Below are 57,671 nucleotides of genomic sequence, written 5' to 3'. Positions count from 1 at the left end.
GGCGCGGCGATCGTGCTCGACCTGCCCGTGCCCGCCCCCGTGCGCGCGGCGGCGTACCGGTTGCTCGCCGAGCTGCCCGGCATCGCCTCGCTGGGCCGGGTCACCGACGCTCTGGGCCGCAGCGGCATCGCCGTGGCGTACACCCGCCGCGGCGACGGCGGCGCCGAGGGCCAGCAGCGCCTCATCGTCGACCCCGCGACCGGCAACGCCCTGGCCCAGGAGTCCTGGACGGCCGGCGCGCGGCTGAGCTACACCGCCGTGGTGAAGGCGCAGTGGTCCGACGCCACCCCGCCGAACGCCGCCGACGTGCACTGACGCTCCGAGCCGGCGCGGGCGAGCCACGGGGCCGCCCGCGCCGTCAGGCGTGCAGGCTCTTGACGAAGCGGCCCATGCGCTCCAGGGCCTCGTCGAGCAGGGGCAGGGCCGTGGCGTAGCTGCAGCGGATGTGGCCCTCGCCCGACCGGCCGAAGACGTTGCCGGGGACGACCGCCACGCGTTCGGTCTCCAGGAGGCGTTCGGCGAAGGTCTCCGAGTCCAGGCCGGTGGCGCGGATCGACGGGAAGGCGTAGAACGCGCCCTGGGGCTCCTCGCAGGTCAGGCCGATCTCGTTGAGGCCCTTCACGAACAGGCGGCGCCGGCGGTCGTAGTCGGCGACCATCTCCACCACCTGCGGCTCGCCGGCGCGCAGGCCCTCCAGGGCGGCGGCCTGCGACATGTGCGGGGCGCACAGCATCGTGTACTGGTGGATGCGGCCCGCCAGCTCCAGCACCGGGGCCGGGGCGCACACGTATCCGACCCGCCAGCCCGTCATCGCGTGGGCCTTCGAGAAGCCGCCCAGCACGACCGTGCGATCGCGGGCGCCCGGCAGGGACGCCACGCAGGTGTGCGGGGCGTCGTAGCTCAAGCGCTCGTAGATCTCGTCCGAGACCAGGTAGAGATCGTGGCGTACGGCCAGATCCGCCAGCGCGGCGAGCACCTCCCGCGGCTGGATGGCGCCGGTCGGGTTGGACGGCGAGGAGACCAGGATCGCCTTCGTGCGCGGGGTGATCGCGCGCTCGATCTCGTCGACCAGGATGTGGAAGCTCGCGTCGGACGGTACGTACACGGGAGTGCCGCCGGCGAAGGTCACGCACGGGCCGTAGGCCACGTAGCACGGCTCGGGGATGATCACCTCGTCGCCGGGCGCGAGCAGGGTGCGCATGACCAGGTCGAGGCCCTGCGAGACGCCCGAGGTGATCAGGCACTCGGCGGTGGCGTCGAAGCTCACGGCATGCCGCCGCGCAAGGTCTTCGACGATCGCCTGGCGCAGCTCCAGGAGCCCGGCGTTGGAGGTGTACGTCGTGTACCCCTGCTCGAGCGCGTAGATGCCCGCCTCGCGCACGTGCCACGGGGTGACGTAGTCGGGCTCGCCCACGCCCAGGGAGATCACGTTGTCCATGGTGGCGGCGATCTCGAAGAACCGGCGGATGCCGGAGGGCGGGCAGGCGGCGACGATCGGGTTGAGCGGCTTCACGGCGTGACCGGGAGGCGTCGGTCGACCTCGGCGGTCGCGTAGAGCTCGTCGTCGTCCTTGTACGTCTTCATCACGAAGTGCGTGGCCGTGGCCGTCACGCGCTCGATCGTGGAGAGCTTCTGCGCGACGAAGTCGGCGATGTCGTGCATGCTGCGGCCGGTCACGACGCAGCGCACGTCCTGGGCGCCGGAGACCAGATACACCGAGCGCACCTCGGGGAAGCGCGCGATCCGCAACGCCACGTCGTCGAAGCCCAGGCCGCGGGCCGGCATCACGGCCACGTCGATGAACGCGGTGATCAGCTGCTCGCCGGTCAGCTCGCGCAGCCGGTCGGCGTCGACGACGGCCTTGTAGCGGCGGATGATGCCCTGCTGCTCCCAGGTGGCGATCTGCGCCCTGACCTCGTCTGCGGGGATCCCGGTCAGCGCCGAGATCCGTTCCGGCGTCGCGTGCGCGTCCGCGCGGAGGATCTCCATGATCTCCAACACCCGGCAATCTTACTGTCCGTGGTGCTGCGCGCTCCAGCTACTATTCGGTGAATGGACCCAGTCTCGGTCACCGAGGTGGCGTCGATCGTCGGCGGAACCGTGCACTTCCCGCGGGAGGGGCGCGAGGTCGGCAGCATCGCCATCCATTCGGACCGGTTGCAGGCCGACAGTCTCTTCTTCGCTCTCCAGGGTGCTGCCGACGGTCACAGGTTCGTGGCGCGGGCGCTGGCCAACGGCGCGATCGCCGCGGTCGTCGCCGAGGACCGGCTCGCCGACCTGCCCGCCGACGCCGGGCCGCTCATCGCCGTCGCCGACCCGCTCGCCGCGCTGCAGGAGATGGCGGTGTGGTGGCGCCGGAAGCTGACCGCCACGACGTTCGTCGCGGTCATCGGCAGCAACGGCAAGACCCTGACCAAGGACGCGCTCGTCGGGCTGCTCGCCGGGCACCGCACCACGTACGGCAGCCCCGGCAGCTACAACAGCCAGCTCGGCGTCGCGCTGTCGGTGCTGCAGTGCCCGGCCGACGTGCCCATCGCGGTGATCGAGGCCGCCGCCACCGAGCCGGGCGAGATGGCGCGGCTGGCCCGCATCGTGGCCCCCGACGCCGTCGTGTTCACCAACCTCGGCTCACGCAGCGTACAGAGCTTCGGCAGCCGCGACGAGCACGCCCGCGAGCTGCTGAGCATGGCGGCCGGCCTGCCGGACGACGGCTGGCTGCTCATGGGGGAGACGGATCCCGCGGTACACCGGCTGGCCGCCGCGATCACGCGGGCGCGCGTGCTGCCGACCGGCGACGCCGCCCTGCCCCGGCTGGCCCGCCTGCGCCACGTGGAGCGCTCGTCGCTGGTCCGCGCGACGCTGCCCGGCGGCACCGACGAGGACCTGCTCGTCGCCACCCCGTCGCCGGAGGTGCTCAGCGACCTGGAGCTCGCGATGGGCGCGGCCACCCTGCTCGGGATCGGCCCCACCGACCTGCTCGCCGCGGTCGCCGACTACACGCCGCCGTCGACGCGGATGCAGATGTGGCGCCGCCCCGACGGCGCGACCGTCGTCGGCGAGCTGGCCAACACCGACCCGCTCGCGCTCAGCAGCGCGCTACGCACCGCGCGCTCGCTGATGGGCGCCCACGGCCGCACACTGATGATCATCGGCGATCCGCTGGCCGGTCTCACCGCCGAGGCCGCCGAGGCCATGGCGCGCTGCCTCCAGGCCGAGAACGTCCGCCTGGTCTGCGGCCTGGCCGACGACGCGCACGGCCTGATCGAGGACGCGCTGCGCGGCACCGGCGTGCCCGTGCACCGCTTCCCCGACGAGGACCGGATGCGCGCGTTCGTGGCCACCGAGCTGCGCCCGGACGACGTGGCCCTGGTGCACGTACCGCGGGACACCATGGTCACCGACTCCTGGATGCACCTGGTGGAGACGGCCGCGGCGACCCGCCTCTACGTGGACCTCGCCGCCGTCAAGAGCAACGTCGCCGCCTTCCGCAAGCTCGTCGGCCCGCACACGAAGCTCATGGGCGTGGTCAAGGCCGAGGCGTACGGCACGAACCCGGTCACGGTCGCGCACACGCTGCGCGAGGCCGGCGTCGACTGGCTCGGCGTGGCGACCGCGGACGAGGGCATCGCGCTGCGCCGCGCCGGGGTGCAGATGCCGATCCTCGTGTTCCTCGCCGTCCCCGGCGACCTGGGGCGGCTCGTGCGGCACCGGCTCACGCCGTCGCTGTACTCGGTCGAGATGTACGACGCCGCCTGCCGCGCCGCCGAGGTCAGCGGCCGCCGCCTGGACGTGCACGTCGAGGTGGACTCCGGCATGCACCGCAGCGGCTTCTACCCGGAAGCGGCGATCGAACTGCTGGGCAAGCTGCGCGGCAACGAGCACCTGCGGCTGGCCGGCCTGATGAGCCACCTGGGCTGCCCCGACGACCCGGCCGAGGACGACCTGACGCGCGAGCAGCTCAAGCGCTTCGGCGCGGTGTGCTCGGCCGCCGCCGACATGGGTTTCGAGGATGTCGTACGCCACACGGCCGCCACGGCCGCGACGATCCGCTTCCCCGAGGCGCGCTACGACATGGTCCGCATCGGCCTGGGCCTCTACGGGCTGCACGTGTCGACCGCCACCAGCGGCCTCATGACGCTGACCCCCGGCGTCGGCCTGGTCAGCCGCATCATCGAGATCCACGACATGGCACCGGGCGAGCGCGTCGGTTACGGCGGCCTGTTCCGGGCCCAGTCCCCGGACACCCGCATCGCGCTCATCGCGGCCGGCTACTACGACGCGGTGCCGCGCGCCTTCCGCAAGGTCGGCTTCGTCCTCGTCAACGGCCACCGCTGCGAGATGGCCGGCACCATCTCGATGGACTCGATGGCCATCGACATCACCGGCCACCCGGACGCGGAGGTAGGCTCGGACGTGTTGATCTTCGGCCAGTACGCCGGCTTCTCCACCCCGATCGAACAGGCCGCAGCCGCGATGGACACCGTCTCGCACGAGCTGCTGACCCAGGTCGGCCCCCGCGTCCAGCGCATCTTCACCCAGCACTGAGCGGTGTCATGACCGGCGCTGGGCCGATCGGGCCTCCTGCAGGCCGCGGGCGGCCAGGCGGTCGGCGCGCTCGTTCTCCGGGTGGCCGTTGTGGCCCTTCACCCAGTGCCACTCGACCTGGTGGCGGGCGACGAGCGCGTCGAGCTCCTGCCAGAGGTCGACGTTCTTCACCGGCTGGCGGTCGGCGGTCTGCCAGCCGTTGCGCTTCCAGCGCGGTACCCAGGCGGTGATGCCGTTGCGGACGTAGGAGCTGTCCGTGTACAGGTGCACGGCCACCGGCCGGGTGAGGCTCTCCAGCGCACGGATCGGCGCGGTCAGCTCCATGCGGTTGTTGGTCGTGGGCGTGGCCTCGCCGCCGCACAGCTCCTTCTCCACGCTGCCGTAGCGCAGGACGGCGCCCCAGCCCCCGGGACCGGGGTTTCCGCTGCAGGCGCCGTCCGTGTAGATCTCGACGTGGTTGGTCACGCCACCTATTAGACCGTGTGCCACTTCTGGTTCGCGCCGCCGGAGCAGTCCCAGATCTGCAGCACCGCGGCGTTGTCCGGATTCCAGTCCTTGATGTCGACGCACTTGTTCGCCTGGGGGTTGACCAGGTCGCCGGCCGCGCTCAGCACGAACTGCTGGGCGGGGTTGCCGCTGCAGTTGGCGATCTGGATCGCCGCGCCGTTGGCGGGAGAGCGCTCTCAGCGAGCATTGGCAACCGTCCGCGCGCGCCCGTCAACGGAACCGGACAAAACCCAACGTTCTGTTAAGGGCGTGTTGAGTTTCGAGGTAGCAAACCGTACGTACGTCTTGCTATGGTCTCCGCATGCGCCTGCCCACCGGACCGCTGCGGCTGCTCGTGCTGGCCACGCTCGTCAATACGCTCGGCAACGGGCTGTGGATGGCGTCCAGCGCGCTGTTCCTGACCCGGTCGGCCGGGCTGTCGATCGGCCAGACCGGCGTCGCGCTCACCGTGACGGCGCTGGTCTGCATGGTGGCGAGCGCCCCGATGGGCTACCTCGCGGACCGCGGCGGCGCCCGGGGCGTCCTCGTGGCGGGGCTGATCGCCCTGGCCGCCGGGACGGCGGCGCTGGCCCTGGTCGGCTCGGTCTGGACGTTCCTGCTGGTGGCGGTCCCGATGGCGATCGCCGACGCGGCCCAGCGGGCGGCCAAGGGCGCGGTGATCGCCGGCGCCGTCCCGGCCGACAAGCGCGTGCACACCCGCGCATACCTGCGCTCGGTGACCAACGTCGGTATCGCCGCCGGCGCCGCCCTGGCCGGCGTGGGCCTGGCACTGGACACCCGCGCGGCCTACCTGGCCCTGATCTTCGGCAACGCGATCACCTACCTGGCCGCCGCGGCGATGCTCAGCCGCCTGGCCCCGGTTCCGCGCTCCCCGAAGCGCGCGGACGGCCCGAGGCTCATCGCGCTGCGCGACCGCCCGTTCCTGGCCTTCGTGGCCCTCGACGGCCTGCTGTCGACCCACTTCGGCCTGTTCGAGGTGGCGCTGCCGCTGTGGATCGCGCACCGCACCGACGCGCCGCGCTGGCTGATCGCGGTGCTGTTCCTGACCAACACCACGGTGGTGGTCCTCTTCCAGGTCCGTGCGGCGCGCGGCACCGACGAGCCGCGCGGGGCCGCCCGGGCCGCCCGCCGCGCCGGCCTGGCGCTGTTCGCCGCCTGTGCCCTCTACGCACTGTCCGGCTCCGCCCACCACGGCGTGACCATAGCCCTTCTCGTCGCGGGCGCGCTGACCCATGTGGGCGCCGAACTGTGGCACTCCGCGTCGGGCTGGGGCATCTCGTTCGGCCTGGCCCCGCCGGACGCGCACGGCCAGTACCAGGGCGCGTACGCCATCGGTATGCAGCTGGGCCAGATGCTCGCGCCGTTCGTGGTCACCACGCTGGCCGTCGGCTGGGGCGGGCCGGGGTGGATCGTGCTCGGCGCCGCGTTCGCCCTGGCCGGGGCCGCGATGCCCGCGGTGGTCGGGTGGGCGCTGCGGCACCGGCCGTTCGTCACCGGTCCGGACCACGCGGCGACGGAGCCCGCCACCGCGTGAGTCCGGCGTGAGTCCGGGCGCTCAGTCGGTCGTGGGCGGGGCGGGCAGCGGGCGCAGGGCGCCGGACACCACCGACGCCAGCGCCACCAGCACGGCCACGACGGCCAAGGCGCGGACGACCGTGAGGTGGTCGCCCAGGAAGCCGATCAGCGGCGGGCCGCCGAGGAACGCGCAGTAGCCGATCGAGGCCACCACGCTGACCCGCGGGGCGGCGTACGCGGGGTCGTCCGAGGCGGCGCTCATGCCCACCGGGAAGCCCAGCGACGCGCCGAGGCCCCACAGCAGCGCGCCGGCGAAGGCGACCGAGGTGACCGGGCCGAAGACGAACAGGAGCAGGCCGGCGACGGTGACCACGGCCAGGGCGCGGACCACCGGGACGCGGCCGTAGCGGTCCAGGAGGAACGGCCCGAACCAGCGGCCCGTGGTCATCGCGGCCAGGAACACCGCGAACGCCAGGGTGCCCACCGCGGCGGGGGCCCGGTAGCCGTCGATGACCGCGATGCCGATCCAGTCGACGCCGGTACCCTCGGCGAACGCGAAGGCCAGCACGAAGACGCCGACCAGCAGGGTGCGCGGCTCGCGCCAGAACCGCAGCGTGTGACTCAGGCCGCCGCCCGACGGCTCCTCGGTGGCGCCGTCGGGGACGAAGTTGCGGACCGCGTACACGGTGCCGCCGCCGACGAGCAGGGCCATGACGCTCAGGTGGAGGGTCACGGGGACGTGCGCGGCGACCATCATCGCGCCGAGGAGGGCGCCCCCGACGGTACCGACGCTGAACCCGGCGTGGAAGCGGGACATGATCGATCGGCCCAGGCCGCGCTCGACCACCGCGCCCTGGACATTCATGGCCACGTCCCAGGCGCCGTTGGCGAAGCCGAACGCGAACAGGCACACCACGACCGGGGCGACGCCGAGGTGGTAGCCGGCGGCGGTGCCGGACAGTGCGAGCGTCAGCAGGGCGGCCATCGCGGTCACGGTGCGACGCGAGCCGAAGCGGGCCACGATGTGGCCGGAGGCGACCAGCGAGACGATCGAACCGCCGGCGATGGCCAGCAGCACGAGCCCGAGCTTGGACGGGGCGAGGTGCAGCGCGTCGCGGATCTGCGGGATGCGGCTCGCCCAGCTGGACATGGCGACGCCGGCCCAGATGAAGGCGGCGTAGGTGGCCCGCGTGGCGCGGCGCAGGTCGACGGTGGCGGGGGCGGTGACGGTCATGATGTGCGGGGTCCGATCGTTCGGTCGACGATCGCCCGGATGTCCTGGCGGGACACCGGGCCAGTTGACAGGGTCTTGTGCATGACCAGGCCCTCGATCAGGGCGTCGACGCCCCGGGCCGTGGTCGGGTCGACGAACCGCTCGAGCACGGAGCGGCTGGTGCGCATCCAGGCCTCGGTGATCTCGCGCAGCGCGGGCTCGCGCAGCGCCGCCAGGTACAGCTCGTACGCGATCGCCCAGTCGCCGGCGTTCGCGCCGGCGTCGCCGTCGATGAGGTCGGTGACCGCTTCGACGAGCTCCTCGCGGGTCTCGACGCCGCGGAAGTGCGCCTCGTAGATCACCGACATGCGCTGCGCGTGGCGCCGGAACGCCTGGGCGCGCAGGTCCTCGAGGCTGCTGAAGTGATACGTCAGGGAGCCCAGCGGCACGTCCGCGGCGACGGCGATCAGCCGGTGCGTGGTGCCGGCGACCCCGTGCTCGGCGATGACCTCGATGGCCGCGTCGATGATGCGGTCCTTGCGGTCGGGGTCGTGCCGGCGGGTCGACATCAGAGCTCGCGGATGATCCGGGCGGGGTTGCCGGCCGCGACCACGTTGGCGGGCAGATCCTTGACGACCACCGATCCCGCGCCGACGACGGTGTTCTCCCCGATCGTGACGCCCGGGCAGACGATGACCCCGCCGCCGAGCCAGACGTTGTCGCCGATCGTGATCGGGGAGCCGCCCTCCCATTTGTCGCGCCGCGCTTGCGGGTCGATCGGATGCCAGGCGGTCAGCAGCTGCACGTTCGTGGCGATCTGCACGTCGTCGCCGATCGTCACGCGGGCGACGTCGAGGCAGACGAACCCGAAGTTCACGAAGCTGCGCGCGCCGAAGAAGGTCTGGTACCCGTAGTCGAACTGGATCGGCGTGCGGATATCGGTGTCCTCGCCGATCGCGCCGAGGAGCTCGGCGAGCAGCTCGCGCCTGGTCCCGCCGTCGGAGGCGGGCAGGGCGTTGACGCGGCGCGTCAGGTCCTGGGCGCGCAGGTAGTCACGCCAGAGCTCCTCGTTGCCGATGTACAGCTCGCCGTCGAGCATGCGCTGCCGCATGGACTTCTCGGGTCCGGTCATGCGTACAAACGTACATTGGATGTGTACGTCTGTACACAGTCGCTTCCTCCTATGCCGAAGTTATGCCGTGTTATGCCAAGGCGCCCGCCGGGATCACGTGGGTGGCGCCCAGGCCCAGCCGCTGCACGACCAGCGTGGCGATCTCGGGAGTGAGGCGCCTGCCACCCGGCCACGCCGGCGATAACCCGATGCGCGTCGGGCCGCGAACCGGCACCATGCGGACCGTGTGGCCGTCGCCGTTCTTCGCCGCGCTGCGGGACGCCCGTCGCGTGCTCGTCGCCGGCGCCGGGGGCGGCTTCGACGTCTTCGCCGGGCTGCCGCTCGCACTGTGGTTACAGGGTGCCGGTGTCGAGGTACACCTGGGAAATCTGTCGATCGCGCACCTCTACGGCCTCGACGAGGACGCGTGGTTCGCCCCGGGCATCGCCGCGATCGGGCCGGACACGATGGTCTACCAGGACTACTGCCCCGAGCGGGCGCTGGCGCGCTGGCTGGCGCGGCACGGCCGGCCCGCCACCGTGTTCGCGTTTCCGCGCACGGGCGTGCGGCCGCTGCGGGCTGCGTACCGGGCGCTGGCGAAGCGCCTCGAGCTCGACGCGATCGTCCTGGTGGACGGCGGCACCGACATCCTTCTGCGCGGCGACGAGGCCGGGCTCGGCACGCCGGTCGAGGACGCCACGAGCCTCGCCGCGGTGCTCGGCACGCCGGTGCCGACCAGGCTGGTGGCGAGCATCGGGTTCGGCGTCGACGCGTACCACGGCGTCAACCACGTGCAGGTGTTGGAGAACATCGCCGCGCTCGACCGCGATGGAGCGTTCCTGGGCGCGTTCACCGTCCCGAGCGGCAGCCGCGAGGCCGCGCTCTACCGCGACGCGGTCGCCTTCGCGCACGCCCAGATGCCCGGGGACGTCAGCATCGTCAACGGCCAGATCGCCGCCGCGATGACGGGCGCGGCCGGCGACGTGCGGTTGACCGAGCGCACCGCCAACGGCGAGCTGTTCGTCAACCCGCTGATGGCCATGTACTTCACGTTCGACCTACCCGGCCTGGCCCGGCATTCGCTGTACCTGGACCGGATCCGCGGCACCGAGGACATGCTGGAGGTGGCCGCGGCGATCGAGCGGTTTCGCGACGGGATCACCCCGCGCCCCCGCCGGGCGTTTCCGCACTGAGCGACGCCGCCTTGCGCCTTATCGAACCGTCTCGATGAGGTCCGTCAGCTCGCGCATCAGGTGCTCGGCCCGGGCCGTGCCGAACGCGGCCTCCACGGCGCGGTTGTGCGCGGTGGCCGCGTGGTCGAGGCGGTCCAGCAGCGTGGTGCCGGCCTCGGAGAGGTACACCGCGACCCGCCGCCGATCGTTCGGGTCCTGACGACGGTAGACGAGCGCGCCGTCCACGAGCCGGTCGACCGCCTTCGTCAGGGTCGGGTGCGGCATGAGCGCGGCCTCGGCCAGGTCGCCCATCGAGTGCCCGCGGCCGTCGGAGAGCGCCTGCAGGATGCGCCATTGCTCGACCGAGACGCCCTCGGCCTGCAGCCCCGCCGACAGCCCGCGGTTCAACGCCCGCTCGGCCTCGCTCAGCACGTAGCCGAGATGGGCCCGCAGCCCGACCGCATCCACCATCGTCCCCCTTTGCGCAGCCCCGCCTAGGAAAGATACTCGGCGGCGTGGATGAGGTCCGAGTCGTCTCCGATCCGCTCGAGGCCCGGCTGCTGCCGGCCGAGCCGGGCCGCGCGGTGCGGGTCGCGCTGGCCGTGCCGACGTCGGGCACGCTGGGCATGATGGCGCCGGCCGTGCTCAACTGCGCGCGGCTCGCCGTGGCCGAGCTCAACACGGCCGGCGGCCTCCTGGGCCTGCCCATCGAGCTGGTACTGCTGGATGCCGGCCGCGACCCGCGGACCGTCGCCGCCGACCTCGCCGACCTGGTCCGCGCCGGTGCGGTCGCCGCGGTCGTCGGCGCGCACGCCAGCGACGTGCGGGTCGCCGCCGTCCGCGCGCTGGGCGGCCGCGTCCCGTACGTCTTCACACCGCCGTACGAGGGCGGCGAGTCGGCGCCGGGCGTGTACCTGCTCGGCGAGACCCCGGCCCGCCAGCTGCGCCCCGCCCTGGACTGGCTGGTCCGGCACCGCCGCGCGCGGCGCTGGGCGCTGATCGGCAACGACTACGTCTGGCCGCGCATGCTGCACCACGCCGCGGTCGCGTACCTCCGCGACGCACACGCCCAGGTCGTCGCCGCCCGCTACGTCCCCGTCGGTGCCCCCGACCCGGCCCCGCTGCTCGACCTCGTCGCCCGGCGGCGCGCCGACGCGGTGCTGCTCACGCTGGTCGGCAGCGACCTGGCCGCCTTCAACCGCGCCTTCGCCGAGTCCCGCCTCGCCGCCCGCGTGCCTCGCCTGTGCGCCGCCCTGGAGGAGAACGGCCTGCTCGCGACCGGCGGCGACGCGTCCGGCGAGCTCTACGCCACGATGGGCTACTTCGGCGCCGTGGCCACCGACGCGGGCCTGAGCTTCGTGGAGCGGTACACCCACCGTTACGGCTGGCAGGCCCCCGTCCTCAACGGCCACGCCGAGGCCAGCTACGACGGCGTGCGCCTGCTGGCCGCCCTGGCCACCCGGGCCGGCAGCCTGCACCCGGCGGCCATCGACGCCACGGCCGACGGCACCACGATCACCGGCGGCCGCGGCCCGGTGACCATGACCGCCCGCCACGTGGACCAGCCGGTCTACCTGGCCAGGGCGGACGGCCTGGACTTCGACGTCCTCGACTCCTTCTGACCTCGGACGCTGGCTGCTACCCCCAGAAGTCCGGCTGCTCACCGCGGACTCCGGTCGCTGACCGCGGAACTCGGGCCGTGAATCCCGGAATTCCCGACGGCTGACCGCGGAAATGCCGGCGGGCGAGGGCCGCCCACCGTCCCCGGGAGGTCGCCCGGCCCGCCGGTGACGCCGGCCTCGCGATCGGCGGCCGCGACGGCGAGCGGCGCGTCGGCCCGCGTGGGCGGTCGGTCGGCGGGGCGGGCGTTCCCCGTCCGCCGCCGGGCACGCGAGGCGCCGTCGACGGACGGGGAAGCGCGGGTTTGAAGTCGGGCCTGCGTCGCGGCGGAGGCTCGACCGGTTACGAGGTGAGGGAGGGGATCATGAGGCGACCGACAGGTAGTAGTACGCGCGGTCGGTCGGGGTGCCGTCCGCGAGGTGACCCGTCACAACGAGGACGTGGGTGCCCGGCGTCTGCGGGGTCCAGGACACCGTGGCGCGGCCCTCGGCATCGGCCTGGACCGTGGCCGGGGTGGCGTCGTCGATGAAGTATTCGAACGACGTGATCCCGGCCGTGCCGCCGCTGAACGTGAAGTGGCCCTCCACGCCGACGCCGCCCGCCGGGACGAGATTGCCCGGGTACTCCGCCGAGAAGATCTCTGGCGCCGTGCCCACCAGGAACGCGTACGCCGTCGCCGTCGAGAGCGCGCCGGACGCCGTACGGCCCTGCACCGTGAGGGTGTTGGCGCCGCTGCGGTCCAGCGTGACCCGCGTGTAGGTGTAGCCGCTCGGCTCCGCCGGGACCGACTGCTCCGGGCCCTCGTTGAGCCGGTAGCGGTACTCGACCACCTCCGGCTGCCAAGCCGTGGCGAACCCGAACGCGGCCTGAGCCCCGGCGCCGCCGATCGGCCAGTACGGGTTGTAGCCGCTGACGACCTGCACCGAGGTGTCGCGCACGTAGAACTGCACCCGGCGGACCGGCGACGGGGCGTCGGCCGAGTCGTAGCCGACGACCGTCGCGGTGACGAAACCGTGGCTCGGCGGCGTGTAGGTCACCGTCGCCGTGCCGTCCGCGCCGGCCGCGACGGATTGGTCCTCGGCTCCGGGCAGGCTGTACGCGAACCAGGCCGTGTTCGGCAGCACCGAGCGGAACGTCAGCGTCATCGGCTGTCCCGCCGCGCCCTGCGCCGGATCCGTCGTGACGACCGGCCCGGTGTACGGCGAGAACGTGAACAGCTCCGTCGGCGACCGCTTCCCGTCGGCCAGCACGGCCTCGAAGAGCAGCTCCGTATTGCCGGTGTGTGTTGGCGTCACCGTGATCGGCGTGTAGGGGTAGCCGACGTCGCCCTCGGGCACCACGACCTCGGCCCCGCCGTCGAAGCGGTACGCGAACCCGGTGACGTTGGACAGCTCGCTCGACAGCTGGATTTCCAGCGGCACGCCCACCCCGTCGACGCGGTCGGGCAGGGACAGGCTCGGCGCGCTCGCCCGCGGTGTGGGGTTGAGCACCCGGAAGCTGTAGGTGGTCAGGTTGGAGCGGCTGTTGTCGGCCCTGACCGCCGTGACGTTCAGGAAGAAGTAGCCAGTCGACTGCGCCGTCCACGGCAGCACCGCCGAGCCGTCCGCCCCGGCGGCGACCTGCCCGCAGGAGCTGCTTAGGCAGTAGTCGTAGCGGGTGACCCCCGTGCTGCGCGGCTTGAACGTGAACGAGCCGGCGGCGCCGAGGAGCGCGTCGACGAACGGCCCGAACTCCGCCGAGTCGACCGCGGGCGCGTCGGACGCGTACACCCGCACGGACTCGCGGCCGAGGAGCTTGTCCCCGGCGTAGCTGCTGACCGTCACGGTGACGTTGCCGACCTGGGTGAAGGTGATCTCGACGCTTGCCTTGCCGTCGACCGCCGGCAGCCGAGTCTCGGCGCCGTCGCCGACCTGGTAGCCGAAGCCGGTCGTGCTCGCCGTTGTGGCGGTCAGGTCGAGGCGGCTCGGCAGCCCGATGCCGCCCATAGCGACCCTCGCCGTCGGCGCCGTCGGGGCCACCGAGAACCAGTAGTCCATCTGCGGGCCCGCGTTGCCGGCCCTGTCGACCGGCTGGACGCTCAGCAGCTGGCGGCCGCTGTGCGCCGGCGTGTATTCGAGGACGGCCGAGCCGCCGGGGCGGTTGGCCTTGAGGTCGCCGCGCTGTCCGCTTTGGTCGTGCCAGCTGAAGGTGGCGACGTCCGTGTCGCCGTCGGCGTCGAAGCGGAACCGGGCCTTGACGCCGGGGCCGCCGCCCTGGACCTCGCCCTCCGGGTAGACCTTCGAGGTCACCAGCGGCGCCTTCGCCGGCGACACCCGGTCGACGAGCACGTAGCAGGTCTTGCTCCAGGCGCCGGTGTCGTAGGCGTCCTTGGCCTGCGCGTGCCAGGCGAGCACGGCGCCCTCGGCGTACTTCGTCGCGTCGAGATAGATCTGGTACCACTGGTACACCGTCCGCTGATCGGGGTGGTCAACCGGCCACACCTCGTAGCTGACGGTCGTCCAGTCCTGGTCGGCGTCGACGACGTCCACCCGGGGCTGGAAGATGTAGCCAACCGGCGTCGGCCGCGCATGCGTGCCGCAGGGCCGGTCGCCCGGTGAGACGCGGGGGTTGCCGGTCTCCGGCGGGTGGTTGCCGGTGACGTCGAGCCGCGGCTGCCGCACCGTGCGGCCGGCGTGCGGGTCGCTTTCCTGCGCGGCGGTGATCCGCAGCTCGATGGTCAGCGTCTTGTCGTGGCGCGCCACGGCGGCGGCGAGGGCCCCGACCGGGTCGATGCCGAAGGCGCCGGGGCAGCCGAAGAGGCCGGGAGCCCCAGCGGTGACCTGGCCCAGCCGCTCGAGCTCGGCCGGCGGGTTTTTCCAGGTCGTGGCGTCCTTGACCGGCGCGGTGCGCCACAGCTCGACGGTCGCCGCCGTGTCGCAGTTCTTGACCAGATCCTCGAGGACGCTGAGGTGGGCGTTGTGCACGACCTGGCCCTTGAGCGGGGTCAGGTCATAGGTGAAGTACGAGCGGTAGGTGTGGGCGGTGCCGTCGGCGTCGGCGATGGTGCCGGCCCTGGGCGCGGTCTCCGGGTTGACGAACTTCGTCCTGGGACTGTGCGAGTCCAGATACGCCCAGCTGGTCTGTGGCAGGACGGTCGCCTGGCTCATCGTGGCGTGTGCGGGCGGTCCGGAGACGGCCAGCACCGCCGCGGTGACGAGGACCGCCGACAGGGCGGCCGCGGTGCGCTTCATGATGATTCGTTCCTCCCCGTGGCCGATCGATCGATGGGGGCGACCGGCGCGAGCGTCATCGTAGGGAGGGGGTACGACAAAAATCGGAGCGGCAAGTATTTCTAGATTTAAGTATTGAGCTAAGTGGTGACCTCTTCGCGCTCGGCGACGGCCACGCCCGCCAGGGTCACGGCGAGGTCAGCGGCGTCGCGGTGGAGGCCGCGATGCACACCACGCTGGTGGTGGAGCTGCTCAAGGGCGTACCGACGCCGGCGCCGCGGCTGGAGTCCGACGAGTTCCTGATGAGCACCGGCTCGGCCCGGCCGCTGGAGGACGCCTTCCGCATCAGCCAGCACGACCTCGTCACCTGGGTCGCCGGGCTGACCGGGCTGGACGAGCTTGACGCCTACCAACTGGTGAGTCAGGCGGGTGAGGCGCCGGTCGGCAACGTCTGCGACACCAATTACACGATGGTGGCCAAGATGGCCAAGCGTTATCTGCGGGGCGCCGAGGCGTACGACGGTGTTCACCGCAGGTTGCGCGGGATGGCGGCGGCGCCCTGCGATACGCGCAAGAATTGGCGCCATGAAGTTGGGTCTGCACTACTGGAACTTCGCCAAGCCGGCCGAGCCGGTGGCGATCGCCCCGACCCTGCGCGAGACGGCCCTGATCGCCGAGCAGTCGGGGGTCGCCGCGTTCTCGGTCATGGATCACTACTTCCAGATGGAGGCGTCCGCACCGGCCGAGGAGCCGATGCTGGAGGGGTACACCACGCTCGGGTACGTCGCGGCGATCACGTCGCAGATGCAGCTGGGCCTGCTGGTTACCGGGGTGATGTACCGCCACCCGGGCCTGCTGGCCAAGATCGTCACCACGCTCGACGTGCTCTCCGGCGGGCGCGCCCGGCTGGGCATCGGCGCCTCGTGGTACGAGCGGGAGCAGCGGGGCCTCGGCGTGCCGGTCGTGCCGGTCGCCGAGCGATTCGAGCGGCTCGAGGAGACGCTGCAGATCTGCCTGCAGATGTGGAGCGGCACGGTCGCGGAGTACAACGGCACGTATTACCAACTGACCGAGACGCTGAACTCGCCACCCGCGATCAGCCGCCCGCACCCGATGATCATGATTGGCGGCGGCGGAGAGAAGAAGACGCTGCGCCTGGTGGCCAAGTACGGCGACGCCTGCAACCTCTTCGCCAGCTCACCCGAGGACGTGGCGCGCAAGCTCGACATCCTGCGCGCGCACTGCGACGCCGAGGGTCGCGACTACGACTCGATCGTCAAGACCGTGGTCGCCCTGCGTCCCGTGCTGGACGACGTCGACGGCTGGCTCGCCTACGTCGACGAGCTCGCGGCGCTCGGGATCACCGAGGTCCAGACCATGCCGGACCGCAACCCGGTCGAATTCGCCACCGAGCTGGCCGAGCGGGTGCTGCCCCGGCTCGCGGTCATCTGAGCCGACCGGCGTGCGCGGTTCGCCAGGTGGGGTGGTCATCGCGGCGTACGGGACGGAGGCCCACGCGGCCGTGCTCAGGCTCGTCGACGGAGTGGAGAGCGTTCACCCCGAAGGGAGCGCGGTCGCGCTCGGGTCGATCGCCGGGGTTTGGGTCACGGTCGTGGGGCCGGCGCCGGGGGCGGTCGAGGGGCTGATCGAGCGGTACGGTGCGCGGCTGCTGCTGTCGTTCGGGCTCATCGCGGTCGTGCCGCCGGTGCGGGCCCGGGACGTCGTGGTGCCGCGGCGGATCGTCGACGCCGGGGTGCGGGCCGCGGCCTGGGCGGCGGGGGAGGACGAGTGGATTCCGGAGGACTACGCGCCGGTCGCGCACCTGCTGGACGAGCGGGGTGGCGACCCGCGAGTGCTCGAGATCCGGGGCGCAGCCGGCAGCGATCGAGTGGTCAGGGCCGACGCGGCGGGGGCGGCGGCGCTGTTCGGCCGAGCGGTGCTTGCCCAGCTGTACGGACAGCGCTGGTTCGGCTGAGAAGTCCAAATCGTTACCCCGGATAAGTCCGAATGATCCGAACCTCGGTACATTGTTCGGTTTTGGGCGGTGGACTGGGACGATGAGAGTTCTGGTCGCGGGCGGCGCGGGTTCATCGGCGGGAATCTGTGCCGGGAGCTCGCGGCGCACCCGCGCGTTGCGGAGGTCGTCGTGCTCGACGATCTCACCACGGGTGCCGAACGAAATCTTGAGGGCGTGGACGCCCGACAAGAGCAACGGCGGCGACCTGCGCGAGTCGCCAGCCCGCGCGGTCGAGCCGCACGCGCTGCCGCGGGACATCGGCGCCCTCGGCGGGGTGACCCTGGTCGACCTGACCGCCGTCGAGGTGATGGCGGCCGACGCGGCCGTACTGCTGACCGATCACGACGACTTTGACTATGCGCTCGTGGAGGAGCACGCACAGTACACTTCTCGTCACCCGCGACCGCTGTCGAGGGCGAGTTGTCGAACGCCTTTAGCGGCCCGGGGCCCGGCACTCAGGTAGGTCCGATAGCCTGCCGCGGTGCTTGTAGCGCCGACTCGCCTCTTGCTGATCCGTGCCGGGCTCGTGTTCGGCGGCGCGTCGGTGCTGCTGGTCGAGCTGCTCTCGGCGATCGGCCTGCTCAACCGCGTCACGATCGCGATCGCCTGGGCCGCCGCGGCGATCGCGGGCGGATATTTCGGACGTAAGCGACTCGTCGGCATATTTCCGAAAATTCGCGACGGCTGGCGCGAGGCCGTCCGGGTCGAGCGCGCGATCGCGGCCCTGCTCGGCGCGCTGTTCCTCGCCGACCTCGTCATCGCCCTGATAGCGCCGCCCAACAACTTCGACTCGCAGACGTACCACCTGCCCAAGATCGAGCACTGGGCGGCGCATGGCAGCGTGGACTTCTACCCGACCATCATCGACCGGCAGCTGGCCATGGCGCCGGGCGCGGAGTACATCCTGCTGCACCTGCGCCTGCTCACCGGCGGCGACGCGCTCTACAACCTCGTCCAGCTCGCGGCCGGCGTCGGCGCCGCGCTCATCGCCTCCCGGATCGCCGCCCAGCTCGGCGGCGCCCGGCGCGCCCAGCTGATCGCGGCGCTGATCTTCGGTACGACCCCCATGGTCCTTCTGGAGGCGACGAGCACCCAGACCGACCTCGTGGTCGCGCTGTGGGTCGGCAGCGTCGCCACCCTCGTCCTCGACGAACTGCGCCGGCGCACCCCCTGGCCCGCGGTGCTGCTGCTGGGCACCGCCGCCGGGCTGACCCTGCTGACCAAGGCGACCGGCCTGCTCGCGGCGGGCCCGCTGCTCGTGGTGTGGTTCGGCGCCCAGGCGCGGCAGCGCCCGATCTGGCGCGCCGTCGCTGTCGCGTCGGCAAAGGCCGCGGTGATCGCCGGGATGATGGCGCTGATATCCGGTCCGTACCTCTGGCGCGTGCAGACCACGTACGAGAACCCGCTCGGCCCGGGCCACCTGCGCGGCTCCATCTCCATGCAGCGCCACGACCCGGCCTCGGTGCTGATCAACGCGCTGCGCATCGGCGAGACCGCGCTGCAGACCCCGGCCGGCCCGGTCGGCGCCGGCGCGATCAGGGGCCTGGCCCACGCCATCGGCGTCGACCCGGACGCGCGCGACATCACGTACTGGGGCGCGACCTACCCGTACGAGTCCTGGCCGCCGGACGAGGACCGCGTTTCCCTGCCGGTGCAGGGCGCGCTGATCCTCATCGGCGCCGCCGTCCTGCTGTGGCGCCGCTCGCCGGCCCGCCTCTACGCCGCGGTGTTCTGGATCGCCGTGCTGGCGTACGTGACCACGGTCAAGTGGCAGCCCTGGGGCAACCGGCTCATCGTGTTCCTCGTCCTGCTGGGCACCCCGCTCGCCGCCCTCTGGGTGGACGCCCTGATCACCGCGCGCCGCCGCGCGATCGCCGGCGTGACCGCGCTCGCCCTCGCCGGCGGCGCGGTGGCCGGCGTGTTCGCCGTCTCGTACGGCTGGCCCCGCCGCCTGGTCGGCCACGGCTCGGTGTTCACCACGAGCACGCTGGACGAGCGCTTCATCCGCCGCCCGGAGTGGGGCACGGACTACGAGTGGGCCGCCGACGCGGTGCGGTCCTCGGGCGCGAAGCGGGTCGGGCTGCTGCAGGGCTACAACACGTGGGAGTACCCGTGGTGGATCCTGCTGCGGGGCAGCGAGCTGGTGTCGCTGCAGTCGCTGCAGCCGGACATGCCGCCCCCGGCGATCGAAACGGTGGACGCGGTGCTGTGCGTCGACCCGCCGAACGGCTGCGCCTTCTACATCCCGCCGTCGTGGAACCCGCAGACCCACGGCTCGGTGACGTACGCGATCCGCCCGAAGTCCTGATGCCGCTGGGGCCTTATCTGCCCCGGCCGGGTGGCGCCGCGGCGGTCAGGCGACGGCTGGCTCGGGCGCCGGGGCGACCTCGGACGGCTCGTCGCGGTGCAGCAGCGTGCGGGCCTCGCCCGCCGCGAGCAGCAGCCAGATCGCGCCGTTCGTGCCGCCGATCAGCCAGTCCTCGGTGGCGATCGTCGGCACCACCGCGAGCGCACCGATCGTGAACCAGGCGGCGGGCAGCGTGCCGTCCCGGCGGCGCCGCAGCGCGTGCCACAGCAGCAGGCCCAGGCCCAGCACGAACGCCGCGGCGCCGAGCACGCCCCCGCGACGGAACGCGCCCACTGCGGCGTTGTCGGTGTTGAGCTGGCGGCGCGGGCCCTCGATCGGGTTGCCGTCGTTCACGCGCTCGACCACGGCCCGCGAGGTGCGCGCGTCGCCGAATGCCTTCTCGGCCCAGCCGGCGTGCTTCCAGTCCACCCAGACCTGGCGCCAGGTGTCGGTACGGCCGCTGGTCACGTCGTCGCCCTGGTTGTTGAACCGGTCGCGCAGCAGGAACTGATACCCGTTGCCGAGGGTCACGACGATGAGCAGCACCACGAACGGGGTGACCACCGAGAGCCAGGCGGAGCGGGACGGGAGCCGGTCGACGTCGTCGTTGCGCCGCCAGAGGACCAGGCCCAGGTGGAGGACCGCGGCGGCCGCGGCGAAGACGAAGCCGGTGCGCGAGTCGCTGATGGACAGCACGAGCGCGGCGAGCGCGGCGACGCCGAGGCGCTGCCAGGCGGCCATCGCGCGGTCGAAGCCGATCCGGATGCCGGCTACGGCCATGAGACCGGCCAGCGAGTTCGGGTGGTAGAAGAGCCCGGGGCCGCCCCAGAAGCGGTCGGTCATCAGGTGCGCGGAGGCGTTGTCCGGGACCGCGTGGACCTTGTCGAACAGGCTGCCGGAGCCGACGAGCAGCAGGGCCGCGATGCCGAGCAGGATCGCCGCGGCCATGCCGACCGACAGGTCCCTGCCGCGCCGCTTCGCGGTCGTGTTGAGCGCGATGAGCGCGAGCACGGCGAGGGTGAACACGCCCGCGTAGGCGACGCGCTGGCCAGCCACCTTGAAGTGTCCGGCACGCTCGACGAACACCGCGCCGAGGATGCCGAAGAACCAGTACGCCAGGCCCAGCCACGCCGTGCCGAGCCGGGACAGCGAGCGGGCCGAGCGCAGCCACGGCCACGCCCACACCGCGAAGACGACCACCTCGACGGCGAGGACGGCCCAGATGATCCCGGGGCGCTTGGTCGCGGTCCAGGTCAGGATGCCGGCGAGCACGAACAGCCCGCCGAGGCCCAGGCCCTGCAGCGTGATGCCGGGCAGGCTCAGCGCCAGCCCGACCACGGCCATCGCGATCAGGCCCGCCGCGAACGCGGCCGCCGACTGCCCGATCGAGTCCGTCCGGGTGTACTCCAGGACGCCCGCCAGCAGCGCGATCACGATCGCCGCGACGGCGCCCGCCACGCGGGCCTTCGGGCCGGTCATTGGGCCTCTCATCCGGCGTCGGCCCCCGCGCGGCGGCGGCTGAGGAAGAAGTCGCGTACCACCCGGCGCGGCCCGGCCGGCACCAGCCAGACCTGCAGGAAGGTGACGTAGTCGGTGAAGCTCGGCTCGCCGTGCCGCCGGGCCTCGCGCAACAGGTCGAAGAAGACCCGCGGGCTGCGACTGGCGGCGGCCATCGAACCGACCACGCTCATCGCGAGCGCCGCGTAGGCACGCGGCGTGACCCGCGGGCGGGTCTGCTGCAGCCACTCCAGCGACTGCTTCCACGGCGCGTCGAAGCTGATCCGGGGGCGGTTCTCGTCGGCGTACCAGATGACGAGGGGCTCCTCGGCGTAGATGAGGTCGACGCCTTCCTCCTGCAGGCTGCGCAGCGTCCAGTCGAGCTCCTGCAAGCGGCGCAGGCCGTCGGTGAACGGCACCTTCCGGAGCAGCGCGGTGGGCGCCATGATCGTCGAGGTCTGGATGAAGCCGTCGCCGTGGAACAGGCCGTGGCGTACGGCGAGGTATTCGCTGATCGGCTCGTCCGGCGCCGGGATGCGGCGGGGCATGATCAGCTCGGCACGCGGGGTGCGCATGTAGAGCCGGCTGCCCACGATCGGCAGCGCCACCCCGGAGGCACGGGCCCGCGCGAGCTGCGTGGCCAGCTTCTCCGGCAGCCACTCGTCGTCGTCGTCCAGGAACGCCACCCAGTCCGCCTGCGCGTGGTCGACGCCGCGATTGCGCGCGTTCGGCGCGCCGCCGGACGTCGGCAGCTCGATCGGGCGGATGCGATCGTCGCCGACCGCCCGCAGCGCGTCGACGGTCGCCGTGTCCGGGCCGTCGATCACCACCACGACCTCGATCTCCCGCAGCGTCTGGGCCAGCGCGCTGCGGACAGCGCGCACCACCAGCTCGGGTCGGTTGCGGGTGGGAATGACGACGCTGACCTCGGGTCTTTGCACGATGACCAATCCGTCTCGAATGCGGTGCTGCGCCACCACACGGAGTCCTTATGGGTTCGCTGGCGTAGCGTACACGACCTGCACTTTCGTCGGATATTTCGCAGCCAGCGCGCGAGCGGCCGCGATGTTGGTCGGCGCGGCCGGGTCGCCGAACGCCACCGGGAGCGGCTGACCAGGCCGGACGTTCGGCCGGTGGGGGCGCTCTCCATCGACGACGAGCAGGCTCGCCTCGGGGTCGTGCACGAAGAAGCGGACGGGCACCGGGCTCTCCCGCACGAGCCGGTCCATGTCCTCCATGGTGCTGGCCTTGCCGGCGGATCCGGGGTACAGCAGCCCCGACCAGGCCGGGAAGTACCGGTACTGGTGCTGCAGTGCGGCGGCGCCGAGGGTTGCCGACCAGTTTCGCCACGGGCTGCCCATGAGGTCGACGTTCACCGCGCCGCCGCCGTCGGGGAACATCCGGGCCATCAGCAGCGCGTCGCGGGCCGCCTCCGGAGAGCCACGGTCCTTGCCCAGGGCCAGCTTGACGCCGGGCGCGACCGGGGTGGTGTGCCATTCGCCACCCGCGACCGCCAGCAGGGCGACGACCGGCAGCGCGATCGCGACCCGCGCCGCGGCGCCGAGCCCCGGCAGGAACCGCACCAGGCCGCCGAGCGCGCACAGGCTGACCACGATGAGCAGGTGCAGGAGCTTGTCGAAGTAGTACACCGGGCGGCCGATCGTGGCCGTCTGGTAGAGGCCGAGGCCGGCGGCGAGCGTGAACGCGACGCCGAGGGAGAACAGCGCCGTGCGGTGGCTCGGCGCGCGCAGCCCGCGCCGCACGAGCACGGCGAACACGGCCAGCGCCAGCAGGGCCGCGGTCGCGGGGCGGTCGACGATCCTCGCCGTACCGTTGAGGAGCAGTTGCGATCCGCTCGAGGCGGCCATCGCGGTCAGCGGGCCGATCGAGGTGACGACCGCGACCAGGGCGGCCGTCAGCCAGCCCCACCAGAACCGCCACAGCCGTGCGCGCCAGATCCACCACAGGGCGGCCAGTCCGCCGTACGGCAGGAACAGCGGGTAGCTGAACGAGATCCCCACGAGCAGCAGCGCCACGGTCACGGTCTGCTCGCCCGGCCGCGGGAGCGGGCGGACGACGATCGCGGTGAGCGCCGCCGCGCACGCGAGGCCGGCGAGTTCGTTCGGGTAGCCGCGGGAGAGCACCGTGACCGGGTCGCCGAGCACGAGCCAGGCGGCGGCGACCAGCAGGACCGGCAGCAGCCGGGCGGCCGAGGCGCCGGGGCCGGCCAGGCGGCGCACCGCCCACAGCACGGCGAGGGCGAGCAGCAGGAACGTGCCGACGAGCAGCCAGACCATGACGTCGGCGGCGGCGCCGGCCGAGGTGCGCCCGGTCGTCGAGGAGACGAAGCGGTCCAGCACGGCGTACGCGAAGTGCAGGCCCTGCGGGTAGTTCGCGATGCCGTCGAGCTCCTCGTCCGGCACGAACGGGCGCAGGGCCTCGGGGCGCAGGAACAGGTAGCCGCCGGTGCGGCCGATGATGTCGTACAGCAGGTAGTGGCGCGCGATGTCCTCGCCCGCGAGCGGAAGGCCGAGGCGGCCGCCGAGGTCGCGGGCGGCGTACGGGATCAGCGAGATCGCGGCGACACCGGCGAACGCGATCGCGAGCAGGGTGTCGGCAGGGCGCCGGATCTTTCGGATCTTCCGGCTTTTGTCGCGATTTGCGTCTTTACGCGCGGGTGGGGTGAGGCGGCCCGTCGCCGCGGCGATCAGCACCAGGACGGTGAGGGCGACGCCGGCGACCAGGGTCGGGTGCAGATGCCCTGGCCAGAATGTGAGGGCGAGGCCGAACACGCACGCGGCGCCGAAGAGCTGGGCGCAGGCGAGCACGAACCGGTCGAGCAGCCCGGTGCCGCCGCGCTGGATCGCCATCGTGCCGGCGAGCACCAGCAGCGGCAGCAGTGCGTCCAGTCGAACCGGGTGAGCGGCCAGCGGCACGAGCCAGGCCAGGAGCAGGGCGATCGCGACCCGCAGCGCCTGGGTGCCGCGACCGCCGGTGGATTCCTCGCCCGTCACGCCGTCGCCGGTCCCGGGCCGCGTCACCGTCACCACATGCACTCTCCGTATCGGGGGCCGCTTCGCGCCGCCGGGAGGTGACGATATCGCGTTCTCGAATCGGAGGTACAGCAACGGAAATCGCACCTACGACGGCGGCCGCGGTGCCCGGGGCTTACTCGGCGATCGCGCTCAGCTCGGTGCGCAGCGTGCGCAGCGCGGCGGCCAGCAGGCGCGACACGTGCATCTGCGAGATGCCCAGCTCGGCGGCGATCTGTGACTGGGTCAGGTTGCCGTGGAAGCGCATGGCGATGATCTTCTGCTCGCGGTCCGGGAGCTTGGCCAGCAGCGGGCGCAGCGACTCGCGGTTCTCCACGTTCTGCATGTCCGGGTCCTCGGCGCCGATCAGGTCGCCCAGGCCGGCGGAGGTCGGGTCGCCGCCGTCGCCGGCGGGGGCGTCGAGCGACAGCGCGCGGTACGCCTGCCCGCAGTCCAGCCCCTCGATGACCTCCTCCTCGCTCACCCCGAGCCGGGCGGCGAGGTCGGCCACGGTCGGCGAGCGGCCGAGGTCCTGCGCGAGGTCGCCGGAGACCTTGCTGATCTCCAGCCGCAGCTCCTGCAGCCGCCGCGGCACGCGCACGTCCCAGCCCTTGTCCCGGAAGTGCCGCTTGAGCTCGCCGACGATCATCGGGATCGCGTAGCTGGTGAACGCGGCACCGCGGGCCGGGTCGTAGCCGTCGACGGACTTGATCAGGCCCAGGTTGGCCACCTGGACGAGGTCGTCGAAGTGCTCGCCGCGGTTGCGGAAGCGGCGGGCCAGGTACTCGGCCAGCGGGATGTACAGCTCGATCAGCCGGGCGCGGACGCGCTCGCGGTCGGCGCCGGCCGGGAGGTCGGCCATCAGCGAGAGCAGCGCCCGGGCCTGGGCGTCGGTGGCGCGGGTGCTCGTGCCGGTGGTTTCGCCTGCCCCGTGGGTGTTCGGGCCGTGCTCGGCGATGGCGCGGTCGATGGCGCGGTCGACAGAGGGGGTGCGGTTGATGGCACGGTCGACGGAGACGGTCACGGGTTTGACCCTTCTGGTGCGGGTGACCGGCGGCGGCCTGGGCGCAGACGGGTGCTGCGGCCTGGGAAGGTAAGGAGGGCATGCGCCGCCACGCCGGTCGAGAATCGCTCTCGGCACCCGTTTCTTGAGTGCCGGTGCAAGACCTGCGGGCTCACCGGGGCCGATCCGCCGCTGCTGGACGGCGCCCCTTGTCCAAACCAACCGTTCGGACGAGGTGAGCTGACCCGACTGTACTAGACCTTTACGCTCTGCGCGAGACTCAGGCGTTGAAGCCGATCGCTTTATCACCGACTGTTCGGTAGTGCAATACGCTGAGTGTTCAGAAGGTCTGGGTGTGCATTTCAGTTTGGTAGTCGATCGGGTCCGCATCGCGATACCGGGGCTGCGTTTTTGTAGCGCGCAGGCTACCGTCTCCTCCGTGGCGTGCGCCTGTTTCACACATTGATCCGTGAGGTGCGGGTCGGGGCGCCGTCGCTAAGGAGTTACACGTGGCAACAGGCACGGTGAAGTGGTTCAACTCGGAGAAGGGCTACGGCTTCATCTCGCAGGACAACGGTGGACCCGACGTGTTCGCGCACTACTCGGCGATCCAGGCCACCGGCTACCGCGAGCTGGCCGAGGGTCAGAAGGTCGAGTTCGAGATCACGCAGGGCCAGAAGGGGCCGCAGGCCGACAACATCCGCGCGGTCTGACACACCCCCAGTCGTAGGCCGAGACCCGCTTCACGGCCGAAGGAGTAGCAAGCCCCCGTCCGGGAAAACCTCGGCGGGGGCTTTGCGGTTTCTGCGACAGGCGGTGCGCTGAAAAGGCCCGGCCGCCGTGAGCGGACCGGGCCGGGATGGCCGCGATGCCTCAGGTCAGCGCCGGCCGCGGGCGGGCGAAGACCTCGGGGGTGCACGATTCGGCGTACGCGTGCCGGATCATGATCAGCGCCCAGCTCATCCTCGTGGTGGCGGTCTCGGGGTGATCACCGAACTCCGTCGCCACGCAGGCGACGCAGCCCTGCTCGCCGATGCTGCGCAGGGTGCTTGTCACGGCCGCGCGTACGTCCGCGTCGACCGGGCGCTGGGATATCTGCAACGTGGAGGCGAAGAGCGCTTCGGCGCGCACCGCTTCGAACGTGGACTCCATCGTGGGACCTCCTGCTGGCAACTCCCTGCTGGGTCCAGCTAACTCCTGTCCAGGTGCCGGTGCGGGGACTATCCAGTTGCGAAATTGTTATGTCGCTATTTGACCAGAACGTACCGACGGCAACCCGAATTCCTCCAGGACGCCGGTGAGCTGCAGCAATCGGTACACCGCCGGGCTGGTGCCGGTGATCCGCAGCCCGCCGCCGACGTCGGTGTTGGCGGCCACCAGGACCTGCAGGCCGGTGGAGTCCATGAAGGTCACCCCGGTCAGGTCGAGGTCGACCCGCGACGGGCCGTGCCTGCGAATCGCCTCGCGCAGCACGTTGATCAGATCGGGGGCGCTGGTCATGTCGAGCTCGCCGGTGGCGGTCACGGTGACCGCGCCGTCGGCGGCGGGGGTGACTGTGGTTGTGGCGGCGAATTCGGTCATAGCAGCTTCGTGACCTTCATGAGGAGGCCGTCGCTGTCCACGTCGACGTCGTCAGCGAGGGAGCGTACGACCCGGAGGGAATGTCCGGAAGTGGTCAGAACGTTGATGGTTTTAGTGGCTGATTCGCCGGGGTGCGTGACCTCAATCACACAACGTTGTTCGTCGACGGTTGCCCGGACCTGAAAGGCCACACCGATCCGAACGTGAGCAATCACATTCGCCCACGTCTCGTTGACGATGAGGGCGATGTCTGTCCGGGCCTGTTCGGCCACGCCGAGCCCGGCCAGCGCCCCGTCCAGGACATGCCTGAGGGTGTTCACGCGATCCACGTCGCGCGGCAGGTCGACGGTCAGGCGAAGGTCCACGACCCGATTCATACCGCGTCGGTCGTCGTCGGAAACGTAGATCAGCCGGCGTACGCGAACTCACGAGAGGTCAGCTCTTGATACGCCGACCGGATCATCTCCAGCGCCCACCCCATGCGGGCGGCGGCGGTCTCGGGGTAATCCCCGAACTCGCTCGCCATCCGGGCGGTGCAGCCGTTGATACCGTAGCGGCGCAGTGCACCGGTGACGGCGTTGCGCACCTCCAGCGGCGTCGGCTTCTGCGAGGCTTGCAGGGAGGAGGCGAACAGGGCCTCGGCGCGCACTGTGTCGAACGTCGTGTTCATGGCAACCCCCCCGATTGGTGTGCTCCGTGACACCATTCAGGGAACCGCTGGTCCGGTGCCGTCCGGGGACCCGTTCGGGTGCTGCGAGGTAGCGCGCCACGCCCCCGCGGGGCTTGCTCAAGGTTGCTGTTCGGGTTACGGTCGATTCAGTCCCGCGGAAGTCGGCAATCTGCCGCCCGGGGACGCCCTTCGCCACCGCGTGTCACGCTCTTGCGCAGGAAGCCAGGCGGCCACCGCACACGCAGCGCAGTCAGGTTCATCGGACACGCGTATCTGGAGATCCACGTTTTCACGGCCGCACAGTCCTTAGGAGGACGCATATGGCCCCAACTGAAGTGTTGGAACGTACCACCCCCAAGCAGAACCCCTCGGGCCAGAGCCAGGGAAGGCGGCGCACCCGCTCCGCACAGCGCAACCGCGACCACAGCCGCCCGGCCAACCAGCCACAACCGCCCAGCTCGGGCGAGGCGCACGACGTCGCCGGCATCGTCGACGTCTACCGCGACAAGATGGTGCTCCGGGTCGACAGCTACCTGCCCGGCCCCGACGACGTCACGGTCCCGGCCGCGATGGTCCGCCGCTATGGCCTGCGCCACGGCGACGCCCTCACCGGCAGTGCCAACGGCGGCACCCTCACCCGGCTCGACACCGTGCACGGCAACGACCCCGAGTGGGCCCGCAACCGGCCCGAGTTCGCCAAGCTGACCGCGCTGTTCCCGCAGGAGCGCCTGCGCCTGGAGACCGGCCCGCGGCAGCTCACCGCCCGCCTGATCGACCTGGTCATGCCCATCGGCAAGGGCCAGCGGGCGCTCATCGTGTCGCCGCCGAAGGCGGGCAAGACGATGGTCCTGCAGGCGATCGCCAACGCCGTCGCGCAGAACAACCCCGAGTGCCACCTCATGGTGCTGCTCATCGACGAGCGGCCCGAAGAGGTCACCGAGATGCAGCGCTCCGTGCAGGGTGAGGTCATCGCCTCGACCTTCGACCGGCCGGCGGGGGAGCACACCGGTGTCGCCGAGCTCGCCGTCGAGCGGGCCAAGCGCCTCGTCGAGCTCGGCCACGACGTGGTCCTGCTGCTCGACTCGATCACCCGGCTCGGGCGGGCGTACAACAACGCGGCCCCGGCGTCCGGGCGCATCCTGACCGGCGGTATCGACGCCAATGCGCTGTACCCACCGAAGCGCCTGCTCGGCGCGGCGCGCAACATCGAAAACGGCGGCTCGCTGACGATCATCGCGTCCGCCCTGGTGGAGACCGGCTCGACCGGCGACACCGTGATCTTCGAGGAGTTCAAGGGCACCGGCAACGCCGAGCTCAAGCTCGACCGCAAGCTCGCCGACCGCCGCGTCTTCCCCGCGATCGACATCGACGGGTCCAGCACCCGCCGCGACGACGTGATTCTGCACCCGGACGAGCTGCTGGCCGTCCAGCGGCTGCGCAAGGCGCTCGGCGCCAGCGGTCAGCCGGCCACAGAGCAGCTGCTGGAGCGCCTCGCCAAGACGCAGTCCAACGCCGAGTTCCTGACGCTGCTGCTGCGCGGTCAGGCCTGATCAGCGGCAAAATCGGCCGCTCCCAGGCCGGCGGTCGCGCTTCGACGCCGCTCGCGGGCCTGCGGCACGGCGCGACCCGGAAGCGAAATGACGCCCTACAGCGCGACCCGGGAGCGCATGAGGGCCTCCTCGGTCGGGAGCACCCCCAACGCCGAGGCGAACGCCATGTCCCGGCCCCAGGAGGCGACGTCCGCCGGGGCCAGGTCGGTCACCCCCTCGACGGCGACCAGGTGGGCGCGGTAGGACAGCCAGTCGGCCGCGACCCGGGTGCCCTCCGGCGTGCTCCGGTCGCTCCAGCGGAGCTCGACCACGAGGTACATGACCAGGAACACCGCGCTCGCGCCGATGAGCGAGCCGGTGATCTGGTCGGCCAGGCCCGCGTGCAGCTTCGCGGCGGCCCACATCCAGGTCGCGAACATGAAGCCGGACGGGACGACCGCCGCGCCGAGCAGCGTGCGGCGGGTCCGCCTGGTCAGGCGGGGCTGGGACAGGCCGCGGTGGCGGGCCTCCTCGACCACCGCGCGGTAGAACGCGCCGCGCCACCGGCGCGCCTCCGACCAGCTGCGAAACGCCAGGCTGGTCAGCGACGCCTCGCCGCCGACGGACAGCTTCTGGACGCGGTCGAGGACCTGCTGCTCGTACGGCGTAAGGCTCCGCCCGTCGCCCTTGCGCAGCCGTACCGTCGTCTCGGAGGGATCCTCGCCCGGCTGGCGCAGCTCGAGGAAGCCGCGCGCGGCCAGGTCGAGCAGGGTGCTGTCGATCGCGTCCTCGTCGGATCGCCAGCGGTTCGCCATGAGGCTGACCACCGCCGGCGGCTCCTCGCCCGGCGGGGCGGTCAGCGGCGCGCCGGGCTCGGGCAGCCGCGAGCGCGAGCGCCAGAGCGCGGCGGCCGTCAGCGCGACCCACACGGCCAGCGTGACCGGCACGCTGAGCTGCAGGAACGGGGGCCAATCCACGGGAGTACCTCCGGGGCGGGCGAACACGGGTGGCAGGGCGGGGTGCCCAACCACCCTAGACCGTCCCGCTCAGAACCCCGCGACGACGACCTTTCCGGTCATATGTCCGTCTTCCACCATCTCGTGGGCCTTGCGTAGGTGGTCGGCGTCGATCGGGCCCAGTTGCGTGGTCATCGTGCTGCGCACCGTGCCGGCGTCGACCAGCTCCGCCACCCGGTCGAGCAACTCGTGCTGTACCACCATGTCCGGAGTCTGGAACAGCGGCCGGGTGAACATGAACTCCCAGTGGAAGCCGATGCTCTTGGTCTTGAGCGGCAGCAGGTCGAGGCCCTCCGGCTCGTCGATCGCGGCGATCTGGCCGCCCGGGCGCAGGATCCGGGCGAAGTGCTCGACCTGCCCGGCGGTGAAGGGCGAGAAGACGTAGTCCACCCCCTCGGGCCCTTCGGGCAGCTCGCCGTGCCCGACCACCTCGTGCGCGCCGAGGTCGAGCGCCCACTGGCGGGAGTCGGGGCGGGACGCCGTACCGACGACGGTGAGCCTCGTCAGCGCGCGGGCGAGCTGGATGATCATGGAGCCCACCCCGCCCGCCGCGCCCAGCACCAGCAGCGTTCCGGTGCTGTCCGGCCCGAGCCGGAACCGGTCGAACAGGGTCTCCCAGGCCGTGATCGTGGTCAGCGGCAGCGCGGCCGCGGCGGCGAACGTCAGCGAGCGCGGGCGGCGCCCGGCGATTCGCTCGTCGACCAGGTGAAACTGCTGGTCGGTGCCGGGCCGGCCGATCGAGCCGGCGTAGTACACCTCGTCGCCGGGAGAGAACAGGCTGACCTCGTTGCCGACCGCCGTCACCACGCCGGCCGCGTCGAAGCCCAGCACGCGGGGCGTGCCGCCGGGATCGGCGCTCGCGCGCACCTTCACGTCGACGGGGTTGACCGACACCGCCTCGACTCGGACCAGCAGGTCGCGCGGCCCGGGTTCCGGCACCGGCAGCTCGAAGTCCTCCAGCACGGCCGGTCCGCCCGCCGTCCGATACCCGACAGCTCGCATGTTCTGCTCCATGACCTGGATTGCGATGACCCCGCTCGAAGGTACTCACCGCGACCCGCGCCGGCCCGAGGAACACGGCCTGGTCACCCGGGAGATCTTCCCCGCGCGGGGTTGTTCATCATGGCGAACCGAGCGTTCGGCGGCGGCTGCCGCATGATCGCGGAAACGCCCGACACATCCAGGGAAACGCAGGAGAAGGACGAGATATGCAAGTGCCGCTGCTGCCCGAGCTCGATCTCGAACTGGCCGACGAGCGGGTCCGGCTGTTCGACGCCACCGGCGGCTATCGCAGCGACGCCCCGCCGCCGTTCTGGTCCTTCGCCTGGCCCGGCGGGGTCGCGCTCGCCCGGCACCTGCTCGACCACCCCGAACTCGTCGCCGGACGCACGGTGGTCGACCTCGGGGCGGGCTCCGGGCTCGTCGGGATCGCCGCCAAACGGGCCGGGGCGAGGCGGGTGACCGCCGTGGACACCGACCCCGCCGCGCTCGCCGCCGTCGTGCGCAACGCGGCTCGCAACGGCGTCGAGATCGAGACGGCCGCGGCGGTCGTGCCGGCCGAGGTGGTCGTGGCCGGGGACGTCTTCTATTCGGCGCCGGTCTCCGCGACGGTACTGAAGATCCTGCGCACCGCCGCCGCGGACGCGCTCGTCGGCGACCCGGGCCGCGGGCACCTGCCAGAGCGGCTGTTCGAGGAGCTCGCCGAGTATGACGTCCCCGTCCGCCGATCGCTCGAGGCCGGGGACGTCATGACGACTCGGATCTGGCGCCTGCGCCGGTCTACTTCCGGCGCTGCTTCTGCTGGTCCTTCTGCTGGTCCTTCTGCTGGTCTCTGAGCGCGTCCAGGCCCTTGTCCAGGCCGGCCCGCCGCAGCGCGTCGGCCAGCGCCCCGCCGCCGGAGAACGTGTCGGGCGAGTCGCGGGACTGCCGGCCGCCGCCGCGGGCGTCGCCGCCGCGCGGGCGGCCACCGCCGCCACCACCGGCGCCCCCGCTACCGGCGCCCCCGCTACCGGCGCCCCCGCCGCCGTTGCCACGCTCACCACGGTCGGGCCGCTCGCCGCGCGGGCGGCCGCCGTCGCGCTGGGCGGGCGTCGCCTCGTCCTCCAGGCGCAGGGTCAGCGAGATGCGCTTGCGCGGGATGTCCACGTCGAGCACCTTCACCCGGACGATGTCGCCGGGCTTGACCACCTCGCGCGGGTCCTTCACGAACGTGCGCGACAGGGCCGAGACGTGGACCAGCCCGTCCTGGTGCACGCCCACGTCGACGAACGCGCCGAACGCGGCCACGTTGGTGACCACGCCCTCCAGCAGCATGCCCGGGGTCAGGTCGGAGATCTTCTCCACGCCGTCGGCGAAGGCCGCGGTCTTGAACGCCGGGCGCGGGTCGCGGCCGGGCTTCTCCAGCTCCTTGAGGATGTCGGTCACGGTCGGCAGGCCGAACGTGTCGTCGACGAAGTCGGCCGGCTTGAGCTTGGCCAGCGCCGTGCCGTTGCCGATGAGCAACTTGATCTCGCCGCCGGTGGTGGCCAGGATGCGCCGGACCACCGGGTAGGCCTCCGGGTGTACGGAGGATGAGTCGAGCGGATCGTCGCCGCCGGGGATGCGCAGGAAGCCCGCGCACTGCTCGAACGCCTTCGGGCCGAGCCGGGCGACGTCCCTGAGCGCCCGGCGGGTGCGGAACGGGCCGTTGGCGTCGCGGTGCGCGACGATCGCGTCGGCCAGGCTGGAGCCGATGCCGGAGACCCGGGTCAGCAGCGGGGCCGACGCGGTGTTGACGTCGACGCCGACGCCGTTGACGCAGTCCTCGACGACCGCGTCGAGAGAGCGGCTGAGCTTCGACTCGGAGAGGTCGTGCTGGTATTGCCCGACGCCGATCGACTTCGGGTCGATCTTGACGAGCTCGGCGAGCGGGTCCTGCAGCCGGCGGGCGATGGAAACCGCGCCGCGCAGCGACACGTCGAGGCCGGGCAGCTCCTGCGAGGCGTAGGCGGAGGCCGAGTACACCGACGCGCCCGCCTCTGAGACCATCACCTTCACGACGCTGAGCTGCGGAAACTGCTTGACCAGGTCGGCGGCGAGCTTGTCGGTCTCGCGGGAGGCGGTGCCGTTGCCGATCGCGATGAGCTCGACCTTGTGCTTCTGGCACAGCGCGGCCAGGATCGCGATCGACTCGTTCCACTTGTTCTGCGGCACGTGCGGGTAGATCGTGTGCGTGTCGACCACCTTGCCGGTGGCGTCGACGACGGCCACCTTGACGCCGGTGCGGAAGCCCGGGTCGAGGCCCATCGTGGCGCGGGTGCCGGCAGGGGCGGCGAGCAGCAGGTCGCGCAGGTTGGCGGCGAAGACCCGCACCGCCTCCTCTTCGGCCGCCTGCCACAGCCGCATCCGCAGGTCGATGCCGAGGTGCACCAGGATTCGGGTGCGCCACGCCCAGCGGACCGTGTCGTTGAGCCACTTGTCGGCCGCGCGCCCCTCGTCGCGGATGCCGAACTTCGACGCGATCGCCGGCTCGAACAGCGACGGCGCCTCCGGGTCGGCCGTGGGCTCCATCACCAGGTCGAGCATCTCCTCCTTCTCCCCGCGGAACATCGCGAGGATCCGGTGTGAGGGCAGCTTGGTGAACGGCTCGCTGAAGTCGAAGTAGTCGGAGAACTTGGCGCCGTCGGCCTCCTTGCCCTCGCGCACCTTCGACACGAGCCGGCCCTGGCCCCACATCCTCTCGCGCAGGTCGCCGATGAGGTCCGCGTCCTCGGAGAAGCGCTCGACGAGGATGGCCCGGGCGCCCTCCAGCGCCGCCGCGGCGTCGGCCACGCCCTTCTCGGCGTCGACGAACGCGGCCGCAGCCGCCTGCGGGTTGACGGTCGGGTCGGCGAGCAGCCCGTCGGCGAGCGGCTCCAGCCCGGCCTCGCGGGCGATCTGCGCCTTGGTGCGCCGCTTCGGCTTGTACGGCAGGTAGATGTCCTCCAGGCGGGCCTTGGAGTCGGCCGCCATGATCTGCGCTTCGAGCGCCTCATCCAGCTTGCCCTGGCTGCGGATCGACTCGAGGATCGCGGCCCGCCGCTCCTCCATCTCCCGGAGATACCGCAGCCGCTCCTCCAGCGTCCGCAGCTGGGCGTCGTCGAGCATCTCGGTGGCCTCTTTGCGGTACCGAGCGATGAAGGGCACCGTGGCCCCGCCGTCGAGCAGATCGACGGCCGCGGCCACCTGCCGCTCTCTGACGCCGAGCTCTTCCGCGATGCGCTGGTGAATCGAGGTTGTCACGAGCATGCATTGTGCCCCACTCGCCCGCATCTCACCCAGGCCGCCACGGGCGGACCGCCGAAACGGGGGGCTTCGTCGGGAGACGATCTCACCTAAGCTCACGCGTCGTGACCGACTTCGACTCCGCCGGTCCGTTCGGGGAGCTGCACAGGCTGCGCGAGGCGACGGCCCGCCGCGACTGGCGCGCGGTGTCCGCGCACTTCGACGGCCTGACCAGCGCCGACGACCATGAGTTCGCCGCGTCGATCGTGGTCGACGTGCCCGGCGTCGACGACTTCCTGCGCGATGCCGTCGAGTGGGAACGCGGCACCGGCCGCACCCTCGCGCGTGCGCTGCACGCCGACCGGCTCATCAGCGCCGGCTGGGAGGTCCGCACCAGCCGCCTGGCCAAGGACGTCAGCCGCGAGCAGTTCGCCGTGTTCCACTCCTACCTGCGCCGGGCCGAGCGGATCCTCATCGAGGTCACCGCCGAGGACCCGGCCAACCCGACCGCCTGGACCGCACGGCTCACCGCGCGCCGCGGCCTGCAGCTCGGCCAGGCCGAGGCGCGCCGGCGGTACGACCGCTGCGCCCGGCACCTGCCGCACTTCTACTGGGCCCAGGTCATGTACAAGGAGCAGCTCTACAAGAAGTGGGGCGGTGAGGACGAGCGGGCCCTGGCCTTCGCCCGCGAGTGCCTGCGCGCGGCGCCGCCCGGGTCGCTGGCCGCGCTGACGGTGATCTGGGTCCACCTCGAGGTGGGCCGTGGGTCGGGCGGGGACTGGGACGACCGCTCCGCGATCGTGCGCTACCTGCAGCGGCCCGACGTGTGGGCCGACCTCGAGGAGGCCGCCAACCGCTCGGTGCGCCACCCGGCGTTCGATCCGGGCCGGTACAACTGGTACCACGCGCACAGCGTGTTCGCCGCGGTGTTCGGTGCGGCCGGCGCCCTCGCCGCGGCGCGGCCGCACTTCCAGGCGATCGGCGAGCACCCGATGGCCGCGTCGGCCTGGGGCACCTTCGGCCGCCCGGCCGAGGTCTTCCACGACTTGCGGTCGCGGGTGATGGGCGCATGACGATCAGGCAGCTCGAGGTCGACGGCGTTCCGGCGCTGTTCGTCGAGTACTCCGGCCCCACGATCGCCGGCCTGACGTTCCGGGTCGGGCAGGCGGACGAGTCCCTGCCGTACCGCGGCATCACGCACCTGCTGGAGCACCTCGTCCTGCACGGGCACGGGCTCACCGACTACCACTACAACGGCAGCACCGGCCCCGTGGCCACCACGTTCCACCTGCAGGGCGGCGAAGACGACATCGTCGCCTACCTCGCCGGCGTGTGCGCCTCGCTGCGGGCACTCCCGCTGGACCGGCTCGACACCGAGCGACAGGTGCTGCGGGCCGAGGAGGGCGGCCGGCGCGAGTCGCCCGCCGAGGCGCTCGCGTTGTGGCGCTACGGCGCCCGCACCTACGGCCTGCCCGCGTACACCGAGATGGGGCTGCCCCGGATCACCGGCAACGACCTGTGGTACTGGGTGCAGACCTGGTTCACCCGGCAGAACGCGGCGCTTTGGCTGGCCGGCGAGCGCATCCCGCCCGCGCTGCGGCTCCCGCTGCTCGACGGGCAGCGCCGCCTGGTGCCGGCGCCGACCAGCGCGCTGCGCGGCACGCCCGCCTACTTCGTCGGCAACGGCGAGCACGTCGCCTACGACGGTATCGTCCGGCGCGGCGTCGCCGGGTCGATGCTGTCCGGGGTCCTGGAGCGGGAGCTGTACCGCAGCCTGCGCCAGGAGGACGGCAACTCGTACACGGCCGCGTCCGCCTACGCCGCCCGCGGCGACGGCCGCGCCACGGTCATGGCCGTCGCCGACTCGGTGCCCGGCAAGCAGGACGCGGTCCTCGGCGGCTTCGTGGACGTGCTGGCCCGGCTGCGCGCCGGCCGCCTGGCCCAGGCCGACCTCGACGCGGTGCGGGCCAAGGCCGAGGACGCGATGCGCGGGCCGATGGCGGAGGCCGGCCGGCTGCCGGCCCGGGCGCTGGACCTGCTCACCGGCGCGCCGCTGCGCTCGATCGAGGAGCTGCGGGCGGAGATGGCCGCGCTGAGCCTCGCCGACGTGCACGCCGCCGCGCTCGAGATGCTCGACTCCGGGCTGCTGCAGGTGCCCGCCGGCCACACCGCCGACTGGGCGGGCTTCGAGGCCGCGCCGACGGCGTCGGACCGCCAGGTCGACGGCGCGCGCTTCCCGTCCCTCGACGACCCGGCGGTGACCCTGGTCGTCGGCGCCCTCGGCGTCGGCCTCGACGTCGAGGGATGCCCACCGTGCGTGGTGTCCTACGCCGAGTGCGCGATCGCCCTGGCCTACCCCGACGGCGGCCGCCACCTGATCGGCTTCGACGGCCTGAACGTGCGCATCGAGCCCACGATCCATCCGGTACCGCCGGAGGCGCTGCGCCACATCGACGCCTCGGTCGCCGGCGTGCTGGTACGGCAGCCACCCCGCGACCCGAGGCAGATCCCGGCCCCGCGCCCCGCCCCGCCGGTCGACCCGACCGCGGGCCTGCGGGGCCTGCCGCTCGTCACGCTGCCCGGCACCCCGGCCGCGCGCGCCGCGGCCGAGCGCCGGTCCACCCCGCTGCTCGTCGGCGCCGTGGCCGCGCTCGTGCTGGCCGGGGTCCTGCTGTGCTGCAGCGGCCTGTTCACCGCGATGGTGGCCGACAACAGCGACCCGGAGACGGACATCCCGCTGGACGCCGGGGCGATCACCATCATGGTCCTGGGGTACGGCGGCATGCTCGTACTGGCCGCGATCGGCGTCTATCTGCTGCGGCGCCGTAGCAGAAAGTAGTTTCTGGGAACCTGTTATTGACCCTGCGCGGCCACGTCTCCTGAATAGGTTCGACAGGAGGCGCTGATGAGCACGGCCACGGTGATCGCGGCGAGGGCCGGCGACCAGCGGGCACTCGATGCCCTGGTCGGCGAGTACCTCCCGCTGATCTACAACATCGTCGGGCGCGCGCTGCAGGGGCACGCGGACGTCGACGACGTCGTGCAGGAGACGATGCTGCGCGTCGTCGACGGCCTGCCGCGCCTACGCGAGCCGGACAGCTTCCGCTCCTGGGCGGTGGCCATCGCCATGTCCCAGGTCCGCGACCGGCACCGCCGCCAGGTGCAGGCACCGCTGGTCGGCGACTGGGCCGACCCGACCGACACCGCCGATCCGGGCGCCGACTTCGCCGACCTGGCGATCACCCGGCTGCGCCTGTCCGGCCAGCGCCAGGAGGTCGCCGAGGCCACCCGCTGGCTCGACCACGACGACCGCGAGCTGCTGTCGCTGTGGTGGCTGGAGGCGGCCGGCCAGCTCGACCGCGACGAGGTCGTCGAGGCGCTGCACCTGACCCGCCAGCACGCGGCGGTGCGCATCCAGCGGATGAAGGCCCAGCTGGACGCGGCCCGAGCGGTCGTGCGGGCGCTCGCGGCCCGGCCCGGCTGCCCGGATCTCGGCGCCGTCCTGCACAGCTGGGACGGGCGCCCCACCGCGCTGTGGCGCAAGCGGCTGGCCCGGCACACCCGCGAGTGCCGGCAGTGCGACCGGGCCTGGACCGACATGATCGCTGCGGAGCGCCTGCTGGCCGGCGTTGCGCTGGTCCCGGTGCCGTTCGTGTTCACCGCCGCCGCGGCGAACACGGGCGCGCTGCTCACCGGCGCGTCCGCCGGTACCACGGCCACCGCCAAGGCCGGCGGGTTCAAGGCGATGCTCGCCGGCTGGGTCGCCGCCGCCAAGCCGGCGATGGTCGGCATCGCGGCGACGGTCGCGCTCGCGGGCACCGCCGGCGCGGTGTACGTCGCCACCCAGGGCGAAGACCAGCCCGTGATCACCGCGGCGGCGCCCTCCGGCCCGCCCGCCCAGGCGCCGCCGCAGGCGCAGAGCGGGCCGGCGCCGATCTCGGCCCCGCCGAGCGCCGCACCGAGCCTCGATCCGAGCCCCGAGCCCTCCAAGACCACGGTCGCGGCGCTGCCGCCGGCGACGAAGAGCGCCAAGAAGGGCGTCAGCACCAACGGCAAATTCGGCTCGAACAACGCCCCGGCGCTGCGCGATGTCAAGGCCGGCTGGTACTACGACTGGTCGCCGAGCCCCGTCGCGAGCGTCTCCGGCGTCGAGTTCGTGCCGATGGTGTGGGGCGGCGGCAACGTCGCCGCCGACCTGGCCAAGGCGAAGGCAAACGGCAAGACGCTGCTCGCCTTCAACGAGCCGGACCTCAAGGAACAGTCGAACATGACCCCGCAGCAGGTCCTCGACCTGTGGCCGCAGCTGCAGGCAACCGGCATGCGGCTGGGCAGCCCCGCGCCCGCCTACGGCGCGGACACCCCGGGCGGGTGGTTCGACCAGTTCATGACCGGCGTCTCTCAGCGCGGCTACCGGGTCGACTTCATCACCCTGCACTGGTACGGCGGGGACTTCTCCGCCAACGCCACCAACCAGCTCAAGAACTACATCCAGAACGTCTACAACCGCTACCACCTGCCCATCTGGCTGACCGAGTACGCGCTGATGCGCTTCGACAACGGCACCGTCTATCCGTCGACGGACCAGCAGGTCGCGTTCGTCAACAGCTCCACGGCGATGCTGGAGGGGCTGTCCTACGTCGAGCGCTACAGCTGGTTCCTGCTCTACACCAGCAAGTCCGGCGACACCGGCCTCTACAGCAACGGCACCACCCCGACCCAGGTGGGCGCCGCCTATCGAGCCGCAGGAGGATGACCATGGACGCGAGATCGGGTGGGGCCGCCACACTGCTCGGTGCGCTCAACGAGGCCTGTGAGGATTTCCAGCGGTACGGCCAGCAGGTCGCCGCCACGCACGGGCCGCTGCACTGGGAGCTCATCGGCCGCATCGGCCCCGGCGAGGCGCCGTTCGCGCTCGTCGGGGTGGTCCTGCGGCACGAGCGCACCACCGTCGACCTGGGCGTGGACCTCTGGGTGCGGGAGGGCGCCTTCGAGGTCAGCGGCTACGGCACCGTGGACGGCCGGCGGCTGCTGGTCGACCTGCCGGACGTGCTCACCGAGGACATCGACGAGGCGATCGCCGCGCTGCGGGAGTACACCCGGCGGCTCTGCTCCTATCGCCATGTCCTGGACGACCTGGACAACATGAACAACCTGGACGACCTGCACGACGTGGCCTGACCGGGGCCGTCGCCTGACCGGGGCCGCTCAGCGGGCGGCGCCGGGCTCCGCCATGTGCACCATCGGCGCGCGCGCCCGCAGCCGCACCACGAGCGCGACCGCGCCGAGCACCGCGGTCGCCGCGCCGCACGCCACGAGCGTGGTGTCCGGCCCGGCCGCCTGCACCATCGGCGCGCCGAGCAGCGTGCCCAGCGGCGTGGAGAGCACCAGGACCGCGCCGCGGGCGGCGAGCACCGGCGGCAGCCGCTCGGCCGTCACCGCGCGCTGGAACAGCGACACGCTCGTGGCCGGGTACGGCGACCACGCGAGCCCGGCCAGCGCCAGCGTCAGCATGTCCGCCCAGCGCGGCAGGCCCAGCCCCAGCGGCGTGAGCAGCAGCCCGAACGCGATCACCGAGCCGATCGTGGCCGGCCACAGGGGCAGCCGGGGCAGGTGCCCGGTGGCGATCGCGCCGATCACGGCGCCGACACCGAAGGAGGCGTACAGCAGGCTGACCTCCTGCGCCGAGGACGCGAACAGCGGCACCGCGACCGGGATCGGCCCGAAGAGTAGGAAGAACCAGAACGACAGCACGGTCAGGCCGAGCAGCGCCCGGTCGTGACGGATCGTCGCCAGGCCGGCCGCGGGCTGCTCCCGGCGCGGCAGCGGCGCCCGCGCGCGGACCGCCAAGAAGCACACCGCCAGCACCGCGAACGTCGCCGCGTCGACGGCGAGCACCGCCGGCGCCCCGAGCCAGGCGATGAGCAGCCCGGCGAGCACCGGGCCGGCCACCGTCGAGGCCTCGGTGAGCAGCGTGAGCAGCGCGTTGGCGGGCAGGTGCAGCTTGGCCGGCAGTACCTGGGCCACCAGCGTGTACCGCCCGGCCGAGCCCCACGCGGACAGCAGCGCGGAGCCCGCCAGCAGCGCCGCGTATCGGCCGATGGTGAGCGCGTCCAGGTAGGACAGCAGCGGTACCGCGCCCAGGAACACCGCGCGCAGCACCGCGTCGAGCGCCACCAGGTGCGCACCGTCGCGCCCGCGCAGCAGCGGCGCCAGCGCGACCGCGCCGATCGCCCCGGGTAGCGTGTACGCGGCGACGGCCAGCCCGACCCACAGGCCCCGCTGGTGATGCGGCGCGTACTGCATCGCGAGCCACCCGATCGCGACCGCGCTCATCCCGTCGCCGAGCGCGGAGAGCGCAAGGCCCGGCAGGACCCGGCCGAAGACCCGGTCCCGCGCCACGGTCCGATAGGGAAACATCGATTGATTCTGTCCCATGTGCTGCGCGTGGTCGACAACTGCGTAACCCACGCCACAGCGGGTACCGAAGCGCCATGGTGAACTTCGGGTACACGATGATGTGTGAGCAGGCCGGTCCGACCGAGCTCGTCGACAACGCCGTGCGGGCCGAGGGAGCCGGGTTCGACTTCGCGGCGATCTCCGACCACTACAACCCCTGGCTCAGCGAGCAGGGGCACTCCCCGTTCGCCTGGTCGGTCCTCGGCGCGGCTGCCTACGCGACCCACGACATCGACCTGATGACGATGGTGACCTGCCCGACCCGGCGGTACCACCCGGCGGTGGTGGCCCAGCAGGCGGCGACGATCGGGGTCATGTCGCAGGGCCGGTTCACCCTGGGCCTGGGCGCGGGGGAGAACCTCAACGAGCACGTCATCGGCGCCTGGCCGCACCGCACCCAGCGGCACGAGATGCTCGCCGAGGCGCTGGAGATCATCGACCCGCTGCTGAACGGCGAGTCCGTCCGCCACTCGGGCTCCTACTACGACGTGCCCGAGGCGCGGCTGTGGGACGTGCCGGAGGAGGGCGTGCCGGTCGTCGTCGCCGTCTCCGGCGAGGAGTCGCTGGGGATCGCCGACATGGCCGACGGCGTCGTGACCGTGCAGCCCAACGCATCACTCAAGCGGCCCGGCAAGCCCTTCTACGGGCAGGTGGCGCTGTGTTACGGCCGCGACGAAGCCGAGTGCCGCAAGCGGGCGCTGGCGGAGTTTCGCTGGTCCGGCCTGCAGTGGCCGGTGATGGCCGAGCTGCCCGACCCGCGCGCCTTCGACGCGGCCACGTCGTTCGTCGCCGAGGACGACGTCGCGGCCGCGATCTCCTGCGGCCCCGACGTCGACAAGCACGTGCAGGCCGTACGCCGGTTCGTCGACGCCGGCTGCACGCACGTGGCCCTGCTGCAGATCGGCGGCGAGCACCAGGCCGACTTCATCGAGTGGGCACGCGCAGACCTGCTCCCTGTTTTACACGCCGCCGGGGCGTAGGCGCGGCAGGCGGGTGTCCACGTCCGGCACGGAGTAGCCCAGCGCCCGCAGCCGGGTGCTGACCTCCTCGATCGGCTTGCGGATCTTCTGCGCCGCGGCCAGCAGGTGGTTGAGCGGCACCGGCTGGGAGGCGTCCAGCCACGGCCGGGAGCCGTCCAGGTCGGTGCTGGCCAGGAGCAGGTCGTTGGGCTTCACCGCGTCGACCGCGATGCTGGCGAGGTCGACGTCGACGGTGTACCCCAGCGTCTCCAGCCGCGCCGCGATCTCGTGCACCGGCCGGCGCACCCGCCGGGCGGCCTGCAGCAGGTGCGGCAGCGGCACCTGCTCATCGAGGTCCAGCCAGGGCTGCGAGCCGTCCAGGTCGCGGCTGGTGATGAGCAGGTCGTCGGGCTCCACCTGGTCCAGCGACGGGCCGGCGCCGTGCAGGCTGACCGCGTAGCCGAGGAACGTCAGCCGCGCGGCGATGTCGTGCACGCTGCGCCGGGTCCGCTGGGCGGCCCGCAGGATGCGGATCGTCGGCACCGGCTTCATCGGGTCGAGCCACGGGTCCGACCCGTCCAGGTCCTCGCTGGTGATGGTGAGGTCGTCGGGCTCCAGGTGGTCGATGAGGATGGCGTCCGGGTCGATGTCGACCCGATATCCGCACGCCGACAGCCGCGCCGCCACGTCCCGCAGCTCGCGGCCGGTGGACTCGGCGGCGCGCAGCAGGTGGATCAGCGGCACCGGCCGCGCCGAGTCCAGCCAGGGCTGCGAGCCGTCGAGGTCGCGGCTGGCCAGCTGCAGGTCCTCGGGCTCGAGCTTGACCACCTCGATCGCGTCGAGGTTTCCGCCGAGCCGGAAGCCGAACGAGCGCAGCCGGGCCACCACCTCGGCGACCGGCCGCGTGGTGCGCTCCGCCGCGCGCAGCACGTGCACCGGCGCCACCTCCTCGCTCAGGTCCAGCCACGGCGAGGTGCTGTCCAGGTCACGCGAGATGATCACCAGGTCGTCCGGCTCGGTGACCAGCGTCTCCCAGCCGCTGTCGAGCTGGTAGCCGAGCAGCGCCAGGCGCGCCGCGGTCTCGTCGGCGGGCAGCGTGACCTTGTGCGCGGCGCGCAGCAGGTGCAGCAGCGTCACCGGCTCGCGCGGGTCGAGCCACGGGTGTGAGCCGTCGAGGTCGCGGCTGGCGATGGTGAGGTCCTTCGGCCCGAACTGCTCCAGCGGCAGCACGTCGACGTCGACGTCCACGTCGAAGCCGAGCTGCCGCAGCCGGGCCACCACCTGGTGCACGCTCCGGCCGGTCTTGTGCGCCGCCCGGAGCAGGTGCACGAGGTGTACGGGCTGGTCGGGCTGCAGCCACGGCCGGGTCCCGTCCACGTCGCGGCTGGTGAAGATCAGGTCGTCGGGGTCGACGCCCACCGTCTCGGCGCCGACCGAGGGCTCGAAGCCCAGCGTCTCCAGCCGCGCCGCGATCTCGGGGGCCGAGCGGCCGGTCTTGCGGGCGGCGCGGACCAGGTGTACCAGCGGGACGATGTCGACCGGGTCGAGCCACGGCCCGGTGCCGTCGACGTCGACGCTGAGCAGCAGCGCGTCGGACGGGCGGGCCCGCAGCGCCCGCTTCCAGTCCGGCCCCGGCTTGAGCACCTTGCGGTAGCGCCCGCCCGCGGCCAGCGCCGTGAGCCGCCACTCGACCAGCTCGTCCGGCCCGCCGACCGGCCCGTCGTTGGCCACGAAGCAGCCGGTGACCGCGGCGTCGACGGTCTCGCCGTCCATCTCCCACTTGCCGTGCCCGCGCTCGATCGCCTGCTCGAAGATCAGATCGGCGACCAGCGGGCGCACCGGGGCGAGCCGGCACAGCCAGTCGTAGCCGAGCAGGGCCGTGCCCGGCGCGGTGAGCGCGGGAACGGCCTCCCAGAGCAGGCGGTCGACGTCGTCCTCGCGGTACGCCAGAATCTTGGTCCGATCGACGGACAGGCGCGGCGCCAGGTCGCGGTTGAGGTTGATCACCGCGCCGAAGATCTCCTTGCCCGCGTAGAGCCCGTCGGCCAGCAGCGCGCCGTTGCCCCGGCACCACCACACCCGCGAGCCCTCGGCCGGCACGACGCCCGGGCCGACGCCCTCTTCCTCTTCCTCCTCGTCCTCGACAGCGCTCGCCGCGGCGGACAGCTCGCCGGGCGCCCAGTGCTGGCTCTGCACGCCGTCGGTCGCCTCGGTCGTGAACTCGGCGACCCACAGCAGCTTGCGCAGCTCCTCGACCGAGCCGACGGTCACGCCCTCGCGCAGGTGCAGCCGGACCGTCGTGCCCGTCTCGGTGCCCGGCCCGAGGTCCTGGATGCGGAACAGGCTGCCCGGGCCCGCGATCGACACCCGCAGCCGCTCGCCGGCCTGGCCGTCGCGGCCCATCCGGCAGGTCTCCACGGTGAGCTCGTCGGCGAGCATGAAGTAGCTGAGCACGCCGATGCCGAAGCGGCTGTTGGGGAACAGCTGCACCGGCGGGTCCAGCCGGGCCCACTCGGCCTGCTCCTCCAGGAACTCCGGCAGGTCGGCCAGGCGCACGCCGGCCTGGGAGAACACCTCGCTCAGCTCGCGCACGCCCATGCCGATGCCGTTGTCGGTGCAGTCGAGGTATCCCCGGCCGTGCTCGTCGACGCCCTGGACGAACCGGATCCGCCCCTCCCAAGGTTTCGGCTCGTGGAGCGGTCGGCCGGGCGCGCGGGTCAGGTACTCCGTGCGCGCCTCCCGGTAGCGGCAGGCGTCCAGCGCGTTCTGGTACAGCTCACGGATGGCGAGCGCGGGGTCGCCGTACAGCTGCTCACCCATGAGCAGCTCGCGCACCCGGTCCTCGGCGAGCCGGAAGCGCACGCCCGCCGACTGGTACGCCGGGACGCCGTCGCGCACCAACGGCCCGACGTCGTCGGTCGCGGCGCGGTTGGGCAGCTGGCGCAGCGGCAGCAGCGAGTCGTCCCGCGCGGCGGCACGCTGCGTCTCGGCCAGCAGCTGGTTGAGCGTGTCGATGTGCGCACGCAGCGCGACCTCGATCGACGGGTGCGCGCACGCGGCGCTGAGCACCAGCGTGGCCCCGCGTGGCTCCCAGTGCCCGTTGCGCACCGTGTCCAGCACCTGCCCGGCGGTGACCGGGTCGCCGATGCCCAGGTGCTCGCCGATGACCTCGGGCAGCACCGTGACCTCGATCGCCAGCCCCCGCGCGATGGCGAGCAGGAACGCGACCAGCCGCTCCCGCACCTCGCCACGCTGCGACAGCAGCGACTCGGGCCGGTCGTGCCGGTTGAGGAACGCCGGGTCGGCCCGGATCGCGCGCAGCGTCTCGGCCGTGCGTGCGTCCTCATGCCCGATCGTGCCTGCCCAGCCGGTCAGCGCCGCGATGGTGGCCGGCTGGTAGGCCTGCGGGCGCCGCCCGATCCAGCGGTGCAACAGCCACCAGCCCAGCTCGGCCGCGGTCTCGCGGTGCCCGGCCCGGATCGCCGCCAGCGCACGGCGGTGCGGCTGGGCATAGGTCTGGGTGAACCGTTCGAACGCGGCCCGGTCGCTCGTCGCGTCCTGCGAGGGCTCCAGGTCGCCCGGCTCGACCCCGCGCTCCTGCGCCGCCAGGCCCGCCCAGAGGGCGTCGTGCAGCAGCGGTACCACCACGAGGCGCAGCGCCTCCTCGCCGGTGAGCCGCTCATCCGGCGGGAGCAGGTCGACCAGGCGCGCCACCTGCCGCGACATGCGGGTGCCGAAGTCGTCGTCCTGCCACGGGTCGTCGCCCAGCGAGCCGGCCGAACGGCGGCGCGCCTCGGCGAGCCCTCCGACCAGCGTGACGGCTCGATCACGGTAGGTCTTCGCGTCCTTGACGCGACCCCACACCGTATGCTGCGCCGCGATCGTTTCCCAGCCCTCTGGCACCATGCGGGAAAACTTACCGGCCGATCGCAACGCGCTGCGCCCAATACCGCACCGTCGCGGTCCAGATGTGACGCGCATCGGACTTACGGCCGGTCGCGCTTTGTTACTGACGCAAGCTACGGTGCTCCGGGCGGTACCGGCCAGTGGAGGGGGTTGCCGCATGTCCGTCGCTGGAGACGGGAAAGACGCGAGCGAATCGGGCGGTCTGCCGCACGGTGCCTCCTCGCGCGCCCGCCACCGCGTGCCGCCCACGGCATCGGTACCGGTCCTCCCCGAGCCCTTCACCCCGGCGAAGCCGACGATCCCCGCTATCCCGCACCAGCGCCGCCCCGACGGCCCGACGGCGGTCGCCACCGCGTCGATCCCGGCGGTGCTGGCCGCCGACCCGGACGCCTTCATCGAGGCGCCGGAGACGGAGCACCTCGAGTTCATCGTGTCGCTGCCCGGCGTGACGAACGACCCCGACCTCGCCCCATCCTCCGACGCCACCGCTGCTTCGCCCGACGCTGCCGAACCCGAACCCGAACCCGAACCCGAGCCCGAAGAGCCCGAAGAGCCTGAAGAGGTGGAGACGGTCGAGGGCGAGCTCCTGCCCGCCCACACCGTGCCGGCGGACGACTCGCCGACGCTCGCCGACTACGAGCCCCCGGCGCTCGCGATCGTCACCGAGGAGGACCCCGAGGACGCCGACGACTACCGCGGCAGCCGCCGGCGCGTCGCACCGTGGCGCCGCTACCCGGTCGGCGCGGTGGCGGTCGCCGTGCTGATCCTGCTCATCACCGGCGCCGTCGTCTTCCAGTGGGCCAGCGGCGGCGACTCGGGCGGCTCGCGCAACAACGGCCTGCCGCCGAGGGTGCCGGGCGTGAGCATGCCGGGCGCCCCGGAGCCGGCCGTCGGTGCCGCCGACCCGTCGGCGGAGGAGCCGCCGAGCGCCGCCACCACGCCGGCTCCGTCGTCGTCGCGCTCCCGCGCCGGTTCGCCGGCCGCCTCGCACAGCGCCTCCGCGCCGCCCGAGTCGGTCCCCGCGTCGTCGAGCCCCGCCCCGCCGCCGATCGTCCAGCCCACCTCGGGCCGGATGGTGGGCAAGCAGTCGCAGAAGTGCATCGAGTTCCGCTCGAGCCAGCGCAACGCGGTCGTGCTGGACAACTGCGAGTTTCGTGCGGGCAACCAGCGCTGGCGCGTCCAGGGCGACCTCAACACGGGCGCATTCCTGGTCGCGGAAAACGGCCTGTGCCTGGACGTGCAGAACGCGGGCACCGGCAACGGCAACGCGGTATGGGTGTTCAGCTGCAACGGCACCCCGGCCCAGAAGTGGGTCCGCCACGAGAACAACACCTGGGAGAACACGAACTCCCACCGCTGCCTGGACGCCGCCAACGCCGGCACGGGCGTGGGCACCCCGCTGATCATCTGGGACTGCAAGGGCAGCGACAACCAGATCTGGACCCTCGGCTGACACCACCCCGCTCCGTGGCGTCGATCATCGCCCGCCGCAGTCGGAAAACGCACGTGTGAATGCGCCGTGAATCCGTCGGGATCGTTTGGCCCCGGCCGATTGCGGATGATATTGTTGGGTGCGATCGGGGCGTCCCGGACTCATTCACGATTCATTCAGTCAAGAGTCCCGGAATACGCTCGGCAAACCTCGCATGACGCGCCCATGATGGAACCTTCGTCACCCGGTTCCGGCCGGGTGGAGGCGACCATTGATGGGTCGGGTGTGCGATGGGCAGAATCTACGCCGGTCGCGCCGCGTCGGTGCGATTGTTCCTCGTTGTCGGCCTGTGCCTGGGCGTGCTCCTGCTTGCCGGCATTCTGGGCCTGGCCAGTGTCGGAGCGGCGGGGCTGATCACCGACACGCGGGCGCCGCACGGCTGGGACCAGCTCAGCGACGCGTTCTCTGTCGTCAATGGGATCTTCTCGGTCTTCGCCCTGATCGTGGTGGGCGCGACGCTGTGGGTGCAGTTCAACGAACTGCGCATGCAGCGCGCGGAATTGCGCATGCAGCGCGAGGCGACCGAACAGTCGCAGCGCGAGTTGCGGCGCTCGTCGGAGGCCGTCCTCCGCGAACTGCACGTGCACATCACCGAACTGGCCATCAAGGACCCGGATCTGGCCGAGGTCTACTCCCGATACGGTCCCGGCGTCCCACCGCGGCTGCGCAAGCAGTATTTCTACGCCAACCTGGTGCTGAATTACTACAACCTGGTGTTTCGCAGCGGTGATCGGGACGAGGCGTACTTCCGGATCATGCTCGCCGGCGAGTTCGAAAATCCGCTCATCCGCGGCTTCTGGGCGGAGGTCCGTGAGCTCCGGCAGGCGGTCCGCCTGCCGGGCACTCCGGAGGGCGCGTTCGACGCGCTGTGCGAGGAGGCGTACCAGGCCGCCGTCGCGGCCGCGGCCGGCGGCCGGGACGGGGCCGGCTGAGTCACGCGTCAGGGATGTCGCGCTTGGCGTGCAGCAGGGTGTCCCGGCTGATGACAACGATGCGTTCGTAGCTCGCCACGCCGGCGTCGGGTGGGAGCAGGCCGCGCAACTCGCTGGTCATTTCGGTGCCGATCACCGCGAACCGCCCGTCGGGCAGTTCGAAGATGTCCGGGCAGCTGAGCTCGTCGTGTGAGCCCCGTTCGCGCGGCGTGGAACCCAGGCGGCGCATGGCGTCCTTCCTTGCCGTTGGGGCTGCGAGCCAAAGCCAACGAGCGCTGACGCTATCACGCGCGTGCGCGGGCCGTGCCTGGCGACGGGGTGCGAATGGGGCAAATCGCCCGATAGGGGAGCTCTGTCTTCCGTACGAAGCGCTTGCTCGCTAGTTTGTAAGGGTTCGCAACGAACCACCCCGGCGGTCGGGTGGCGTCCTCGGCGGGGCGCTTCCGGCCGCGTTCCGCCGCACCATCGCACCCCCGCTCCACCGAACCAGCTCAGCGGTATCGGCGACCGTTGCGCGAAGCCCCGTACAAGGAGCTCCGTGTTCAACGTTCGAAGGCGCGCGTCCCGCGTGCCGATCATGGCTGCAATCCTCCCGCTCGTCGCCGGCGCCGCCGTCGTGCTGCCCTCGCCGGCGCAGGCGGCTCCCGGCGAGGTACCCCTGCCCGCACAACAGGTCCCGCAGGACAACGCGGCCGCGGGGCCGTTCGACGTCCTGGTGTTCTCCAAGACCGCCGGGTTCCGCCACGACTCGATCCCGGCCGGGATCGCCGCCATCCAGGCGCTCGGCGCCGCCAACAACTTCACCGTCGACACCACCGAGGACGCGGCGTTCTTCACCGACGCCAACCTCGCCAAGTACGAGGTCGTCGTCTGGCTGTCCACGACCGGAGACGTGCTCGACGCCGCGCAGCAGGCGGCCTTCGAGCGCTACATCGAGCACGGCGGCGGCTACGCGGGCGTGCACGCCGCGGCCGACACGGAGTACGACTGGCCCTGGTACGGCGAGCTCATGGGCGCCTGGTTCACCAGCCACCCGGCGCAGCAGCAGGCCACCATCAAGGTCGAGGACCCCGCGCACCCGTCCACGAAGGACCTTCCGGCCCGGTGGAGCCGGTACGACGAGTGGTACAACTACCGGACCAACCCGCGGGGCAAGGTGCACGTCCTGGCCAGCCTGGACGAGACCAGCTACACCCCGGGCACGGGCGCGATGGGCGCGGACCACCCGTTCGCGTGGTGCCACGACTACGACGGGGGCCGCGCCTGGTACACCGGGGCCGGCCACACCCAGGAGTCGTACTCCGACCCGCAGTTCCTGAGCCACCTGCTCGGCGGCATCCAGAGCGCCGCCGGCGTGGTCCAGGCCGACTGCAGCGCCTCGCTGACCAGCAGCTTCGAGAAGGTCACGCTGGACAGCAACACCAACAACCCGATGGAGCTCGACATCGCCCCCGACGGGCGCGTGTTCTACATCGAGCGGGACGGGCGCGTGCAGATCGTCAAGCCGGACACGCACAGGACGGTCACCGCCGCCACGATCCCGGTGTTCACCGGCAACGAGGACGGGATGCTGGGCATCACGCTCGACCCGCACTTCGCACAGAACCATTGGGTGTACCTGTACTACAGCCCGGCGGCCGGCCCGCCGCGCAACATCCTGGGCCGCTTCACCGTCAACGGCGACACGATCGACCCCGCCAGCGAGAAGCAGGTGCTCGTGGTGACCACGCAGCGCAACACCTGCTGCCACGAGGGCGGCTCGATGACGTTCGACAGCCACGGCAACCTGTTCCTGGCCACCGGCGACAACACCAACCCGTTCGAGTCGAGCGGCTACTCGCCGCTGGACGAGCGGTCGGGGCGCCAGGACTACGACGCCCAGCGCACGTCGGCGAACACCAACGACCTGCGCGGCAAGATCCTGCGGATCACGCCCCAGGACGACGGGACGTACACGATCCCGGCCGGCAACCTGTTCCCCGCTGGCACGGCGAAGACCCGGCCCGAGGTCTACGCGATGGGCTTCCGCAACCCGTTCCGCATCGGCGTCGACCCGCTGACCGACATCGTGTACATGGGCGACTACGGGCCTGACGCGGCGCAGGCCGACCCGAACCGCGGGCCCGGCAACACCGTCGAGTGGAACATCGTCGGGCAGCCGGGCAACTACGGCTGGCCGTACTGCACCGGCGCGAACGTGCCGTACCGGGCTTTCACGTTCCCGTCCGGCCCGTCGGGGTCGGCGTTCAACTGCGCCGCCCCCGTGAACAACTCGCCCAACAACACCGGCCTGACCAACCTGCCGCCGGCCATCCCGGCGACCGTCGACTACAACTACGCCGGCAACTCGAAGTTCCCCGAGATCGGGGGCGGCGGCGCGCCGATGGGCGGCCCGGTGTACCGCTACGACGCGAACAACACCGCGGACAACAAGTGGCCGGCCTACTACGACGGCAAGGCCATCTTCGGCGAGTGGAACCAGAACAAGCTGTACACGATGCAGGTCTCGGCCGACGGCAAGTCCCTGGTGGACATCAACCAGCTGCTGGCGGGCATGCCGTTCATCCGGCCGATGGACATGGAGTTCGGCTCGGACGGCGCGCTGTACCTCATCGAGTGGGGCACCGGCTTCGGCGGCAACAACGACGACTCCGGTGTGTACCGGATCGACTACGTGGCCGGCAACCGCGCCCCGATCGCGCAGGCGGCGGCCCAGCCGACGAGCGGCGTCGCGCCGCTGACCGTGCAGTTCTCCAGCCAGGGCTCGCGCGACCCGGACGGGCAGGCCATCACGTACGCCTGGGCGTTCGGCGACGGCGGCACCTCCACCGAGGCGAACCCGTCGCACACCTACACCAGCAACGGCAACTTCACCGCCCAGCTGACCGTCACCGACGACGGCGGGCGCACCGGGACCGCGAACGTGCCGATCACGGTGGGCAACACGGCGCCGACGGTGAAGATCACGCTGCCGCCGGACGGTGGCTTCTACGACTGGGGCGACCAGGTCAAGTTCACCGTCGAGGTCAGCGACCCCGAAGACGGGCCGATCGACTGTTCGAAGGTCCAGGTGCAGTACCTGCTCGGGCACGACGAGCACGCCCACCCGCTCGAGCAGTACGCCGGCTGCTCCGGCACCGTGCAGACCTCGCTGGCCAGCGGACACGGCGCGGAGGCCAACGTCTTCGCCGTGATCGAGGCGTCCTATGTGGACGGCGGCGGGGCGGGCGGCGCGGCGCCGCTGACCGGACGCTCGCTGGTCCAGCTGCAGCCCAAGCGCAAGCAGGCTGAGTACTTCACGGCGACCGGGCGGGTGCCCGGCGTCAACTCGGGCGGCACCCCCGGCGTGCAGCGGGAGACCACCGGCGACCCGCTCGGCGGCTACCAGAACATCGGGTTCGTCGAGGAGGGCGACTGGTTCTCCTTCGCGCCGATGAACCTCACCGGGATCACCAGCCTGCGGATCCGGGCCGCGAGCAACAACGCCAGCGGCGGCACGATCCAGATCCGGACCGGGACGCTCGACGGGCCGATCGTCGGCTCGGTCGCGGTGCCCGGCACCGGCGGGTGGCAGACGTACGTCGACCTCAACGTGCCCATCTCCGCGAGCACCACGTCCGGGCCGTTGTACTTCATCGCCACCGGCGCGGGTGCGGGGTACAACATCAACTGGATCGACTTCCTCGGCCGCGGCGTGACCGACAACGCGCCGCCGGTCGTGACGGCGGCCGCCAGCCCGGCGAGCGGCACGGCGCCGTTCACGGTCTCCTTCACCGGCTCGGCGACCGACGCCGAGGGCGACAATCCGCTCACCTACGCCTGGGACTTCGGCGACGGCGGCACCGCGGCGACGGCGAACGCCACGCACACCTACACCGCGCCGGGCAACTTCACGGCGACGCTCACGGTCACCGACGCGCGCGGCGCCAAGGGGACCGCGACGGTGGCGGTGCGGTCCGAGGCGCCCAACACCCAGTGCTTCGGTGCCCGCTCGGACGACTTCCTCGGGTCCGCACTGGACCGTACGAGGTGGACGGTCGTGCGGGAGACCCAGGCGCTGTCGGTGAGCGGCGGCGCGCTGCACCTGCCGACCGCCTCGGGTGACCTGTACGGCGGCACCAACGGCGCGACCAACCTGGTGCTGCAGCCGGCCCCGACTGGCGCCTGGCAGGCCACCGCGAAGGTGACCCTGCCGACGACGGCGAACTACCAGCAGGCCGGCCTGATCCTCTACGGCGACGACGACAACTACGCCAAGGTGGACCTGCTGTACTCCGGCTCGCGGAGGGTCGAGTTCATCCGCGAGAGCGCAGGCACCCCGCGCAACGAGGCCGCCGACTCGATCAGCGCGCAGGCGGGGGACACGTACTACGTCCGGCTCATCTCCGACGGCACGAACCTGACCGCGGCGTACTCCGCCGACGGCACCACGTTCGTCCCGGTCGGGCGGGCCGCGGCGCTGGCCGGCATCGCCAACCCGCGGGTCGGCCTCTTCGCGCTCAACGGCGGCACCACGGCGCCGGTCGTTGACGCGGCGTTCGACTGGTTCCAGCTCTCGCCCGACACCGCACCGTCCGGTGTGGACCCCAACGACGAGTTCACCTCGTCGACACTGGACCACTGCCGGTGGAACGCGATCGTGCGGGAGGACCCGGCGGGGTACCGGATCCTGAACGGCGCCCTGCAGATCGACGTCCCGAACGGCGACATCTACGGCACCGGCAACAGCGGGCCGAAGAACTTCATCCTGCAGAAAGCCCCGAACGGCGACTTCACCATCGAGACCAAGGTGGACGGTTCGGCGTTCAACGAGCAGTACCAGCAGGGCGGCCCGATCGTGTACGTCGACGACGACAACTACGTCAAGCTCGACTACATCGTCGACAACCAGCCCGGCCAGGCGCTGGTGCGGCGGATCGAGTTGCGCAGCGAGATCGGCGGTGCGGTGCAGGATCCGCAGCCGAACGTGGGCAACCTGACCTCGGGGGTGTGGTACCTCCGCATCGCCAAGGTGGGTAACGCGTACACCGGCAGCTACTCCGCGGACGGCGCCACCTGGACGCCGATCGCCACACTCACCAACGCGGCGGTCGGGACCAACGCCAAGGTGGGCCTCTTCACCCTCGGCGCGGGCCAGACCGCGTCGAAGCCGGCCTCGTTCGACTACTTCCACCTGACGACGGCGGTCGTGGACACGACGCCCCCGACCGTTTCGTCCACAGTGGACGGCACGGCCACGGCGGGCTGGTTCACCGGACCGGTCACCGTCACGCTGGTGGCCACCGACGCCGGGTCGGGCGTCGACAAGGTGGAGTACCAGTTGGATTCGGCCGCCACGTGGACGGCCTATACGCAGCCGATCGCGGTGAGCGGCGACGGCACGCATCAGGTGCGGTACCGCGCTTCCGACAAAGCGGGCAATACGTCGGAACACAAGGTGCAGGAGGTGAAGATCGACGCGACCGCGCCGGTCACCACCGCCACGTTCGCGCCGGCCACGGACGCGGGCTGGCACAAGGGCGCCACGCCGGTCTCGCTCGCCGCGACCGACGCCGGCTCCGGGGTGTCGAAGGTCGAATGGTCGCTCGACGGCGGGGCCTGGACGCCGTACACCGCGCCGGTCAACGTGACCGGCGAGGGTCAGCACGAGCTGCTCTACAAGGCGACCGACGCGGCCGGCAACGTGGAGACGCTCAAGTCGGCCATCCTGAAGATCGACGCGACCGCGCCGACCGTCATCGTGGCCGGCCTGGCCGACGGGCAGCTGTACGGTGACAGCCAGGACGTCCGGGTCACGTGGCAGGCGATCGACGCCACGTCCGGGATGAAGTCGGTCGCCGGCTCGCTCGACGGCCGCGCATACCAGACCGGCACCCTGCAGGCGATGTACGAGCTCAACCTCGGCATGCACCAGCTGACCGTGGTGGGCACCGACAACGCCGGGAACGCGACCACCACCACGGTCACGTTCTTCGTCACCACCTCGTTCCGGGACATGCAGAACCTGCTCGACCGGTTCAAGGCGACCAGCCGGCTGGCGAACAACGCGTACAGCCAGCTCTCGAACTCCCTCGACAAGGTCCGCAAGGCGGAGGCGAACGGCAACGACACCAAGGCGCTCAAGGAGCTCGCGGCGTTCCGCGCGCTGCTGACCGCGTCCCTGGTGCCCGAGGCCGAGGTTCGCAACACGCTGATCCGCGACGCCGACGCGATGACGATCCGGCTCGGCGGCACGCCGCCCAGCCAGGTCGGCGTCACGGCCAACGACGGCAAGTCGCTGCAGGGCACCGGACGGCTCGATTCGGACCCGAACCGCTTGAAGAAGAACGGAAAACTGTGAGGGTTCTGTCCCTCATGATGGTGCTCGGCCTGCTCGCGCCGACCCCCGGCGGCCTCCACCTGGAGGTCGCTGGGGACGGCGCGACGGGGGTGACCGTCCGCGCGTTCTCCGCGGACGGCCGCCCCGCCGAGATGGGTGTCCGGCTCGTCCTCACAGCCACGGCTGAGGGCGGCCGGACGGTCGGACCGATCCAGCTCGACCCGGCCGGCGAGGGCCGCGGCTTCTACTCCTCCGGCCCGGTGCTCTCGCCGGGTCGCTGGACGGTCGTGGTCACCGCGCCGGCACCCGACTCCGTGCGGGCCGAGGCGGTGGTCGAGGCCCGTCCGGCGCAGAGCCCGCCGTCGCCGGCGGCGCGGGCCGCTCCGCCACCGCCGCCCGAGCCGTCGTCCCGCCTCTGGCTGTGGGGGCTGGCGGCGCTCGCCGTCGCGGCCGGGTTCACCGCGGTCTCGGTGGTCCGGCTGCGCCGCTCCTGAAGGGCCGGTGCCGCCACCGAGGCCAGCGGTTCGCTGAGGGCGACCACCCGCGCGGTGGTCGCCCTCACCACGCACATCGCGCGGACGATGGCGATCCCCCGGCGGGCGTACATCCGGATTTCCCGGATGATCACGATGTGATGACAAGTCGCCGACATTCTCATCATGATCACCACGGAATCCGACCGCGACACACCGCGCGACGCGCCGATGAGCGGGCCTTTCTTGCGTGATCGTGACTATTCGTGTACGGAACTTCGTCGAATAGTCACCATTCGATGGGGTGACCGGCCTGGTGGCCGCCGACTACGCTGAAGCGACACCCACAGCCGGAGGTCGCGCCGTGGCCCTTCACGCCCCCGCCACGTTGGCACAATCCCCCCGTGACCTGCCGTGGACCCTCACCGGGGGCCGGGGCATCTTCGGTCTCGACCCGGTCACGGGCGCCATCGTCCTGTGGCTGGCGTTGATGGCGTTCATCGTTCTCTTCGTACTCCTCGCGGCGTTCTTCTCGCGCTGGAGCCTCTACCGGCACAACCGCGACGACCGCCGCGCCGCCGTCGAGGCGGCCCGGGCGAGCCTGAGCCCGGCCGAGCGGGCCCGGCTGCGCACCGAGGCCGGCGAGCTCATCCGCCAGGCCGCCGCGACCGCCGCCGCGGCCAAGCGCGCACAGATCACCGTCGTGGAGGCCCAGGCCCGCAGCGCCGCCGCCCAGGCGGCCCGGGAGCATGCGTGGGCGTCGTTCGACGTGGCCCAGAAGGCCTACCAGGAGGCGCTGCAGTCGGCCGGCCAGGTCTCCTCCGAGCTGCCCGCGAACGAGCAGGACGAGGACGCCAAACGCGAGGTGTCCCGCGCCGCGCTCGACGCCTTCAAGCGCGGCGACATCACCGTCAACAAACTGGAGCAGGTGTTCAAGGGCGTCGCCGGCGCCGACCCGCTGCAGGAGCTGGCCGCCCGAGAGGTCGAGCTGCGCCGCACCGCGGAGAGCCGGGCCCGCCGGCTCTACGAGGCGGCCGCCGCCGCCGAGCGCGCTGCGGTCAAGGCCGCGGACGTCGCGGTCGTGGCCGCCGCCGCCCTCTCCCAGGAGGCGGCCGAGGTCGCCGAGGAGGCCGCGGAGCTGCGCGACACCCTCGACGCGGCCCGCCAGGCCGGCATCACGGCGTCGACCATCATCGCCCCGAAGCCGCGCGTGCCGCGCCAGCGCAGCCGCAACACCCGCTCCGAGGTCGCCGAGAAGCCGGCGCTCACCACCGAGATCGCCTGAGCGCGTCAGGCCGTCTCCGGCAGCTCCTCCGGGCCGGGCCGCGCGTTGTCGAAGGGCTCCTCCAGGGGCGCCTCGAAGCGCATCCCGGCGAGCGCCTCCTGCAGGCGCGGCAGGTCGGCCTCGGCGAGCTGGAACGACGCCCGGCAGATCCTGTCCACCCACAGCGACACCACGACCGTGCCGTGCTGTGGATGACACGTCACGCGCATGGTGCGGTCGCCGCCCCGCACGTCCTCGAAAACGTCGCCCGTCTTGGGCAGCGCCACCAGCTCACCCATGGGTCGATGGTGCGGCACTGAACGGCGGTTCAGCAAGGGTTCAGTGCCGCCTCATTCCGCATCTCGCCCGGGATTATCGATCGATCGGGATCACCGCGCTCGGCGACGGGTGCTCCAGCACCACGCGGGCCGGGTGCGGCACGCCGTTCTCCGGATCGAGCTCGAGCAGAGCCACCGTCCCCGAGTGCTGGTTGGCCACACAGAGGCTTGCGCCGAGCATCGCGAAGTGACGAGGCCAGGTGCCGCCGGTGGAGACCTCGTCGATCGGCAGCAGCCCCTCGGCCTCGACGGAGAACGTGGTGATCGTGTCGTTACCGCGGTTCGCGACGTAGAGCCGCCGCCCGTCGGGGGAGAGCGCCAGCTCGCTCGGGAAGTTGTCGCCGACCGGCTGGACGAGGCACGAGGGCTTCACGTCGAGCAGCTCGAAGCCGGAGGTGTACGTCGAGACGGTCGACGCCAGCTCGTTGGCGACGAACACCCGCCCGTCGGGGTGGAACACGAGGTGCCGGGGCCCGCTGCCCAGCGGCTGCACCGTCGTGGTGCGCACGTGCTCGAGCCGGCCCTCGGGCATCAGGCGGTAATGCACGATCGCGTCCATGCCGAGGTCGACGACGTGCACCATGCTGCCGCGGACCGTCACCTGGTGGGCGTGCGGCCCCTCCTGCCGGTCGGCCACCACGCTCGCGCCGGCGTGCTGGGCCAGGTCGGTGCGCCGGTCCAGGCCCCCATCCGGGCGCAGCGCGAACACCGCGACGCTGCCGGCAGCGTAGTTGGCCACGAGCAGCCGGTCACCGGCGACCACGACGTGGCACGGGGAGCCGCCGCCGGTGGGCAGGGTGTTGATGAGTTCGCCGCCCGGGGTGAAGGCGGAGACCTGGCCGCCTTCGAGCTCGGCGACGGCGTACCGGATCCCGGTGGACCCCACGGCCAGGAAGCTGGGCGCGGGCGTCCGGACGGGCGGGGCGAGCGGCTCGAAGTCGTCGTCGTAGGTCGAATACTGGTCCGCGTAGGAGCCGATGAGCACTGGCACTCGACAAAGCCTAGGCTTCGTGCCACGGGTATGCGGCGCGGACTGCCCGCAACCCCTAGGGGTGGGGTCAGCCCCACCGTCCGGCCCGGGGGCTGACAGGTTCGATCTCCGGCGGCCGGTTCGGGACGCTGATCAGCATGACAGTTCTGGTCTCTGCGGAGAAGGCCACCGATTTCGCCGTCCTGTCCCAGCGGGTCCGCGCGGCCGGGCTGCTCGACCGGCGCCCCGGGTACTACGCGCTGCGGCTCACCCTCGTAGCCGCCCTCTACGCCGGCGGCTGGGTGGGCGTGGCCGCGACCCACAGCCTGTGGTTCGCCGTCGTCCTCGCCGTCGCGTACGCGCAGGTCGCCCTGGTCGCCCACGACCTCGCCCACAAGCAGGTCTTCCGCGGCCGCCGCTGGTCGGAGGCGCTGGGCGTCCTGGCGGGCAACGCCGGCATCGGCATGAGCTACGGCTGGTGGATGAACAAGCACACGCGCCACCACGCCAACCCCAACCACGAGGACCACGACCCCGACGTCGCGCCCGACATCCTGGTCTGGTCCACGCGGCAGGCCGAGCGGGCGCGGGGCCTGGCGCGGCTCATCGGCGGCCATCAGGCGCTGCTGTTCTTCCCGCTACTGCTGCTCGAGGGCTTCAACCTCCACGTGCAGAGCGCCCGCGCCCTCGGCACGGTGAAGCGCCGCCGACTCGAGTCGGCGCTGCTGTACGGCCA

Annotated in this window: 46 protein-coding genes and 3 pseudogenes (2 of these 49 running past the window's edge); 24 read left to right on the top strand and 25 right to left on the bottom strand. The window is 72.1% G+C overall.

Translation table 11 applies throughout. The features are described 5' to 3' along the window. Positions 1-315, top strand: the end of a protein-coding gene (locus tag ACGFI8_RS07125; protein WP_392801095.1) for a CU044_5270 family protein. Its footprint begins 648 nt before the window's first position; the window shows 315 of its 963 coding nt (coding positions 649-963); its start codon lies beyond the left edge, outside the window; its stop codon occupies positions 313-315. A 43-nt stretch (positions 316-358) separates the two neighbouring features. On the opposite strand, the gene ACGFI8_RS07120 is transcribed toward ACGFI8_RS07125, so the two are convergent. Both ACGFI8_RS07120 and ACGFI8_RS07115 read right to left on the bottom strand, forming a co-directional pair. Further along, entirely contained in the window at positions 359-1,513 is a 1,155-nt protein-coding gene (locus tag ACGFI8_RS07120) for an aminotransferase class I/II-fold pyridoxal phosphate-dependent enzyme (RefSeq protein WP_392801093.1), read from the bottom strand. Continuing rightward, positions 1,510-2,001, bottom strand: a complete 492-nt coding sequence (locus ACGFI8_RS07115) for an Lrp/AsnC family transcriptional regulator (protein ID WP_392801090.1) — start codon at positions 1,999-2,001, stop codon at positions 1,510-1,512. Before ACGFI8_RS07115 ends, ACGFI8_RS07120 begins: the two co-directional genes overlap by 4 nt. 51 nt (positions 2,002-2,052) lie before the next feature. Here ACGFI8_RS07115 and alr point away from each other — a divergent pair, with 51 nt between their 5' ends. Then, a complete protein-coding gene (gene alr / locus ACGFI8_RS07110) occupies positions 2,053-4,545 on the top strand; it encodes an alanine racemase (RefSeq protein ID WP_392801087.1) in 2,493 nt (830 codons plus the stop codon). 6 nt (positions 4,546-4,551) lie between these two features. Here alr and rnhA read toward each other — a convergent pair whose 3' ends face one another. Together rnhA and ACGFI8_RS07100 are read right to left on the bottom strand one after the other, a co-directional pair. Further along, positions 4,552-5,010 (bottom strand): ribonuclease HI, encoded by a 459-nt coding sequence (gene rnhA, locus ACGFI8_RS07105; RefSeq protein ID WP_392801084.1) that lies wholly within the window; start codon positions 5,008-5,010, stop codon positions 4,552-4,554. An 8-nt stretch (positions 5,011-5,018) separates the two neighbouring features. Then, positions 5,019-5,222: pseudogene (locus tag ACGFI8_RS07100) on the bottom strand (RICIN domain-containing protein); the annotation flags it as partial. Between the two features lie 131 nt (positions 5,223-5,353). On the opposite strand from ACGFI8_RS07100, the gene ACGFI8_RS07095 reads away from it, so the two are divergent. Continuing rightward, complete coding sequence (locus ACGFI8_RS07095) at positions 5,354-6,586, top strand: MFS transporter (protein WP_392801081.1); 1,233 nt, start codon at positions 5,354-5,356, stop codon at positions 6,584-6,586. Positions 6,587-6,607: 21 nt separating this feature from the next. Here ACGFI8_RS07095 and ACGFI8_RS07090 read toward each other — a convergent pair whose 3' ends face one another. Genes ACGFI8_RS07090 through ACGFI8_RS07080 form a run of 3 tightly spaced genes read right to left on the bottom strand, consistent with a single transcriptional unit; the run spans position 6,608 to position 8,912 of the window. After that, the gene (locus ACGFI8_RS07090; RefSeq protein WP_392801078.1) at positions 6,608-7,801 is read right to left on the bottom strand and encodes an MFS transporter; all 1,194 of its coding nucleotides are present in this window, start codon (positions 7,799-7,801) and stop codon (positions 6,608-6,610) included. Further along, a complete protein-coding gene (locus ACGFI8_RS07085) occupies positions 7,798-8,349 on the bottom strand; it encodes a TetR/AcrR family transcriptional regulator (protein ID WP_392801075.1) in 552 nt (183 codons plus the stop codon). The genes ACGFI8_RS07090 and ACGFI8_RS07085 overlap by 4 nt, the downstream gene beginning before the upstream one ends. Then, positions 8,349-8,912, bottom strand: coding sequence for a sugar O-acetyltransferase (locus ACGFI8_RS07080; protein WP_392801072.1), 564 nt, complete (start codon positions 8,910-8,912; stop codon positions 8,349-8,351). Before ACGFI8_RS07080 ends, ACGFI8_RS07085 begins: the two co-directional genes overlap by 1 nt. 215 nt (positions 8,913-9,127) lie before the next feature. On the opposite strand from ACGFI8_RS07080, the gene ACGFI8_RS07075 reads away from it, so the two are divergent. Further along, positions 9,128-10,084 carry a DUF1152 domain-containing protein gene (locus ACGFI8_RS07075; RefSeq protein ID WP_392801264.1) on the top strand — a complete coding sequence of 319 codons (957 nt, stop codon included), beginning with the start codon at positions 9,128-9,130 and terminating at the stop codon, positions 10,082-10,084. Between the two features lie 18 nt (positions 10,085-10,102). Here the strand turns inward: ACGFI8_RS07075 and ACGFI8_RS07070 are convergent, their stop codons facing one another. Continuing rightward, positions 10,103-10,534: a MarR family winged helix-turn-helix transcriptional regulator gene (locus tag ACGFI8_RS07070; RefSeq protein WP_392801069.1), complete on the bottom strand. Its 432-nt coding sequence runs from the start codon at positions 10,532-10,534 to the stop codon at positions 10,103-10,105. 44 nt (positions 10,535-10,578) lie between these two features. Here ACGFI8_RS07070 and ACGFI8_RS07065 point away from each other — a divergent pair, with 44 nt between their 5' ends. After that, a complete protein-coding gene (locus ACGFI8_RS07065; protein WP_392801066.1) occupies positions 10,579-11,685 on the top strand; it encodes a substrate-binding domain-containing protein in 1,107 nt (368 codons plus the stop codon). 360 nt (positions 11,686-12,045) lie between these two features. Here ACGFI8_RS07065 and ACGFI8_RS07060 read toward each other — a convergent pair whose 3' ends face one another. Continuing rightward, positions 12,046-14,913, bottom strand: coding sequence for a hypothetical protein (locus ACGFI8_RS07060; protein WP_392801063.1), 2,868 nt, complete (start codon positions 14,911-14,913; stop codon positions 12,046-12,048). 125 nt (positions 14,914-15,038) lie between these two features. Here ACGFI8_RS07060 and ACGFI8_RS07055 point away from each other — a divergent pair. From ACGFI8_RS07055 to ACGFI8_RS07035, 5 genes and pseudogenes are all read left to right on the top strand, one after another. Next, positions 15,039-15,443 (top strand): annotated as a pseudogene (locus tag ACGFI8_RS07055) (acetamidase); the annotation flags it as partial. Between the two features lie 34 nt (positions 15,444-15,477). Further along, positions 15,478-16,344, top strand: a complete 867-nt coding sequence (locus tag ACGFI8_RS07050) for an LLM class F420-dependent oxidoreductase (RefSeq protein WP_392801060.1) — start codon at positions 15,478-15,480, stop codon at positions 16,342-16,344. Between the two features lie 10 nt (positions 16,345-16,354). Next, positions 16,355-16,867, top strand: coding sequence for a hypothetical protein (locus ACGFI8_RS07045; protein ID WP_392801057.1), 513 nt, complete (start codon positions 16,355-16,357; stop codon positions 16,865-16,867). Between the two features lie 193 nt (positions 16,868-17,060). Further along, positions 17,061-17,372 carry a hypothetical protein gene (locus ACGFI8_RS07040; protein ID WP_392801054.1) on the top strand — a complete coding sequence of 104 codons (312 nt, stop codon included), beginning with the start codon at positions 17,061-17,063 and terminating at the stop codon, positions 17,370-17,372. 18 nt (positions 17,373-17,390) lie between these two features. Then, complete coding sequence (locus ACGFI8_RS07035) at positions 17,391-19,217, top strand: ArnT family glycosyltransferase (RefSeq protein WP_392801052.1); 1,827 nt, start codon at positions 17,391-17,393, stop codon at positions 19,215-19,217. A gap of 45 nt (positions 19,218-19,262) precedes the next feature. On the opposite strand, the gene ACGFI8_RS07030 is transcribed toward ACGFI8_RS07035, so the two are convergent. The 4 genes from ACGFI8_RS07030 to ACGFI8_RS07015 form a co-directional block, all read right to left on the bottom strand. Next, the gene (locus ACGFI8_RS07030; RefSeq protein ID WP_392801049.1) at positions 19,263-20,735 is read right to left on the bottom strand and encodes an O-antigen ligase family protein; all 1,473 of its coding nucleotides are present in this window, start codon (positions 20,733-20,735) and stop codon (positions 19,263-19,265) included. 8 nt (positions 20,736-20,743) lie between these two features. Next, a complete protein-coding gene (locus ACGFI8_RS07025; protein ID WP_392801046.1) occupies positions 20,744-21,694 on the bottom strand; it encodes a glycosyltransferase family 2 protein in 951 nt (316 codons plus the stop codon). 48 nt (positions 21,695-21,742) lie between these two features. Then, positions 21,743-23,800 (bottom strand): hypothetical protein, encoded by a 2,058-nt coding sequence (locus ACGFI8_RS07020; RefSeq protein WP_392801043.1) that lies wholly within the window; start codon positions 23,798-23,800, stop codon positions 21,743-21,745. A gap of 121 nt (positions 23,801-23,921) precedes the next feature. Beyond that, the gene (locus ACGFI8_RS07015; protein WP_392801040.1) at positions 23,922-24,809 is read right to left on the bottom strand and encodes an RNA polymerase sigma factor SigF; all 888 of its coding nucleotides are present in this window, start codon (positions 24,807-24,809) and stop codon (positions 23,922-23,924) included. Positions 24,810-25,297: 488 nt separating this feature from the next. On the opposite strand from ACGFI8_RS07015, the gene ACGFI8_RS07010 reads away from it, so the two are divergent. Next, positions 25,298-25,501: a cold-shock protein gene (locus tag ACGFI8_RS07010; RefSeq protein WP_350549950.1), complete on the top strand. Its 204-nt coding sequence runs from the start codon at positions 25,298-25,300 to the stop codon at positions 25,499-25,501. A 160-nt stretch (positions 25,502-25,661) separates the two neighbouring features. Here the strand turns inward: ACGFI8_RS07010 and ACGFI8_RS07005 are convergent, their stop codons facing one another. From ACGFI8_RS07005 to ACGFI8_RS06990, 4 genes are all read right to left on the bottom strand, one after another. After that, complete coding sequence (locus ACGFI8_RS07005; RefSeq protein WP_392801037.1) at positions 25,662-25,940, bottom strand: hypothetical protein; 279 nt, start codon at positions 25,938-25,940, stop codon at positions 25,662-25,664. A gap of 87 nt (positions 25,941-26,027) precedes the next feature. Next, positions 26,028-26,369, bottom strand: coding sequence for an STAS domain-containing protein (locus ACGFI8_RS07000; RefSeq protein ID WP_392801034.1), 342 nt, complete (start codon positions 26,367-26,369; stop codon positions 26,028-26,030). Next, positions 26,366-26,734: an ATP-binding protein gene (locus tag ACGFI8_RS06995; RefSeq protein ID WP_392801031.1), complete on the bottom strand. Its 369-nt coding sequence runs from the start codon at positions 26,732-26,734 to the stop codon at positions 26,366-26,368. Before ACGFI8_RS06995 ends, ACGFI8_RS07000 begins: the two co-directional genes overlap by 4 nt. 41 nt (positions 26,735-26,775) lie before the next feature. Further along, a complete protein-coding gene (locus tag ACGFI8_RS06990) occupies positions 26,776-27,039 on the bottom strand; it encodes a hypothetical protein (protein ID WP_392801028.1) in 264 nt (87 codons plus the stop codon). A 356-nt stretch (positions 27,040-27,395) separates the two neighbouring features. On the opposite strand from ACGFI8_RS06990, the pseudogene rho reads away from it, so the two are divergent. Continuing rightward, positions 27,396-28,589: pseudogene (gene rho / locus ACGFI8_RS06985) on the top strand (transcription termination factor Rho); the annotation flags it as partial. 95 nt (positions 28,590-28,684) lie between these two features. Here the strand turns inward: rho and ACGFI8_RS06980 are convergent. Further along, positions 28,685-29,545 carry a DUF2207 family protein gene (locus ACGFI8_RS06980; RefSeq protein WP_392801025.1) on the bottom strand — a complete coding sequence of 287 codons (861 nt, stop codon included), beginning with the start codon at positions 29,543-29,545 and terminating at the stop codon, positions 28,685-28,687. A 69-nt stretch (positions 29,546-29,614) separates the two neighbouring features. Next, on the bottom strand, positions 29,615-30,586 hold the full coding sequence (locus ACGFI8_RS06975; RefSeq protein ID WP_392801022.1) for a zinc-binding alcohol dehydrogenase family protein: 972 nt from the start codon (positions 30,584-30,586) through the stop codon (positions 29,615-29,617). Positions 30,587-30,792: 206 nt separating this feature from the next. On the opposite strand from ACGFI8_RS06975, the gene ACGFI8_RS06970 reads away from it, so the two are divergent. After that, positions 30,793-31,419 carry a class I SAM-dependent methyltransferase gene (locus tag ACGFI8_RS06970; RefSeq protein WP_392801020.1) on the top strand — a complete coding sequence of 209 codons (627 nt, stop codon included), beginning with the start codon at positions 30,793-30,795 and terminating at the stop codon, positions 31,417-31,419. On the opposite strand, the gene ACGFI8_RS06965 is transcribed toward ACGFI8_RS06970, so the two are convergent. After that, positions 31,364-33,850, bottom strand: coding sequence for a Tex family protein (locus ACGFI8_RS06965; RefSeq protein WP_392801017.1), 2,487 nt, complete (start codon positions 33,848-33,850; stop codon positions 31,364-31,366). The genes ACGFI8_RS06970 and ACGFI8_RS06965 overlap by 56 nt on opposite strands. A 101-nt stretch (positions 33,851-33,951) precedes the next feature. Here ACGFI8_RS06965 and ACGFI8_RS06960 point away from each other — a divergent pair, with 101 nt between their 5' ends. From ACGFI8_RS06960 to ACGFI8_RS06945, 4 genes are all read left to right on the top strand, one after another. Next, a complete protein-coding gene (locus ACGFI8_RS06960) occupies positions 33,952-34,899 on the top strand; it encodes a hypothetical protein (protein WP_392801014.1) in 948 nt (315 codons plus the stop codon). Then, positions 34,896-36,665 (top strand): insulinase family protein, encoded by a 1,770-nt coding sequence (locus ACGFI8_RS06955; RefSeq protein ID WP_392801011.1) that lies wholly within the window; start codon positions 34,896-34,898, stop codon positions 36,663-36,665. The genes ACGFI8_RS06960 and ACGFI8_RS06955 overlap by 4 nt, the downstream gene beginning before the upstream one ends. Before the next feature lie 66 nt (positions 36,666-36,731). After that, the gene (locus ACGFI8_RS06950) at positions 36,732-38,579 is read left to right on the top strand and encodes a sigma-70 family RNA polymerase sigma factor (protein WP_392801009.1); all 1,848 of its coding nucleotides are present in this window, start codon (positions 36,732-36,734) and stop codon (positions 38,577-38,579) included. 2 nt (positions 38,580-38,581) lie between these two features. After that, positions 38,582-39,004: a hypothetical protein gene (locus ACGFI8_RS06945; protein ID WP_392801007.1), complete on the top strand. Its 423-nt coding sequence runs from the start codon at positions 38,582-38,584 to the stop codon at positions 39,002-39,004. Between the two features lie 27 nt (positions 39,005-39,031). On the opposite strand, the gene ACGFI8_RS06940 is transcribed toward ACGFI8_RS06945, so the two are convergent. Then, entirely contained in the window at positions 39,032-40,243 is a 1,212-nt protein-coding gene (locus ACGFI8_RS06940; RefSeq protein WP_392801004.1) for an MFS transporter, read from the bottom strand. A gap of 74 nt (positions 40,244-40,317) precedes the next feature. On the opposite strand from ACGFI8_RS06940, the gene ACGFI8_RS06935 reads away from it, so the two are divergent. Next, positions 40,318-41,262: a TIGR03557 family F420-dependent LLM class oxidoreductase gene (locus ACGFI8_RS06935; protein WP_392801001.1), complete on the top strand. Its 945-nt coding sequence runs from the start codon at positions 40,318-40,320 to the stop codon at positions 41,260-41,262. Here ACGFI8_RS06935 and ACGFI8_RS06930 read toward each other — a convergent pair. Then, positions 41,242-45,147: a hypothetical protein gene (locus tag ACGFI8_RS06930; RefSeq protein WP_392801000.1), complete on the bottom strand. Its 3,906-nt coding sequence runs from the start codon at positions 45,145-45,147 to the stop codon at positions 41,242-41,244. The two genes, ACGFI8_RS06935 and ACGFI8_RS06930, sit on opposite strands and share 21 nt — an antisense overlap. 157 nt (positions 45,148-45,304) lie before the next feature. On the opposite strand from ACGFI8_RS06930, the gene ACGFI8_RS06925 reads away from it, so the two are divergent. Next, positions 45,305-46,600, top strand: coding sequence for a ricin-type beta-trefoil lectin domain protein (locus tag ACGFI8_RS06925; protein ID WP_392800997.1), 1,296 nt, complete (start codon positions 45,305-45,307; stop codon positions 46,598-46,600). A gap of 269 nt (positions 46,601-46,869) precedes the next feature. Further along, the gene (locus tag ACGFI8_RS06920) at positions 46,870-47,571 is read left to right on the top strand and encodes a DUF6082 family protein (RefSeq protein ID WP_392800995.1); all 702 of its coding nucleotides are present in this window, start codon (positions 46,870-46,872) and stop codon (positions 47,569-47,571) included. A 1-nt stretch (position 47,572) separates the two neighbouring features. Here ACGFI8_RS06920 and ACGFI8_RS06915 read toward each other — a convergent pair whose 3' ends face one another. Then, the gene (locus ACGFI8_RS06915) at positions 47,573-47,800 is read right to left on the bottom strand and encodes a hypothetical protein (RefSeq protein WP_392800992.1); all 228 of its coding nucleotides are present in this window, start codon (positions 47,798-47,800) and stop codon (positions 47,573-47,575) included. A 348-nt stretch (positions 47,801-48,148) separates the two neighbouring features. Here ACGFI8_RS06915 and ACGFI8_RS06910 point away from each other — a divergent pair, with 348 nt between their 5' ends. The 3 genes from ACGFI8_RS06910 to ACGFI8_RS06900 all read left to right on the top strand — a co-directional run bounded on the left by ACGFI8_RS06910 (position 48,149) and on the right by ACGFI8_RS06900 (position 55,648). Continuing rightward, positions 48,149-53,911: a ThuA domain-containing protein gene (locus ACGFI8_RS06910; RefSeq protein WP_392800989.1), complete on the top strand. Its 5,763-nt coding sequence runs from the start codon at positions 48,149-48,151 to the stop codon at positions 53,909-53,911. After that, positions 53,908-54,384, top strand: coding sequence for a hypothetical protein (locus ACGFI8_RS06905; RefSeq protein ID WP_392800988.1), 477 nt, complete (start codon positions 53,908-53,910; stop codon positions 54,382-54,384). Before ACGFI8_RS06910 ends, ACGFI8_RS06905 begins: the two co-directional genes overlap by 4 nt. Positions 54,385-54,727: 343 nt before the next feature. Continuing rightward, positions 54,728-55,648: a hypothetical protein gene (locus tag ACGFI8_RS06900; protein ID WP_392800985.1), complete on the top strand. Its 921-nt coding sequence runs from the start codon at positions 54,728-54,730 to the stop codon at positions 55,646-55,648. Between the two features lie 5 nt (positions 55,649-55,653). Here ACGFI8_RS06900 and ACGFI8_RS06895 read toward each other — a convergent pair whose 3' ends face one another. After that, a complete protein-coding gene (locus ACGFI8_RS06895; RefSeq protein ID WP_392800982.1) occupies positions 55,654-55,926 on the bottom strand; it encodes a hypothetical protein in 273 nt (90 codons plus the stop codon). Positions 55,927-55,999: 73 nt separating this feature from the next. Beyond that, positions 56,000-56,956, bottom strand: a complete 957-nt coding sequence (locus ACGFI8_RS06890; RefSeq protein WP_392800979.1) for a lactonase family protein — start codon at positions 56,954-56,956, stop codon at positions 56,000-56,002. 137 nt (positions 56,957-57,093) lie between these two features. Between ACGFI8_RS06890 and ACGFI8_RS06885 the strand changes: the two genes are divergently transcribed. Next, positions 57,094-57,671: the 5' portion of a fatty acid desaturase family protein gene (locus ACGFI8_RS06885; RefSeq protein WP_392800976.1), read on the top strand. The gene runs 418 nt beyond the window's last position; only the first 578 of its 996 coding nucleotides appear in the window; the start codon lies at positions 57,094-57,096; the stop codon falls past the right edge of the window.

This window comes from Dactylosporangium sp. NPDC048998, assembly GCF_043197855.1.
GTDB lineage: Bacteria > Actinomycetota > Actinomycetes > Mycobacteriales > Micromonosporaceae > Dactylosporangium.
The sequence above is the reverse complement of the archived record's forward strand: the minus strand, read 5'-3'. Positions and strand labels throughout refer to the sequence as shown.

Bases quoted from the DNA above. Each gene is read 5' to 3' on its own strand.
- alr (WP_392801087.1), top strand. From the start codon at position 2,053: ATGGACCCAGTCTCGGTCACCGAGGTGGCGTCGATCGTCGGCGGAACC.
- ACGFI8_RS07095 (WP_392801081.1), top strand. From the start codon at position 5,354: ATGCGCCTGCCCACCGGACCGCTGCGGCTGCTCGTGCTGGCCACGCTC.
- ACGFI8_RS07090 (WP_392801078.1), bottom strand. From the start codon at position 7,801: ATGACCGTCACCGCCCCCGCCACCGTCGACCTGCGCCGCGCCACGCGG.
- ACGFI8_RS07085 (WP_392801075.1), bottom strand. From the start codon at position 8,349: ATGTCGACCCGCCGGCACGACCCCGACCGCAAGGACCGCATCATCGAC.
- ACGFI8_RS07080 (WP_392801072.1), bottom strand. From the start codon at position 8,912: ATGACCGGACCCGAGAAGTCCATGCGGCAGCGCATGCTCGACGGCGAG.
- ACGFI8_RS07075 (WP_392801264.1), top strand. From the start codon at position 9,128: ATGCGGACCGTGTGGCCGTCGCCGTTCTTCGCCGCGCTGCGGGACGCC.
- ACGFI8_RS07070 (WP_392801069.1), bottom strand. From the start codon at position 10,534: ATGGTGGATGCGGTCGGGCTGCGGGCCCATCTCGGCTACGTGCTGAGC.
- ACGFI8_RS07060 (WP_392801063.1), bottom strand. From the start codon at position 14,913: ATGAAGCGCACCGCGGCCGCCCTGTCGGCGGTCCTCGTCACCGCGGCG.
- ACGFI8_RS07050 (WP_392801060.1), top strand. From the start codon at position 15,478: ATGAAGTTGGGTCTGCACTACTGGAACTTCGCCAAGCCGGCCGAGCCG.
- ACGFI8_RS07030 (WP_392801049.1), bottom strand. From the start codon at position 20,735: ATGACCGGCCCGAAGGCCCGCGTGGCGGGCGCCGTCGCGGCGATCGTG.
- ACGFI8_RS07005 (WP_392801037.1), bottom strand. From the start codon at position 25,940: ATGGAGTCCACGTTCGAAGCGGTGCGCGCCGAAGCGCTCTTCGCCTCC.
- ACGFI8_RS07000 (WP_392801034.1), bottom strand. From the start codon at position 26,369: ATGACCGAATTCGCCGCCACAACCACAGTCACCCCCGCCGCCGACGGC.
- ACGFI8_RS06990 (WP_392801028.1), bottom strand. From the start codon at position 27,039: ATGAACACGACGTTCGACACAGTGCGCGCCGAGGCCCTGTTCGCCTCC.
- ACGFI8_RS06975 (WP_392801022.1), bottom strand. From the start codon at position 30,586: ATGCGAGCTGTCGGGTATCGGACGGCGGGCGGACCGGCCGTGCTGGAG.
- ACGFI8_RS06970 (WP_392801020.1), top strand. From the start codon at position 30,793: ATGCAAGTGCCGCTGCTGCCCGAGCTCGATCTCGAACTGGCCGACGAG.
- ACGFI8_RS06965 (WP_392801017.1), bottom strand. From the start codon at position 33,850: ATGCTCGTGACAACCTCGATTCACCAGCGCATCGCGGAAGAGCTCGGC.
- ACGFI8_RS06955 (WP_392801011.1), top strand. From the start codon at position 34,896: ATGACGATCAGGCAGCTCGAGGTCGACGGCGTTCCGGCGCTGTTCGTC.
- ACGFI8_RS06950 (WP_392801009.1), top strand. From the start codon at position 36,732: ATGAGCACGGCCACGGTGATCGCGGCGAGGGCCGGCGACCAGCGGGCA.
- ACGFI8_RS06945 (WP_392801007.1), top strand. From the start codon at position 38,582: ATGGACGCGAGATCGGGTGGGGCCGCCACACTGCTCGGTGCGCTCAAC.
- ACGFI8_RS06940 (WP_392801004.1), bottom strand. From the start codon at position 40,243: ATGTTTCCCTATCGGACCGTGGCGCGGGACCGGGTCTTCGGCCGGGTC.
- ACGFI8_RS06935 (WP_392801001.1), top strand. From the start codon at position 40,318: ATGGTGAACTTCGGGTACACGATGATGTGTGAGCAGGCCGGTCCGACC.
- ACGFI8_RS06930 (WP_392801000.1), bottom strand. From the start codon at position 45,147: ATGGTGCCAGAGGGCTGGGAAACGATCGCGGCGCAGCATACGGTGTGG.
- ACGFI8_RS06925 (WP_392800997.1), top strand. From the start codon at position 45,305: ATGTCCGTCGCTGGAGACGGGAAAGACGCGAGCGAATCGGGCGGTCTG.
- ACGFI8_RS06920 (WP_392800995.1), top strand. From the start codon at position 46,870: ATGGGCAGAATCTACGCCGGTCGCGCCGCGTCGGTGCGATTGTTCCTC.
- ACGFI8_RS06915 (WP_392800992.1), bottom strand. From the start codon at position 47,800: ATGCGCCGCCTGGGTTCCACGCCGCGCGAACGGGGCTCACACGACGAG.
- ACGFI8_RS06910 (WP_392800989.1), top strand. From the start codon at position 48,149: ATGGCTGCAATCCTCCCGCTCGTCGCCGGCGCCGCCGTCGTGCTGCCC.
- ACGFI8_RS06895 (WP_392800982.1), bottom strand. From the start codon at position 55,926: ATGGGTGAGCTGGTGGCGCTGCCCAAGACGGGCGACGTTTTCGAGGAC.